Source organism: Pseudolactococcus laudensis (assembly GCF_013449735.1).
GTDB classification, from domain to species: domain Bacteria; phylum Bacillota; class Bacilli; order Lactobacillales; family Streptococcaceae; genus Pseudolactococcus; species Pseudolactococcus laudensis.
Genome location: NZ_JACBNY010000011.1, coordinates 1 through 57,671, shown reverse-complemented (window position 1 = coordinate 57,671; position 57,671 = coordinate 1). Strand labels below are relative to the sequence as shown.

General features: G+C 38.8%; 49 protein-coding genes, 1 pseudogene, 1 riboswitch and 1 other annotated feature (1 of these 52 running past the window's edge). Of the genes and pseudogenes, 45 read left to right on the top strand and 5 right to left on the bottom strand.

The features are described from left to right. From alsS to HZR21_RS07275, 5 genes are all read left to right on the top strand, one after another. Positions 1-517, top strand: the 3' portion of a protein-coding gene (gene alsS, locus HZR21_RS07295; RefSeq protein WP_180747074.1) for an acetolactate synthase AlsS. The gene continues 1,142 nt to the left of window position 1, outside the view; 517 of the gene's 1,659 nt are visible here — the last part of the coding sequence; the start codon falls outside the window, past its left edge; the stop codon is at positions 515-517. A gap of 150 nt (positions 518-667) precedes the next feature. Continuing rightward, positions 668-1,378: an acetolactate decarboxylase gene (gene budA / locus HZR21_RS07290; protein WP_004261775.1), complete on the top strand. Its 711-nt coding sequence runs from the start codon at positions 668-670 to the stop codon at positions 1,376-1,378. Next, complete coding sequence (locus HZR21_RS07285) at positions 1,362-2,576, top strand: bifunctional folylpolyglutamate synthase/dihydrofolate synthase (RefSeq protein ID WP_219605593.1); 1,215 nt, start codon at positions 1,362-1,364, stop codon at positions 2,574-2,576. The genes budA and HZR21_RS07285 overlap by 17 nt, the downstream gene beginning before the upstream one ends. A gap of 179 nt (positions 2,577-2,755) precedes the next feature. Continuing rightward, on the top strand, positions 2,756-4,267 hold the full coding sequence (locus HZR21_RS07280) for a metal ABC transporter solute-binding protein, Zn/Mn family (RefSeq protein ID WP_180747072.1): 1,512 nt from the start codon (positions 2,756-2,758) through the stop codon (positions 4,265-4,267). A 122-nt stretch (positions 4,268-4,389) separates the two neighbouring features. After that, the gene (locus tag HZR21_RS07275; protein ID WP_310592565.1) at positions 4,390-5,001 is read left to right on the top strand and encodes a class I SAM-dependent methyltransferase; all 612 of its coding nucleotides are present in this window, start codon (positions 4,390-4,392) and stop codon (positions 4,999-5,001) included. A 13-nt stretch (positions 5,002-5,014) separates the two neighbouring features. Here the strand turns inward: HZR21_RS07275 and HZR21_RS07270 are convergent, their stop codons facing one another. Next, positions 5,015-6,028 (bottom strand): lactonase family protein, encoded by a 1,014-nt coding sequence (locus tag HZR21_RS07270; RefSeq protein WP_180747070.1) that lies wholly within the window; start codon positions 6,026-6,028, stop codon positions 5,015-5,017. Positions 6,029-6,289: 261 nt separating this feature from the next. On the opposite strand from HZR21_RS07270, the gene HZR21_RS07265 reads away from it, so the two are divergent. From HZR21_RS07265 to HZR21_RS07225, 9 genes and pseudogenes are all read left to right on the top strand, one after another. Beyond that, entirely contained in the window at positions 6,290-7,459 is a 1,170-nt protein-coding gene (locus HZR21_RS07265) for an AI-2E family transporter (protein ID WP_180747069.1), read from the top strand. 176 nt (positions 7,460-7,635) lie between these two features. Continuing rightward, positions 7,636-8,637 (top strand): dihydroxyacetone kinase subunit DhaK, encoded by a 1,002-nt coding sequence (gene dhaK / locus HZR21_RS07260; protein WP_180747068.1) that lies wholly within the window; start codon positions 7,636-7,638, stop codon positions 8,635-8,637. Positions 8,638-8,642: 5 nt separating this feature from the next. Further along, positions 8,643-9,215: a dihydroxyacetone kinase subunit DhaL gene (gene dhaL / locus HZR21_RS07255; protein ID WP_180747083.1), complete on the top strand. Its 573-nt coding sequence runs from the start codon at positions 8,643-8,645 to the stop codon at positions 9,213-9,215. Continuing rightward, entirely contained in the window at positions 9,215-9,586 is a 372-nt protein-coding gene (dhaM, locus tag HZR21_RS07250; RefSeq protein ID WP_180747067.1) for a dihydroxyacetone kinase phosphoryl donor subunit DhaM, read from the top strand. Before dhaL ends, dhaM begins: the two co-directional genes overlap by 1 nt. A 53-nt stretch (positions 9,587-9,639) precedes the next feature. Continuing rightward, complete coding sequence (locus tag HZR21_RS07245; RefSeq protein WP_180747066.1) at positions 9,640-11,091, top strand: AcpB/EbpR/MafR family transcriptional regulator; 1,452 nt, start codon at positions 9,640-9,642, stop codon at positions 11,089-11,091. 54 nt (positions 11,092-11,145) lie between these two features. Then, positions 11,146-11,610, top strand: coding sequence for an NUDIX hydrolase (locus tag HZR21_RS07240; protein WP_180747065.1), 465 nt, complete (start codon positions 11,146-11,148; stop codon positions 11,608-11,610). Positions 11,611-11,776: 166 nt separating this feature from the next. Beyond that, positions 11,777-13,273 (top strand): annotated as a pseudogene (gene glpK / locus HZR21_RS07235) (glycerol kinase GlpK). Between the two features lie 20 nt (positions 13,274-13,293). Continuing rightward, on the top strand, positions 13,294-15,126 hold the full coding sequence (glpO, locus tag HZR21_RS07230) for a type 1 glycerol-3-phosphate oxidase (RefSeq protein ID WP_180747082.1): 1,833 nt from the start codon (positions 13,294-13,296) through the stop codon (positions 15,124-15,126). After that, positions 15,126-15,842, top strand: coding sequence for an MIP/aquaporin family protein (locus tag HZR21_RS07225; RefSeq protein WP_180747064.1), 717 nt, complete (start codon positions 15,126-15,128; stop codon positions 15,840-15,842). The genes glpO and HZR21_RS07225 overlap by 1 nt, the downstream gene beginning before the upstream one ends. 73 nt (positions 15,843-15,915) lie before the next feature. On the opposite strand, the gene HZR21_RS07220 is transcribed toward HZR21_RS07225, so the two are convergent. Continuing rightward, positions 15,916-17,514, bottom strand: a complete 1,599-nt coding sequence (locus HZR21_RS07220; RefSeq protein ID WP_310592566.1) for a sensor histidine kinase — start codon at positions 17,512-17,514, stop codon at positions 15,916-15,918. Beyond that, the gene (locus HZR21_RS07215; protein ID WP_180747063.1) at positions 17,489-18,190 is read right to left on the bottom strand and encodes a response regulator transcription factor; all 702 of its coding nucleotides are present in this window, start codon (positions 18,188-18,190) and stop codon (positions 17,489-17,491) included. The genes HZR21_RS07220 and HZR21_RS07215 overlap by 26 nt, the downstream gene beginning before the upstream one ends. Before the next feature lie 392 nt (positions 18,191-18,582). Between HZR21_RS07215 and HZR21_RS07210 the strand changes: the two genes are divergently transcribed. Further along, positions 18,583-19,848: an FAD-dependent oxidoreductase gene (locus HZR21_RS07210; RefSeq protein WP_246307826.1), complete on the top strand. Its 1,266-nt coding sequence runs from the start codon at positions 18,583-18,585 to the stop codon at positions 19,846-19,848. A gap of 244 nt (positions 19,849-20,092) precedes the next feature. Here the strand turns inward: HZR21_RS07210 and HZR21_RS07205 are convergent, their stop codons facing one another. Continuing rightward, the gene (locus tag HZR21_RS07205; RefSeq protein WP_180747062.1) at positions 20,093-21,898 is read right to left on the bottom strand and encodes a glycerophosphoryl diester phosphodiesterase membrane domain-containing protein; all 1,806 of its coding nucleotides are present in this window, start codon (positions 21,896-21,898) and stop codon (positions 20,093-20,095) included. A 317-nt stretch (positions 21,899-22,215) separates the two neighbouring features. Between HZR21_RS07205 and HZR21_RS07200 the strand changes: the two genes are divergently transcribed. The 30 genes from HZR21_RS07200 to HZR21_RS07055 all read left to right on the top strand — a co-directional run bounded on the left by HZR21_RS07200 (position 22,216) and on the right by HZR21_RS07055 (position 57,300). Then, positions 22,216-22,545, top strand: coding sequence for a putative DNA-binding protein (locus HZR21_RS07200; RefSeq protein WP_004261715.1), 330 nt, complete (start codon positions 22,216-22,218; stop codon positions 22,543-22,545). Between the two features lie 191 nt (positions 22,546-22,736). Beyond that, a complete protein-coding gene (ffh, locus tag HZR21_RS07195; protein ID WP_180747061.1) occupies positions 22,737-24,257 on the top strand; it encodes a signal recognition particle protein in 1,521 nt (506 codons plus the stop codon). A gap of 84 nt (positions 24,258-24,341) precedes the next feature. Then, entirely contained in the window at positions 24,342-24,824 is a 483-nt protein-coding gene (locus HZR21_RS07190) for a shikimate kinase (RefSeq protein WP_180747060.1), read from the top strand. Continuing rightward, positions 24,821-25,648, top strand: coding sequence for a prephenate dehydratase (pheA, locus tag HZR21_RS07185; RefSeq protein WP_180747059.1), 828 nt, complete (start codon positions 24,821-24,823; stop codon positions 25,646-25,648). The genes HZR21_RS07190 and pheA overlap by 4 nt, the downstream gene beginning before the upstream one ends. Positions 25,649-25,842: 194 nt before the next feature. Next, complete coding sequence (locus tag HZR21_RS07180) at positions 25,843-26,190, top strand: YxeA family protein (RefSeq protein WP_180747058.1); 348 nt, start codon at positions 25,843-25,845, stop codon at positions 26,188-26,190. Continuing rightward, on the top strand, positions 26,190-26,942 hold the full coding sequence (locus tag HZR21_RS07175; protein WP_180747057.1) for an ABC transporter ATP-binding protein: 753 nt from the start codon (positions 26,190-26,192) through the stop codon (positions 26,940-26,942). The genes HZR21_RS07180 and HZR21_RS07175 overlap by 1 nt, the downstream gene beginning before the upstream one ends. Next, positions 26,942-28,927: an ABC transporter permease gene (locus HZR21_RS07170; protein WP_180747056.1), complete on the top strand. Its 1,986-nt coding sequence runs from the start codon at positions 26,942-26,944 to the stop codon at positions 28,925-28,927. Before HZR21_RS07175 ends, HZR21_RS07170 begins: the two co-directional genes overlap by 1 nt. 250 nt (positions 28,928-29,177) lie before the next feature. Continuing rightward, on the top strand, positions 29,178-29,834 hold the full coding sequence (locus HZR21_RS07165) for a response regulator transcription factor (RefSeq protein WP_004261704.1): 657 nt from the start codon (positions 29,178-29,180) through the stop codon (positions 29,832-29,834). Next, the gene (locus tag HZR21_RS07160; protein ID WP_180747055.1) at positions 29,831-30,787 is read left to right on the top strand and encodes a sensor histidine kinase; all 957 of its coding nucleotides are present in this window, start codon (positions 29,831-29,833) and stop codon (positions 30,785-30,787) included. Before HZR21_RS07165 ends, HZR21_RS07160 begins: the two co-directional genes overlap by 4 nt. Positions 30,788-31,073: 286 nt before the next feature. Continuing rightward, on the top strand, positions 31,074-31,556 hold the full coding sequence (locus HZR21_RS07155) for a KxYKxGKxW signal peptide domain-containing protein (protein WP_180747054.1): 483 nt from the start codon (positions 31,074-31,076) through the stop codon (positions 31,554-31,556). Beyond that, positions 31,553-38,929: a beta strand repeat-containing protein gene (locus tag HZR21_RS07150; RefSeq protein ID WP_180747053.1), complete on the top strand. Its 7,377-nt coding sequence runs from the start codon at positions 31,553-31,555 to the stop codon at positions 38,927-38,929. The genes HZR21_RS07155 and HZR21_RS07150 overlap by 4 nt, the downstream gene beginning before the upstream one ends. A 92-nt stretch (positions 38,930-39,021) precedes the next feature. Further along, complete coding sequence (locus HZR21_RS07145; RefSeq protein ID WP_180747052.1) at positions 39,022-40,992, top strand: MucBP domain-containing protein; 1,971 nt, start codon at positions 39,022-39,024, stop codon at positions 40,990-40,992. 496 nt (positions 40,993-41,488) lie between these two features. Further along, on the top strand, positions 41,489-42,835 hold the full coding sequence (gene trmFO, locus HZR21_RS07140) for a methylenetetrahydrofolate--tRNA-(uracil(54)-C(5))-methyltransferase (FADH(2)-oxidizing) TrmFO (protein WP_180747051.1): 1,347 nt from the start codon (positions 41,489-41,491) through the stop codon (positions 42,833-42,835). 85 nt (positions 42,836-42,920) lie between these two features. Continuing rightward, positions 42,921-44,171 carry a diaminopimelate decarboxylase gene (locus HZR21_RS07135; RefSeq protein ID WP_180747050.1) on the top strand — a complete coding sequence of 417 codons (1,251 nt, stop codon included), beginning with the start codon at positions 42,921-42,923 and terminating at the stop codon, positions 44,169-44,171. Positions 44,172-44,235: 64 nt separating this feature from the next. Continuing rightward, positions 44,236-44,472, top strand: a complete 237-nt coding sequence (locus tag HZR21_RS07130) for a YneF family protein (protein ID WP_003140136.1) — start codon at positions 44,236-44,238, stop codon at positions 44,470-44,472. Between the two features lie 167 nt (positions 44,473-44,639). Further along, positions 44,640-45,434 (top strand): glutamate racemase, encoded by a 795-nt coding sequence (racE, locus tag HZR21_RS07125; protein WP_180747049.1) that lies wholly within the window; start codon positions 44,640-44,642, stop codon positions 45,432-45,434. Further along, positions 45,431-46,357: a nucleoside-triphosphate diphosphatase gene (locus HZR21_RS07120; RefSeq protein WP_180747048.1), complete on the top strand. Its 927-nt coding sequence runs from the start codon at positions 45,431-45,433 to the stop codon at positions 46,355-46,357. Before racE ends, HZR21_RS07120 begins: the two co-directional genes overlap by 4 nt. A gap of 7 nt (positions 46,358-46,364) precedes the next feature. After that, positions 46,365-46,883, top strand: a complete 519-nt coding sequence (locus tag HZR21_RS07115; RefSeq protein WP_180747047.1) for a metallophosphoesterase — start codon at positions 46,365-46,367, stop codon at positions 46,881-46,883. Beyond that, the gene (cbpB, locus tag HZR21_RS07110) at positions 46,880-47,347 is read left to right on the top strand and encodes a cyclic-di-AMP-binding protein CbpB (protein ID WP_003140130.1); all 468 of its coding nucleotides are present in this window, start codon (positions 46,880-46,882) and stop codon (positions 47,345-47,347) included. The genes HZR21_RS07115 and cbpB overlap by 4 nt, the downstream gene beginning before the upstream one ends. Then, positions 47,328-48,050 carry a site-specific tyrosine recombinase XerD gene (gene xerD / locus HZR21_RS07105; RefSeq protein WP_180747046.1) on the top strand — a complete coding sequence of 241 codons (723 nt, stop codon included), beginning with the start codon at positions 47,328-47,330 and terminating at the stop codon, positions 48,048-48,050. The genes cbpB and xerD overlap by 20 nt, the downstream gene beginning before the upstream one ends. Before the next feature lie 15 nt (positions 48,051-48,065). Further along, positions 48,066-48,812, top strand: a complete 747-nt coding sequence (locus HZR21_RS07100; RefSeq protein ID WP_219605591.1) for a segregation/condensation protein A — start codon at positions 48,066-48,068, stop codon at positions 48,810-48,812. Beyond that, positions 48,805-49,377, top strand: a complete 573-nt coding sequence (gene scpB / locus HZR21_RS07095; RefSeq protein WP_180747045.1) for an SMC-Scp complex subunit ScpB — start codon at positions 48,805-48,807, stop codon at positions 49,375-49,377. Before HZR21_RS07100 ends, scpB begins: the two co-directional genes overlap by 8 nt. Then, a complete protein-coding gene (locus HZR21_RS07090) occupies positions 49,367-50,083 on the top strand; it encodes a pseudouridine synthase (RefSeq protein ID WP_003140124.1) in 717 nt (238 codons plus the stop codon). The genes scpB and HZR21_RS07090 overlap by 11 nt, the downstream gene beginning before the upstream one ends. 102 nt (positions 50,084-50,185) lie before the next feature. Then, a riboswitch (FMN riboswitch) is annotated at positions 50,186-50,314 on the top strand. Between the two features lie 238 nt (positions 50,315-50,552). Further along, positions 50,553-51,146: an ECF transporter S component gene (locus HZR21_RS07085; RefSeq protein WP_180747044.1), complete on the top strand. Its 594-nt coding sequence runs from the start codon at positions 50,553-50,555 to the stop codon at positions 51,144-51,146. A gap of 59 nt (positions 51,147-51,205) precedes the next feature. Continuing rightward, positions 51,206-51,340 (top strand) — a sequence feature (ribosomal protein L10 leader region). A 26-nt stretch (positions 51,341-51,366) separates the two neighbouring features. Further along, on the top strand, positions 51,367-51,867 hold the full coding sequence (gene rplJ, locus HZR21_RS07080; protein ID WP_003140120.1) for a 50S ribosomal protein L10: 501 nt from the start codon (positions 51,367-51,369) through the stop codon (positions 51,865-51,867). Between the two features lie 159 nt (positions 51,868-52,026). Next, the gene (gene rplL / locus HZR21_RS07075) at positions 52,027-52,392 is read left to right on the top strand and encodes a 50S ribosomal protein L7/L12 (protein ID WP_031365550.1); all 366 of its coding nucleotides are present in this window, start codon (positions 52,027-52,029) and stop codon (positions 52,390-52,392) included. 326 nt (positions 52,393-52,718) lie between these two features. Next, a complete protein-coding gene (locus HZR21_RS07070; RefSeq protein WP_180747043.1) occupies positions 52,719-54,173 on the top strand; it encodes a helix-turn-helix domain-containing protein in 1,455 nt (484 codons plus the stop codon). 514 nt (positions 54,174-54,687) lie between these two features. Beyond that, positions 54,688-55,323, top strand: a complete 636-nt coding sequence (locus HZR21_RS07065) for a WxL domain-containing protein (RefSeq protein WP_180747042.1) — start codon at positions 54,688-54,690, stop codon at positions 55,321-55,323. 45 nt (positions 55,324-55,368) lie between these two features. Beyond that, positions 55,369-56,145: a WxL domain-containing protein gene (locus HZR21_RS07060; protein WP_180747041.1), complete on the top strand. Its 777-nt coding sequence runs from the start codon at positions 55,369-55,371 to the stop codon at positions 56,143-56,145. Positions 56,146-56,181: 36 nt separating this feature from the next. After that, a complete protein-coding gene (locus tag HZR21_RS07055) occupies positions 56,182-57,300 on the top strand; it encodes a WxLIP family cell surface protein (protein ID WP_180747040.1) in 1,119 nt (372 codons plus the stop codon). Between the two features lie 298 nt (positions 57,301-57,598). Here HZR21_RS07055 and HZR21_RS12040 read toward each other — a convergent pair. Next, on the bottom strand, positions 57,599-57,671 hold a 73-nt coding region (locus tag HZR21_RS12040; protein WP_330872713.1), incomplete at its 5' end, for an IS3 family transposase.

The following is a 57,671-nucleotide window of genomic DNA, read 5'->3' as shown; positions in this document are numbered from 1 at the left end:
AACAGTCACTGTCGATGTCGGTAGTCACTATATCTGGATGGCACGGAACTTCAAATCTTATGAGCCGCGTCATTTGCTCTTTTCAAATGGGATGCAAACGCTTGGTGTCGCACTACCATGGGGCATCTCTGCAGCGCTTTTACGTCCTGGTAAGAAAGTTTACTCGATTTCAGGTGATGGCGGTTTCCTATTTTCAGCACAAGAGCTTGAAACAGCAGTACGCTTGAACTTGCCACTGATTCATATTATCTGGAACGACGGTCATTATAACATGGTTGAGTTCCAGGAAGTGATGAAATATGGTCGTGCATCGGGCGTGGACTTTGGCCCAGTTGATTTTGTCAAATATGCTGAAGCATTTGGGGCAAAAGGAATTCGCGTGACTAACAAAGAAGATTTGGCTAAAGCATTGTCAGAAATAGATAGTACAACAGGTCCAGTCGTGATTGATGTACCTATTGATTATAAAGATAATATTAAATTAGGCGAAACGATATTGCCTGATGAATTTTATTGATAAATATGGTAAAATAAGTCTGAAACTTGTGAGCATTCACAAGTTTTTCGTAAATAAACATGATACTGATAAGCATTGCGACGACAGTCGTAAACTTCTAAGCATTACTAAGAAGTTAGCTAAAAGTTCTTACTAAGGAAAACAAGAGATATGTCTGAACCGATAAAACTTTTTCAATATAACACCCTATCCGCTTTGATGAGCGGTCTTTTCGAGGGGAGTATGACGATTGGCGAATTGCTAGAACAAGGTGATTTAGGAATTGGCACGCTAGACGAAATCGATGGCGAGTTAATCGTGCTGGATGGCAAAGCCTACCAAGCGCGTGGTGATAAAACAATTACAGAAGTAGGCCCTGATGTAAAAGTACCTTATGCGGCGGTTGTTTTCCACCAAGCAGAAGTCATTTTTAAACAACGTTTTGAAGCAAGTAATGAAGAACTCCAAACGCGTATTGAAACCTATTACGATGGCGCTAATTTATTTCGCTCTATCAAGATTCACGGGACTTTTGCAAAAATGCACGTTCGCATGATTCCTAAAGCTAAAGAAGGTGCAAGATTTGCAGATATTGCGACAAGACAGCCAGAATACACCGTCGAAAATGTAACAGGGACAATTGTTGGGATTTGGACACCAGAAATGTTTCATGGCGTGAGTGTCGCTGGCTATCATTTGCATTTTATCACAGATGATCATACCTTTGGTGGTCACGTTATAGATTATGTGATTTCTGAAGGGATTGTTGAAGTTGGCGCTGTCGATCAGTTGGACCAACGTTTTCCAGTCCAAGACCGTAAATATTTATTTGCCAAGCTAAACCTAGAGGAATTGAAAGAGGACATTGAGAAAAGTGAGTAATGCAAGCATTGATTGGATCCATTCGCGCCTGAAATTTGGCATTAAGCCCGGTCTCTCACGGATCATCTATTTGCTCGAGCAGCTAGACAATCCCCAAAACAAAATCAAGACCGTTCATGTCGCAGGAACCAACGGAAAAGGCTCAACCGTCACTTTTTTGTCCAATGTCCTCCAGCAATATGGGCTCCAAGTCGGTACTTTTACCTCACCCTTTATTGAAATTTTTAATGAGCGTATTGCGGTTAATGGTCGCTATATTTCTGACGAGGATTTAAATCGTATCGTCGCTGTCATCAAGCCACTGGTTTTGAAGATGGATGAGCATCCAGACCTTGTGAATATCACAGAGTTTGAAATCCTAACGGCTATCGGTTTTTATTACTTTGCTGACCAAGCTGTTGACATTGCGCTGATTGAAGTTGGCCTAGGTGGACTTTATGATTCAACAAACGTTATCACGCCATTAGTTTCTGCAATCACAACGATTGGCTATGATCATCAAGATATTTTAGGAGACACCTTGGCTAAAATTGCTAGCGAAAAAGCTGGTATTATTAAACACAATGTACCAGTTGTCGTAGGGAATATCATGGGTGTTCCTGAGGAAGCCTATGAAGTGATCGTAGCAGTAGCGCATGAGAAAAATGCACCGATTTATCACCCTGAAACGGGTAGAACTTTTGATTTGAATCTTCATGGTCAATATCAGCAAGACAATGCAGCATTAGCGCTCAAAATATTTGAGATTTTAGCAGAAAAATTAGGTTTGATAATTGAACCTGAAAAAATCAAAAAAGGGCTCAAACAAGCCTTCTGGCCTGCCAGAATGGAAGACTTGAATGGTTTTATCTTAGATGGCGCACATAATCTACCTGCCATTAAACGATTGGTAGCAGAGTTTAATGGCTCGAAAAAAGTCCACATCCTTTTTTCAGCCTTGCAACGTAAAGATTTTCATGAGATGATTACCTTGTTACAAACGATTTCAAATGTTAGCTTAACTTTAACGACATTTGATTATCCTAAAACGATTGTAGCAGCTGATGTGGCTGATATTTCTGATGTCACTTGGTTAGAAGACTGGCGAGAGTTTGTGACGGCACCTAGACATGCAGATGACATTTATCTCTTGACTGGCTCTCTCTACTTTATGAGTCAAGTTCGTGAGTTTCTATTGACTTCAAATAAATCAAATTAAATAAAATAAAATTCAAAAAAATAATGTTTACCAGTTGACATTATTTTTTTGTCGTGATATACTTAACCAGTAAACTAATTTAACGGATACCTGAGGTATCATCATAGAGGTTATCAGTTAGCTTACACTTATTTTTTGAGCAGATACTTAACTGGTAAAGGGAATTAAGAAAGAGAAAAATGAAGAAGAAAAAGCATTTATTATTAGGTGTATTGGCCGCAACAACTGCGTTAACACTCTTTGCTTGTAGCAATGAGTCTAGTAAAAAATCGGATAAATTGCAAATTGTGACGACGTTTTATCCGATGAAGGAATTCACTGAACAAGTTGTGGGTAAAGAAGCAGACGTGACAGTCTTAGTTAAACCAGGTGTCGAACCACATGATTTTGAGCCATCAGCCAAGGATGTTGCTGCTATCCAAAATTCGGACGCTTTCGTTTACAATAATGAAAATTTAGAGACATGGGTTGATAAAACAACTAAAGATATGAAAAACGTTGACGTGATTAAAGCATCAGAAGGTATCTTATTACTTGGTGGCACAGATGAAGGCGATGATGAGGCGGGACATGAAGGTCATTCTCACGTCTATGATCCCCACGTCTGGTTAGCGCCAAGTCTTGCCATCAAAGAAGTTGAAACCATCCGAGATCAACTGATTAAAAAATTCCCTCAGAAAAAAGAAAGTTTCACAAAAAATTCGGAAAGCTATCTAACCAAGTTAAAAGCCTTAGATCAAGCCTACAAAGATGGTTTATCAAATGCTAAGCAAAAAAACTTTGTGACACAGCATGCGGCTTTCGCTTATCTAGCGCTTGAATATGGCTTGAATCAAGTCTCAGTTTCGGGAATTAATCCTGAAACGGAACCATCAGCATCTCGCTTGAAGGAACTAAAAGCCTATGTTGACAAAAATGACATTCACTATATCTATTTTGAAGAAAATGCATCAGATAAAGTAGCAAAAACTTTAGCAGAAGAGGCAGGTGTCAAGACGTTACCGCTGAATCCATTAGAATCACTCACGCAAGAACAGGAAAAAGCGGGTGAAGATTATATTTCAGTCATGACGCAAAATCTACAAAATCTACAAAAAACAACAGATGCAGCATCAAAAGTTACAGCAATTGAACCAGAAAAAACGCCAGAAAAAACAGCTGTCGCAGGTTATTTTAAGGATGACCAAGTCAAAGACCGTAAACTATCAGACTGGTCAGGCACTTGGCAGTCCGTTTATCCATTACTTCAAAAGGGTGACCTGGATCAGGTCATGCGCTATAAATCTCTACTGAATAAAGACAAGAATGAAGAAGCATACAAGGCTTATTATACAGCTGGTTACAAGTCAGATGTCGATAAAATCACGATCAAAAAAGACACCATCACCTTTGATGTCAATGGTGTTTCACACAAAGCAACTTATAAATATGTCGGTAAAGAGATACTGAACTATACTAAGGGTAACCGTGGTGTCCGCTATCTTTTTGAGGCAGTAGGTGATACAAATGGTGCCTTCAAGTATGTCCAGTTTAGCGACCATGGGATTGCACCAGCTCAAGCAGAGCATTTCCATATTTATTATGGTAATGACAGTCAGGCAGCTTTAACAGCAGAACTTGAAAACTGGCCAACTTATTATCCGTCAGATTTAACACCAAGTCAAATTGCACAAGAAATGATTGCACATTAAAGTTAGTAAAAAGTTAGTCATTACAAAAAGTCAGTTTCCGAATGAAATCTGACTTTTTTTGATGCCGTTAGTTTTAAATGCTATAATGAAATCAATTAAGCAAAAAAAGAGGAGTGATCGACGTGTATAAAAATTATGAAAAGCTATCTGAAATCTATTATAATCGTCATGCCAAAAAATTTGACCGGTCATTTGATGGTTTTTTATCTGGCTTTTTTAAGCGTTATATTCTCAAAAATTTAGAACTGCCAGAACACGCTAACGTATTAGATGTCGGATCAGCGACAGGTCGTCTTCTTAAGATGCTTGCAAGCAAGTATCAGTTTGAAGGTGTAGGCTTAGATATTTCATCTCAGATGACAGAGATTGCACAGGCCAAGTACCCAGATTTTTCATTTGTAACTGGCTCGGCGATGAAACTCCCTTTTGAAGATCAGAGTTTTGATGTGCTAATCTGTTCAGCCTCTTTTCACCACTTTCCGAGTCCTGAAACATTTCTTAGAGAAGGGAAACGGGTTTTAAAACCCGGTGGCAAACTTGTCATTGCTGAGATTCGGATTCCTATTTTTCATGGTCTTTACAATCAATATATTCATCGTTTTTCAAAGGAAGGTGATGTCAAGGTTTATACTTTTGATGAATTAATGAATTTTCTTGAAAGCGCAGGTTTTGTCTTGATAAAAGGTAGAAAGCATTTACAGATTCAATATTTTGAAGCACACAAAAAAGCCTGAACAGGCTTTTTGATTAGGCTTTTACATAAACACAGACAGCCTCTGGGACGATAAAGTCATGTTGCACCTCAGTTAAGAGACCTGTTGTGCTATCGCGGAAGAAGGTTGTGACATTATCAGAATCTTGATGTGCTGCGATAATCACTCTTTCATCAGATGATAGGTTGAAGTCGCGAGGCATTTTGCCATGAGTTGCAGCGATTTGAATCAATTCTAAAGTACCGTCAGCTAAAATTTTGTAAACAGCAATGGAATCATGTCCACGGTTTGAGCCGTAAAGGAATTTGCCTTCTGATGATACGCGGATAGCAGCGGTACCGTTAAAGGCAATCCAATCTTCTGGCAAGGTTGAAAGTGTTTGTAATAGGGTAAACTGACCTACACCGTCATAAATCAAGACTTCAATCGTGCTGTTTAATTCGTTCATGAGGTAAGCGATTTTTTGAGTTGGATGGAAGGCGATATGACGAGGACCAGCACCTGGTGCAGATTTGTAAGTGTTGATTTTTGTTAATTGACCTTGCTCAGAAACATCATAAGTCACGACTTCATCAGTTCCTAAATCACAGGTCACGAGATATTTATCAGGTGTCAAATCAGTGAAATGAACATGAGGACTAGCCTGATTCTCGTGAGGACCAGAACCAGTGTGAACGTCCTTATCAGCAAGTGATAGACTACCGTCGGCAGCACGCTTGTAAACTAAAACTTCCCCTTTATGATAGTTAGCACCATATACTAAATCACGGGTCTCATCCACAGCCACATAACAAAGTGGCGCGCCAGCGTCAACAACGTGATTAATGAGTTTGCCGCCATTATCATAAGCCGCAATGCCCCCGTCGCCGTTCTCAGCTCCTACGCTGTAAAGATGCCCTGCTTGGTCAAGCGTGAGATAAGTGGGATTAGGTTCTTTCGCCACTAACTGAAGGTTGCTAAGTAGACCTGTTGTTGTGTCTAAGGTCGCTTTGTAAATGCCTTCAGACGTTTTTTTCGTATAAGTACCAAAATAAAGTGCTTCTGTCATGAATGTAATCCCTTTCAAATAGATATATTTATTATAGCATAACTTTTGAAATATGCCTGAAAAGAGGATGTATGCGCTTTAAAGGTTGGGTGTTGTCGCAGATTTAATGGACTGGGCTGACTATTTTGGAAAGACGTGTAAGCTCTACAAAATAGTTTGAAGTCTGCTAATAGCATCAGGTATGCTATAATATTAATTATAAAGTTGTTTCAAATTTTACATAAATTGAAAGCAATAGGTTGATTAGATAGGTGAAGGATAATGAACGATAAAAATAGTTTTAAAACGACTTGGTTTTTCAAATGGCTATTAGATAATAAAGTGGCGACTGGTTTCGCAGTTGTTTTGCTTTTTTTGTTAAATGTTTTGCTTTTGACGAAATTGAGCTTTATGTTTCAACCGATTGCCGATTTTCTCGGTGTCATTATGTTGCCAATTATTTTAGCTGCCGTTTTTTACTATCTATTGAATCCGATTGTCGATTATTTTGAGGCACGTAAAGTAAATCGTGTGGTATCAATTTCGGTTTTATTTGCGATAATTCTAGCTTTGATTATCTGGGGGTTAGCAGTTGCGATTCCAAATATGGTGACACAAGGCGAAAAATTTGCGGCTAATTTTCCTGATTATGTCGAATCAGGTGAAAAACATATTACTAGTCTCCTTGGCGATGAACGGTTTAAACAATTTAGACCACAAATTGAAAAAGCCGTCACGAGTTTTTCAGATAATTTGATTGAAATTTCTAAAAATCTTTCAACGACCTTGGTCAATAGTACAAGTTCATTTTTATCAACAGCAACTAGTGTAATTATCTCATTGATGATTTTTCCTTTTATTTTGTTTTACCTCTTACGCGATGGAAAATCACTCAATAAATATATCACGAATATGTTACCGAATGCTTGGCGTAACGATACATCAACTGTCTTGACACAAGTTAATTTACAGTTGTCAAGTTATGTTCGTGGTCAATTGATTGTTGCAGCAACAGTTGCGATTATGTTTTCAATCATGTTCTCAATTATTGGTCTCAAGTATGCGGTTGTTATTGGGATTGCAGCTGGTTTCTTAAACTTAATTCCTTATTTAGGGTCTTTCCTAGCAATGATTCCAGCCTTTATCATTGCCTTGGTAGCAGGACCGCTTATGGTCCTCAAAGTTGCCATTGTCTTTGTTATTGAGCAAACAATTGAGGGGCGTTTTGTTAGTCCGCTTGTATTAGGTAGCAAATTGAATATTCATCCGATTACAATTTTATTTGTTCTCTTGACATCCGGTAAAATTTTCGGTTTCTGGGGCGTCCTAATTGGGATTCCTGTTTATGCCTCTGCTAAAGTTATCGTAGTTTATTTTTACAAATGGTATCGTAAAATTTCACGTCTCTATGAAGACGAAGAACAAGAAATACAACAATTACTTGAAGAATAGTTATCCAAAACTCTCGCCTCTTTTTTAGAGCGAGAGTTTTTTGATTCATATAAGCATTACTAAAGAAAGGAGAGAGTTGATGGACTAAAAGTTGGACAAATTCAGTAAATAGGATTAAAATAACATTGAAAACGCTTTTAAATTCTAAAATAAAGATAGAAGATGAGGGACAAGAGATGAAAAAAATTATCAATCAACCGGCAGATATTGTGACTGAAATGGTATCAGGTTTAACACGCGCCTATCCCGATTTTATCAAAAGATTGGATGGTACCAATGTCATTGTTAAAACTGAACAAGCGTCACAAGTTCAGCTGATTTCAGGCGGTGGTAGCGGTCATGAGCCAAGTCATGCTGGTTTTGTCGGAGAAGGAATGCTTTCAGCAGCTGTCTGCGGTGAGGTATTTACTAGCCCAACACCAGACCAAATTTATGAGGCAGCTAAGGCAGTTGATACTGGGGCTGGTGTTTTCTTTATCATAAAAAATTATTCAGGTGATGTTATGAATTTTGATATGGCAAAAGACATGGCAAAAGACATGGCTGAAATGGCTGATATACAAGTAGATTTTGTGATTGTTGATGATGATATCGCAGTTGAAAATTCAACATATACGCAAGGTAAACGTGGCGTTGCAGGAACAGTTCTCGTGCATAAAATTCTCGGTAATCTAGCACGCTCGGGTGCTAGATTAGTCGAAATTAAGAAAGCTGCCGAAGTATTAGTGCCAGAAATTCATACAATAGCTGTTGCACTTTCTGGTGCGACGGTACCAGAAGTCGGCAAACCTGGTTTTGAATTACCAGAAGATGAGATTGAGTATGGTGTCGGCATACATGGCGAGCCTGGCTATCGTCGTGAAAAAATGTTACCTTCAAAAGACTTAGCAAAAGAGTTGGTAGATAAACTTGTTCTGTCTTTTGATGGGGATACAACAAGTCACTATGCTATTTTAGTTAATGGTATGGGCGCAACACCTTTGATGGAGCAATTTATCTTTACTAACGACGTCATGGATTTATTAGACGATAAAGGAGTCAAGGTCGCTTACTCGAAAGTCGGAAATTTGATGACATCAATTGATATGGCAGGGATTTCTTTGACGCTATTGAGACTTTCAAATGCTGATTGGCTTGAAGGGCTAAACGCTGATGTTAAAACGATTGCATGGGGGTAACAAAAATGAATTTAACAGCTAAAATGGCAAGAAAATGGCTCATTTTATTTAACGAAAAAATTCAAGCTAAGCAGGACTATTTGAGTGAGTTAGATACACCAATTGGTGATGGTGACCATGGTCACAACATGGCGCGTGGGATGACGGCAGTTGTTTCTGTCCTTAATGATACTCAAACTTTGCAAGAGGTATTCAAAGCAACCGCAATGGCTTTAATTTCTGAAGTAGGGGGCGCAAGTGGTCCTTTATATGGTACTGCTTTTATGGAAATGGCGAAAGCTGCGGCAACTTCTGACCAGTTATCAGACTTACTATCAGCTGGATTGGCAGGTATCATCAAACCTGGTGGCGCACAAGTAGGTGATAAAACGATGGTCGACGTTTGGACGCCAATTGTAACTGAAATTCAAAAGAGAACATTGACAAAAATTGAAATTGAAGAATTTGTCATGGCTACTGCAGATTTATTAGCTAAAAAAGGTCGTGCATCTTATGTTGGCGACCGCTCAATTGGTCATATTGACCCAGGTAGTCAATCTTCTGGCTATTTATTTGAAAGTCTCATGGAGGTAATTTGATGACAAGTTTAGGAATTGTTTTAGTAACGCATGTTGCGGATGTTTCCGAAGGCTTGGTTAAATTATTGCGAGAGGTCGCAAAAGATGTTGACATCACAGTTGGTGCAGGTCTTGATGGCGGTGAAATTGGAACAAGTTTTGAGCGGATTCAAGCCGCTTTTGAAGCCAATCAAGCTGATGAACTTTTGGTCTTCTATGACTTAGGTTCGGCCAAGATGAATTTGGAAATGGTTATGGAATTTTTAGAAAGACCAGTCCATTTGTACGATACTGCCTTTGTCGAATCAGCTTATACAGCGGCGGCTTTGATTCAAGCAGGCAGTTCACTTGAAGAGATAAGGCAACAGCTTATACCTTTAAAAATAAAATAACTTCATTCAAGTTGAGAATGAAAGATAAGGATTAGAAATGAAAGAACCAAATTGTGAAAGTTGACGTATTTTTAGATAATAAAGAAGGCACTCAGATTGACATCATTCGGCAACTTCTGTTTCATGCTGGTAAGATGACACAGAAAACATTGGCCAAAGAGGTTGGCTTGACACAGAATGCCTTGAAAGACTATGTGTCGGACATTGTTCAAGTGTGCCAACCATTGGGAGAGCAGTTCGAGATTGAGCTTGAACAAAAGGAAGTACAGTTAAGCTTTTCGTCAGATATCAATTTGGATAAAATCCTTTTGGCTTATCTGAATAATAGCCTCAGTTACCAGATTTTGGGTTTTGTATTTGAGCATAAAAAGTTTTCTACGTTTCAATTAACGCAAGAATTTAACAGCAGTGAAGCTACCATTTTTAGGAAACTTCGAGATATTAATCAATCACTTAAGAAATTTGGTATTGGTATCAGAAATGGTCAGTTAGTTGGCGATGAACTTCAGATTCGTTATTTTTATTACCAGCTATTTTTGCTTGTTGACACAGGATTTTCAAGTGATGATTTGGCCGTGACAAAATTAGTAACCAAGCTACAGCCAGAGTTTCATCAAAGTTTTTCGAAAATAGCGCTTAAACGGCTGAGTTGTTGGCTTTTTGTCACGCGCCACCGTTTGCAAGTCGCTAATACTGACAATACGAGATTGACTCAAATTCAAGATAAGTTTGAAACAGATAAACTTTATCGAATGATTCAAGAGGTGATGCGTGAGTATTTTAAAGAATCCGTCAATTTTGTTGGTAAGCATGAAGGAGCCATGTTTTATTGTTTCTTGATTACTTTTGACATCTTGGGTGAGGATAATTTTGCACGCTATGATTTGACACGTCGTAAAAAAATTTCAACAGCTATGTTAGATACGTACAGTCGAGAAATGATTGTCATGCATTATGGTTATCAAAAATTAAGCATTTCTGATGAGAAACGACTGACTTATCAGTTATCGCAAGTTCATGCGCAGGCCCTCTATTTTCAGGGGCAGCTCACAAGTTACGAATCCGAGCGTATGATGCAGTACTATCAACAGCATTTGACGCCAGAAATCACCCAGTTGATTTCAAAGTTAATCGCAACGACTCATGAACAGCTGGCACTCCAAACACCTCATACTGACTTTTTACGGCTGAATTATGCGAGCATCCTTATTGCCATTGATTTATCATTGCATCAAAATATTTCAGTTGGTATTGATTTATCAAATTTATCGTTATTAGGTCATTCACTTTATTATTTCTTGTTGTCTGAGCTATCTAGTATGACGCAGGTCCATTTTGAAAAATATCGGCAGCACCAATATTACGATTTAATTCTGACAACAGCAGAACATCCAATCTCTGTTAAAGCAAACTATTACTATTTATCAGAGCTTTTATCACCTTACGATATCGTTCAAATCAAGACCAAAATCAAAGCGATCAAGCATCAGAAAAATAATCGGTGATAAACGAAAAGTGATTAATAACCTTTGCATTAATTGGAGAGTATAGGTATCTAAATGGAAAATTATGTAGAGACAATTAGGCGTAAAATAGGTCATGACTTGCTGGTATTAGTTGGGGCGAATGTTATTATCTATAATACGCATCACAAGTATCTCTTACAGCAGCGTGCCAATGGCAATTGGGGACTGATGGGAGGTTTAATGGAGGTTGGTGAATCTTTAGAGGAAACGGCTATCAGAGAGGTGTATGAAGAGTCAGGCTTGACTATTGAATCATTAATGCAACTTCAAACATTTTCAGGTACCGCTTTTAGATTTAAATTGAAGAATGAAGATGAGATTTATGTTGTGACAACCTTATTTCTTGCTAATCAGGTTTCAGGAGAAATGGCTTATGATGGTAACGATGAAACATTAAATCTTAAGTATTTTTCTTATCAAGATTTGCCTGAAACACTAGAAGATGAGTATCGCAAATATATTCAATACTTTGAGGATAGTGTCTTGCAAGACAATTGATTATGGTAAAATCAGGCATAATAGGGTGTCATCAAGCTTTGGAAAATAACCTGTCATAAATCAGTGAAAAATGGCCGATTGTTGATAGGCTATTTTTCATTTAGCATGATAAGATAAATATGTAGCAAGTAAGAAAGCGCTTTCTTAAATAAAGGAGGAACGGATTTTGGTAGAAGAACAATATATTATGGCGATTGATCAGGGGACAACAAGTTCTCGTGCAATTATTTTTAATAAGATGGGGTTGAAAATTGGGAGTTCTCAAAAAGAGTTCACGCAATATTTCCCGCAAGAGGGCTGGGTAGAACATGATGCCAATGAAATTTGGAATTCAGTTCAATCTGTAATTGCTGGTGCCTTTATCGAATCAGGGATTAAGCCTTCGCAAGTTGCTGGGATTGGGATTACCAATCAGCGTGAGACGACTGTAATTTGGGAAAAAGATACTGGGAAACCTATTTACCATGCGATTGTGTGGCAATCGCGTCAAAGCTCTAGCATTGCCGACAAGCTAAAAGAAGATGGCAAGAGCGAGTGGATTCATAAGAAAACTGGTCTAGTGATTGATGCTTACTTTTCAGCAACAAAAATCCGTTGGATTCTAGACCATGTTGAGGGGGCACAGGAAAGAGCAGAAAAAGGAGAGTTGTTATTTGGAACGATTGATACGTGGCTAGTCTGGAAATTGACAGACGGTCAATCTCATGTAACAGACTTGTCAAATGCGAGTCGGACCATGCTTTTTAATTTGACAACACTTGACTGGGATCAAGAAATCTTAGATTTACTCAATATTCCACGTCAAATGTTACCAAAACTAGTGTCAAACTCAGAAATTTATGGTCAAACTCAAGGTTTCCATTTCTATGGGAGTGAAGTGCCAATCTCAGGTATGGCGGGGGACCAACAAGCAGCATTATTTGGTCAAATGGCATTTGAAGCAGGTATGGTTAAAAATACTTATGGCACAGGTTCCTTTATTGTTATGAATACAGGTGATAAGCCTAGCTTTTCAAAAAATAATTTGCTGACGACAGTTGGGTATAGCCTCAATGGTCAAGTCAATTATGCGCTTGAAGGAAGTATCTTTGTTGCAGGCTCAGCGATTCAATGGATTCGTGATGGTTTGCAGTTCATAGATAAAGCTAGTGATTCTGAAGAAGCTGCGCGTGCCTCACAAAATGACGATGAAGTCTATCTTGTCCCTGCTTTTGTTGGACTCGGTGCGTCTTATTGGGATCAAGATGCGCGTGGTACCATGTTTGGTTTGACACGTGGGACAACGAAAAATGATATTATCAAAGCAACTTTACAATCGATTGCTTATCAAGTGCGAGATATCATTGATACAATGCATGCGGATACTGGTATTGATATTCCGGTACTTAAAGTTGATGGTGGTGGTACTGCCAATGACTATCTCATGCAATTTCAATCTGACTTACTTAATACGCCGATTCAACGCTCTAAAAATGCAGAGACAACTGCACTTGGTGCAGCTTTTCTAGCTGGTTTAGCTGTTGGTTTCTGGAAAGATACAGATGAGATTTGAGAATTTTATGAAGCTGGTAAAATATTTGAAGCAAATATGGCGCCAGAACGTCGAGAAAAATTGTACGAAGGCTGGAAAAAAGCAGTAATTGCAACACGTACATTTAAATAAACGAGGAAGAAATTATGATAATTTTTTCAAAAACAACACGTCAAAAAAGTATTGAACAAATGCAAGCAGAAACCCTAGATTTGCTTATAATCGGTGGTGGTATTTCAGGTGCAGGTGTTGCCATTCAGGCTGCTGCATCTGGCATCAAAACAGGTCTATTAGAGATGCAAGATTTTGCAGAAGGCACATCATCACGATCTACAAAATTAGTACATGGTGGTATTCGCTATCTCAAAACTTTTGATGTTGAGGTCGTCTCTGATACAGTCAAGGAACGTGCGATTGTGCAACAAATTGCTCCACATATTCCTAATCCAGATCCTATGCTACTCCCGATTTATGATGATGAAGGTCCGACAACCTTTGATATGTTTTCTGTTAAGATTGCTATGGATCTTTATGATCAGCTGGCAGGTGTCAAAGGTACGAAATATGAAAATTATACCTTGACTGCTAAAGAAGTGTTGGAGCGTGAGCCTTATATCAAAAAAGAAGGTTTACAAGGTGCGGGTGTTTATCTTGACTTCCGTAATAATGATGCGCGTTTGGTAATTGAGAATATCAAAAAAGCGGCAGAAGATGGTGCTTATATTGCAAGCAAAGTCAAAGTAGTCGGTTTCTTGTATGAGGAAGGCAAGATTATCGGTGTTAAAGCGCGTGATTTACTGACAGGCCAAACTTTTGAAGTACATGCTAAAGTCGTCATTAATACAAGCGGTCCTTGGGTGGATAAAATTCGTAATTTGAACTATACCCGTGCGGTCATCCCACACATGCGTCCAACTAAAGGTGTGCATTTAGTGGTTGATGCTAAAAAGTTGCCAGTACCACAACCCACTTATTTTGATACACAAAAACACGATGGTCGAATGGTCTTTGCTATTCCACGTGAAAATAAAACTTATTTCGGAACGACAGATACTGATTATCAGGGAGATTTTTCAGACCCTAAAGTCACACAAGATAATGTCGATTATCTATTGGATGTCATTAATAAACGGTATCCAGATGCCAATATAACGATTGATGACATCGAAAGTTCGTGGGCTGGCCTGAGACCACTTTTACTAGGTAATTCAGGCTCTGACTATAATGGTGGTGATAATGGTAGTTTATCAGACACAAGTTTCGATAAAGTTTTAAACATTATCAGTGCTTACAAGCAAGATCAAGCCAGCCGTGGCGATGTTGAAGATGTTTTGAATCACCTTGAAAATTCTCGTGGTGAAAAAGAGCTATCACCGTCTCAAATCTCTCGTGGTAGTGCTTTGGAGCGTGAATCAGATAACTTGGTGACCCTAGCCGGCGGTAAAATCACAGACTATCGTAAGATGGCTGAAGGGGCGCTTGAATTAATCAAAAACATCTTAGCAGATGAATTCAATCAAACTTACAATGCCATTAATTCTAAAGAATATGCTGTCTCGGGTGGTGAGTTTGACCCAGCTAAAGTAAGTGAAACAGTTGAAATCAATGCTGCCATTGGTGTTGCGGCAGGTCTATCAGAAGAAGAGGCCTACTACATTGCTGATTTTTACGGTATGAATGCCTTAACAATCTTCGATATGGCGAAAGAAATGACAGCTTATGAGAAATTAACGCTAGCAGAGTCAGCGATGCTACGTTATGCAATGCAAGCTGAGATGACACTGACACCGAGCGATTATCTCATGCGTCGAACCAATCATATTCTTTTCCAACGTGATAGACTGGATGCGATTAAACATCCCGTTGTCGACGCTATGGCAGATTATTATAACTGGTCTCAAGACGAAAAAGCAGAGCAATTAGTCGAGTTAAACCAAGTTATCAACGCATCGGACTTGAAAGATTTTAAAGCGGGGGCAAACTAATGTCAGGTGATATGGTACAAATTTTTAGTGAATTCATCGGTACACTCATTCTTATTCTCCTAGGCGGAGGCGTTTGTGCAGCTGTTAATCTGAATAAGAGCAAGGCACAAAATTCAGGTTGGATTGTCATCGCATTCGGTTGGGCACTTGCAGTGACGATTGCCGTTTATATCGCTGGGATGAATGGTCCAGCACATCTAAATCCAGCTGTAACTATTGCAATGGCAGTGGATGGCAGCTTTAAGATGAGTTTAGTCCTACCGTTTATCATCGCACAATTACTTGGTGCAATCGTTGGTGCAGTACTTGTTTGGCTTGATTACTTGCTACATTTTGATGCAACGACAGATAAAGGCGCAATCCTTGGCACATTTGCCACAGGACCTGCAATTCGTAATTATCCAGCTAACTTTATTACCGAAGTAATTGGTACATTTGTCCTTGTCCTAGGTCTATTAGCCTTTGGTGCTAATAAATTTGCAGATGGTACAAACGTATTTGCAGTCGGTGGCCTAATCTTAGCGATAGGTCTATCACTTGGCGGGCCAACAGGTTATGCTATCAATCCAGCCAGAGATTTAGGGCCACGGATTGCGCATTTCTTCTTACCAATGAAAAATAAAGGCGATTCTGACTGGGCTTATAGTTGGATACCTATTATCGCACCTATCGTTGGCGGTCTCTTAGCAGTCGGTCTATTCCATTTTATGAAATAGACAATATAAAAATCGTGAATTCAATCACGATTTTTTTGTTTATCTTGGTGAATAACTTGATTAATGCGTCTGCCTACAAAGTTACAGTGAAGGTAGTCCCCTTACCAACAACACTGACAACATCAATCTGTCCGCCAAGTTCTGTCAGGTTTTTCTTGACAATTGCAAGACCAAGACCAGTTCCTTCAGCATCACGTGTTTGGTCAGCGCGATAGAAACGCTCGAAAATACGTGATTTTTCGATTTCAGTCAAACCAGGACCATTATCAGAGATAGAAAATGTCGCTTTACCTGCGATTTTAGTGACACAGATATAGATTTTACCACCAGTTGGTGTGTAGTTAATCGCATTTTCTATTAAGTTTTTAAGGACGGCATAGAGGTGTTTATCATTGGATTTGACAGTGACATCGTCAAATTGTGTCGTGACTTGCAATGATTTTTCTTGAATTGACAGTTTGAAATTCTCAAGCACATCCTGCGTTAATGTTGTCAAATTAAGTTTTTTCTTTTTAAGGTGGATTGGCTGCCGCGTCATCTCTAGCGTGTCAGTAACTAAACTTGATAGGCGTTTTGTTTCCTTGACGATATGTTTGGCAAAGCCTTTTATCTGCTCTGGTGGCAGTTTGTCAGAGTCATTGACCAAAATATCGGCGAATCCAGAAATCGCAGCAAGTGGTGTTTTGAGGTCGTGGGAAACATTGGCAATGAAGTCATTATGCGCACGTGTCGTGACTTTGTAGGCCGTCACATCAATCATCGTCACCATGAGACGACGCTCTAGAGCCTCGATAGGTTGAACTGTGACGGTATAGTAGGCATTGATTTTCTCAAAATAAAAAGTCTGCTCTTGCCGTGTCGGTTTCAACATTTTATTGACAAAAAACTGGAGGACATCACTATAAGGACTGAAAACATCCAGATTTTTTGTCGCCATAAATTCATTTTGAAAGCTAGCATTACTACGTCGAATCGTACCTTTTAAGTCATAGATAAAAATCGGAAACTCAAAAAATTCAATAAAGGCATAGAGATTTTTCTTGGCAGGCGTCGAACTCTCGGCCTGATGCTGAATCGTTTCACCCAAGTGATTCAGTTCCGTTGTGATTTTATTATCATCTTCAGAAATCAAATAACTCTGAGTGAGCGGACTACGTCTGATATTCTTGATTTTGGCAATGGTATCAGTCTCAAAGGTTAGACGTTTTTTATTAGAAAGGTAAAACTGACCAAGCGCAATCACATAAATCAAACCAGCGAAAATAATCACGACAACTGTCTCGAATAGAGTAGAAGAACGTTGGGTTGACACCTGGATGTAGTTCTTCAAAACAGCTTTTTCATAATTTGGAATCGTAATCGTCATATTCTTTGCTGATAACGTTCTCGAAAAGGTCGCCCCTTTTTGGATATTTTGAACAGCCTTAGTTTGACTATTTTTCGGTAAAATTTTGACCTTATCTCCAAATTTTGTTTCAGGAGATTTATTTAAAATATCAGAAATTTTATATGCACGGTCAGCTAAATTATTCGTATCGATTGTGACCGTATGTGTATTGAGTAAAAAAATCACTAAAATCGTTGCTAAAAAATAGAGACCTGAAAAAATCAAGACCAATCTTAATTTTGAGCGTTTCTTTTTCTTTTTAAATGTTTTTGGTATGATGTTCACTGAATTGATACCCGAACCCTCTTTTAGTTTTGATAAATTGGTTGTGTAGTTTTTTGCGCAAATTACTAATCGTCACATCAACCACACGTGTTTCATAATCCTGTGTTTCTCCCCAAAACTCAGTTAAAATCGCCTCACGACTCACAATTTTATCTCGATTCTGAATTAAAAAAATCAAGAGATTAAACTCACGTTTAGAGAGGTCAATCTTATCATGGTCTAAACTAGCTGATTTGGTCTTAATATCAACTTCTAGGCCATCAAAACTATAATGTTCCACCACCTCGACAGCATGCCCCGACTTTTGATAAATCTGATTTCGCCGAATCAAAGCATTAGCGCGCGCCACAATCTCTCGCTGAGGCGTCGTCTTATCCAGATAATCATCCACCCCAGAATTAATCCCAGTAATTTTCAGGTCATCATCTTCACGTGCCGTTAAGATGATAATGGGGGTGTAATTCGCGTGTTGGCGTAATGCTTCAGTCACCGCTAGACCGGACAACTCAGGCATCATCATATCGAGTAAAATGACATCAAAGTTTTGCTTTGTTGCAAGGTCTAGGGCCTCTTGACCATTTTTAACTAAGGAAACCTTAAAGCCATCAGATTCAAATGTATAAGATAGGAGTGCTAAAATAGCACTGTCATCATCTGCAATCATAATTGTTTTCATACTCTAAATTATAACAGAAAATTGGCATTTTTTTGACATTGACTTGATGAATCTTTGAAGAAGTCTTTCATTTTTTATTTGTGCTCTATGTCAAATTTTTAGGGATTGAAAATGAGAGACTTAACGGAACCAGAAAGTGACTGTATGAAAATTTAGAAATTTTATGCCAAACGAGTCATGATAAGTGTTTAGAATATAGATTTAAGTTCTTCCTATTTAAAGAGGAGTTTAGAAACACCATTTTATATTTTTTTGATATAATTAAATTATAATAAATTACCGCTATAAACTCAGATTAAACTCTCTTTTCTTAAATTTTCTTATAATTCCAATTAAGAGCTGTTGTTGAGTGTTAGCACTTTGAGTTGAGATGTCAGAAAAGAGGAAAATGTATGGAAATTAGAATTATTGGTGGTTCAAATGCTGCGATTGCTTGCGCGACCAGAGCGCGTGAAGAATATCCTGATGCTCGGATTGTCATTTACGAAAAAAATAAAAATATTGGTTTTATTGCCCAGAGTATCCCGTTATATTTGTCGGGTAATACAAACTTTTTAAAAATGTCAAGTTATACAACAGTTTCTGAGCTTGAAAATCTTGGCATTCTAGTTCGAACACAATTTTCTGTTACTGACATTGATATGACAAATAAAACCTTCAAGGTCGTTGATTTAGTAGAAAATAGTGAAAGTGAAGACCGCTATGATAAACTAATTTTGGCTATGGGTTCGTATCCTTCGCTACCTCTTGTACAAGGCGAATTTCGTGAAAAATTATTTATCATTAAAAATTATGTTGATGCCGAAAGAATCAAACGTTTTATGCGGACATCTCGTAGTGTTATTATCATTGGTGGTGGTGCAATTGGCGTTGAAATTGCTCAGTTAATGAACAATGCCAAAATTGAAACAACCCTCATCCATGCCTCAGACAATATCTTGAACCGTTATTTGGACCAAGAGGTTGCAGAAGACGTACAAAAAACCTTGGCTTTGAGAGGTATTGATATTGTTACAAATTCTGTTGTAACTGATATTAAAGAAGAAACGATTGAAAATACCAATATCCATGAGGGGAATGTAGGTAAGGTTATCAGCCGCGTATTCACACGTGATGGTCGAGAATTTGTCGCAGATGGCGTGATTTATGCGACTGGTTTTCGTCCCAATACTTTCCTAGCTTCTGAGCAGTTAGAGCTTGGTGACAAAGGCGCTATTCTTGTAGATGATTACATGCAAACAAGTCATCCAGATGTCTTTGCAGTAGGAGATTGTGCGACAACTAATGTTACAAACATGAAAAATCCAACTTATGTGCCTCACGTGAGTGATGCCATTCGTGAAGGTGACGTTGCTGCTATCAATTTGCTTGAACCTAAGATTAAATTGAACAAATCTCAAGGAACATATAAACTAAATTTCGATGAAGAAATGACACTTTGTATGACAGGTTTGAGTCTTGAAAAAGCAAAAGAAGAAGGCTTTAACTGTAAATCTGTTTATGTCAGAAATGATTATGTTAACAGCGATGGTTATTACGAAACCTGGGTAATTTATGAACGTGGTACACATAAAATTTTAGGAATGCAAAGTAATCTTGTCATTCTGGTTATCTTCGCCTTTCTGATTGTTAAATTTACCGTTTCTATGCTGTCATAGTAATTAGACACTTGTCCTAATCTTGATGTGCATTTTGTCTTCAAAAAGCTGAGTTTATCTCAGTTTTTTTGGACTTTTGGTATAATAGAACAACACTAAAATATTTACTTGTTATCAACCATTTAAGACGTTTTTTGTGATATTAAAGTATTGAACTAACCCAATAAAAAATATTAAGTTAAATGAAAAAAAGCTATCAGCATGAAAAACTGATAGCTTTTTTTTAAAGTATTTTACAATTAGATTAGCCCATTCCTATTGTAAAAAAGAAAAGCTGGTCAGAGTAATTTAGAGGTGCGTTATGTTTTAAAGTTTCATTTAGAATACGCATTTGGTCAGTAATAATACCATCTACGCCATAGAACGCCATTCTAGACATAGTATCGGCATCGTTAGGTGTCCATGCGAAAACTTGTTTACCTTGAGCATGGGCTGATTTTATAAATTTGGAATTTAAAGTTGTATATTCAATTGTAAAGAAGTCCATTTTTCCTTTTGGGGTACCAATTATACTAAAAGGCATAATGTATCCTGCAGTAATATTAGGGGCAAGTTCCTTTATATTTTCAATGATGTCATAAGAGAGCGACTGTATGATATGACCATTACCAATTATTTTTTCTTGATATTTTTTTAGGAAATTATTAAGCATCTCAGGACTATCATCTTTTGTTGGTTTGATTTCAATCATAAGTTTTTGATTGAGTTGATGTGCACACTCTAAGTATTGGTCAAATGAAACAACTTTAGCAGTCTGTCCATTTTCATGAGCATTCAGTTTTGTAAGCTGCGAAAGTGTGAGCTGATTAGGTTTTTTATTAGTTCCAGTTAAAGCTTTAAGATTATAATCGTGATAAACAACAAATTCATGGTCTTTAGTTTCTTGAATATCCATTTCAACATAATCAGGATGTGTGGATTGACTTGTCTTTTTCAGCGATTCAATTGAATTTTGAACACCATTTTTATTGTCGACACCTCGATGAGAAACTTCTAAAGGTGTTGAAGAAGAAGTGGAGGTAAGAAAATCGGCGTTTGTTTTGCCTATGAAAACAACAACACAGAGGACAAGGAACCCAATAATGACATCTTTCAGAATTTTTTTATTGAGCGAATTTACATGGTCATAAGTTGGTGAGAACCAGCTCAAGCTATCAAGTAAAAAATCATTTTCTTTCATATAATTTATAATAATGAAGAAAATACTGACTGTAGTGAGCACAATATTGATCAGCCAAAGAAGCTGAAGTATCGTCATAATAATAATAGCAGAGATTAGGCTAATGTTGGGGAGAAAAACCTCGATGCCATGTTGGATAAAAAGGAGAAACGCTTGGGATAGCCCCATAATGAGAGTGATTGTTCCTGAAACTATGAGAAACTGAAAAAGGATTTTGAGAACATTTTTCTTTGTCTTTTTCCAACTTAAACTCAACGCTTGTTTGAAGGATTGGTCATGTAGAATCATTCCGGGCAGTGTAAAGATAAGTCGTATAGCCAGATAGATTAATAACAGGTAGAACAAAATAAAGAGTGCGAGATATAAAAATTTATTCTCAAAAATGACATCCAAAACAAAAACAGGTATTCTGAATTTTGCAAGGAGTGCAGAGTTAAAGCTCATGCCAACAAAAGGTATAACTAAAAAGAAATAGAAGAGGAAAAAAACAAGAGCTCCGCCTTTTATTTTTTTGATTTGAAGAAATGTTCCTTTGATTAACGCTTTAAGTGAAATCTTTTGTTTTTGCTCAATAAAAAAAACAGTCAAAAGTAAGAAAGTAAATTCAAAATAAACGGAAACTAAAAGTAGAAACAGAACAAGAATTAAGCTAACGAAGATTAAGGCATGATGCTGAAGAATATTGCCTATATTATCATAAGAAATATAACTGATTTCTCCTTGATTAAGAATAAAACGTGTGAGGTGTGTTAATAACGGTGTTAAAATGAATAATAAAAATACGTGCATCAATAAGACATCACGATAATAGAGCCTTGCGGAACTGATAAATTTAAAAGTTTTCATAAAGTTTGTTCTTAAGCTTGTCATAAATACTCCCTATTAATGACTAATTCAGAGATTAGTGTCTTGGTTGATAAATTGATAGATGTCTTCGTTCTTATTTTACCATTTTTTTAATAAAGTTTATCCGATTGCGTTAAATATAATATAGATAATCACTAGGTTACTCTTGAAGATTTTAAGTAGACTCGTCACAAATATTAGACTCTTTCAAAGTTTTTCCAATATAACAACAGGTGCTTAGGAATTTATAGTCATAAAAAACTGCCTGTAAGACCTTATGTATTGGGTGTTTAGCGTAATACAAGATAGTATAGAGAGATTATATATGGTATAATAGAGGAATGGAAATTGAAAAAACCAATCGGATGAATGCACTGTTTGAATTTTATGCGACCTTGCTAACAGAAAAGCAGATGAACTATGTCGAGCTTTATTATGCAGATGATTATTCTCTGGCAGAAATTGCAGAAGAGTATAATATCAGTCGGCAAGCTGTATATGACAACATCAAGCGCACAGAGAAGGTCTTGGAAACATATGAGACCAAGTTACATATGTATTCTGATTATATCGTACGCGAGCAAATTTTTGCGGAAATTTTAGCAAAATATGCGGATGATACTTATCTGGTTGACAAAATCACGATTTTACAAAGTTTAGAAAATGAATAGGAGATAGGAAGTTTTATACTCATTTAAGTAAAGAAAGTGTACAATATTTTTGAGATATTTTTTGTCAATTTGAGGCGACGAGGCGTAGGCATACAGGTGTACGTCAAGACTTGTCAACGAAGAAGTGACGAGAAATAGCCAAAAATGTTCGCTTTATTTGCTTAATTGAGTATAACTCATCATAAAAAATTATGGCATTTGAAAATTTAACAGAACGATTACAAGGCGTTTTTAAAAACTTACGCGGTAAGAAAAAAATCACTGAAAATGATGTTTTAGAAATTACCAAAGAAATCCGTTTGGCATTGCTAGAGGCCGATGTCGCGCTACCAGTTGTCAAGAAATTTATCAGAAATATCCGCACACGTGCAATTGGTGTCGAAGTTTCTGAAGCTCTGCAACCGGCGCAACAAGTCATCAAAATCGTTGATGAAGAATTGACAGCAATCTTGGGTGGTGGGGAAGCAGAGCTTGCTAAGTCACCAAAAATCCCAACAATCATCATGATGGCAGGTCTCCAAGGTGCAGGTAAAACAACCTTTGCAGGGAAATTAGCCAAACGCTTGAAAGAAACTGAAAACGCACGACCTTTAATGATTGCAGCCGATGTTTACCGGCCTGCGGCAATAGAGCAGTTGAAAACAGTGGGTAGTCAAGTCGATGTACCGGTTTATGACGAAGGCACTGACGTTAATCCAGTAGAGATTGTTCGTCATGGTTTGGCTTTGGCGGCTGAAAAGCGCAATGACTATGTCTTAATTGATACGGCTGGTCGACTTGAAATCGATGAAAAATTGATGAACGAGTTGGTACAAATCAAAGATTTGGCACAACCGACTGAAATTCTATTGGTTGTTGATGCTATGACTGGTCAAGTCGCAGCTGATGTCGCTAAGAAATTCAATGAAACATTGGAAATTACTGGTGTTATCATTACCAAATTGGATGGTGACACGCGTGGCGGTGCTGCATTATCTATCCGAGAAATCACGGGTAAGCCAATTAAATTTGTCGGAACGGGTGAGAAGTTAACTGACTTAGAAGTTTTCTATCCTGAGCGCATGAGCTCGCGTATTCTCGGCATGGGTGATATGCTGACTTTAATCGAGAAAGCACAAAGTCAATTTGATGAGGCGCAATCTGCTAAGATGGCAGAAAAAATGCGTGAAAATTCCTTTGATTTTAACGATTTTATCGAGCAGTTAGATCAAGTTCAGTCAATGGGACCTTTGGATGAAATCATGAAAATGATTCCAGGTATGTCTGAGATTCCAGGCGCTGCCAATATCAAGGTAGACGAAAAAGATATTGCCAGAAAACGTGCGGCAGTCTTATCCATGACACCAGAAGAACGCGCCAACCCTGATATTTTAACACCGTCACGTCGTCGTAGAATCGCTGCTGGGTCAGGTAATACTTTTATAGAAGTTAATAAACTAATCAAGCAATTTAACGAGTCTAAAAAGATGATGAGTGGCTTGATGAATGGCGATATGGGCGCCATGCTCGGTGGTATGGGTGGTCAAATGCCAAATTTGCCAGGCGGAATGCCAGATATGAGTGCTCTTGGTGATATGGGCGGTGCAGGTATGCCTGATATGAACGCCATGTTTGGTGGCGGTCTCAAAGGTAAAGTTGGGAAAATGGCCATGACTGCTGCTATGAAACGTGCTCAGAAGAAAATGAAAAAAGGCAAGAAGAAGAAAAAATAAGGTGACTCCTAAAATGATGTTGTCATGTGACACGTATGATTATAAAACAGGATGATCGCCAGAAAAGAACGGAAACAGAGATAGATGACGACATTTTTGATAGGCTTTATGGGGTCTGGTAAGACAACCATTGCCCAATTATTAGCTGAAGATTTTATTGATATGGATTATGTTATCGTTGAGCGTATCGGTATGCCGATTTCGACTTTTTTTGCTGAGGCAGGCGAAGGTGCTTTTCGAGAAATTGAATCGCAAGTTTTAGAAGAATTGTCACAAAACGAAGGTGTGATTGCAACGGGTGGGGGCATTGTCACATCTGACGATAATCGCCGTATTTTAAGTAATGCCGAGGCAGAAATCATTTATCTGAAATCGGATTTTGATACCCTTTATCAGCAAATCTCTATGGATACGACAAATGTTAGACCGTTATTTATCGATAAATCACGAGAGGAACTCCAAGAAATCTTTGAAACTCGTGCGCCCTTATATGAAGAGATTGCGACCCAAATTATCACTATTTCAGGGAAAACACCTGAGGAAATTATAAAGGAAATTCGACGATGAAAATTGGTTTTTTGGGTCCTAAAGCGTCCTTCACTTACGCGGCAGCTCGTGCGGCATTCCCAGATAGCAGTCATCAACTCATCGCCTTTGACTCAATTACTGAGGTCATCAGAAGTTATGAGCAAGATTTAGTTGACTTTGCGATTGTCCCTGTTGAAAATTCGATTGAAGGTAGTGTCCACCAGACCGTCGACTATCTCTTTTTACAAGCGGATGACACTCGGGCTCAGGCTGAAATCATCCAACCAATCAAGCAACAGCTCATGGCGACGAGTGCGGACAAAAAGATTGAGAAAATTTTTTCTCATCCCCAAGCGATTGCGCAATCGCTGAAATATGTGCAGCAATATTTTCCTGACGCCAAAATAGAAAGTACTGATAGTACGGCTTATGCAGCGAAATTTGTCGCGGAACATCCTGACAAAAATTATGCGGCAATTGCGCCAGTTGCTAGTAGTTTGGAGTATGGGTTGACGATTATAGCTCAAGACATTCAAGAAATTGATGAAAATTTCACACGGTTTTGGTTATTGGGTCATACAACACCACAAATTCCACTGCCAGTTGAAACAGAGAAGATGACATTAGCTCTTACGCTTTCGGATAATCTACCCGGTGCACTTTATAAAGCCTTGCAAATTTTTGCGGACTTTGGAATTAATTTGACCAAGATAGAGTCTCGTCCGTTAAAAACTTTCCTAGGGGAGTATTTCTTTCTTATCGATGCCCAGTTTTCTGAAAACTATCTTTATTTGATTCATGCGCTTGAAAAACTTGGTATTACAGTTAAGCGTTTGGGGAAATATAAGGTCTATAAGATGTAATAACAAACATATAAACTAACAGAGCTTTCATTATCTGTTGTTTTTTTTAATAGCAACGCCTAAAATTCCTCTGACTTACATTTTCGTAAGAAAGAAATGGTGAGGTGTAAGACAGGTGATGATGTGGTGTGCGATAATAAGAGTGTCAAGAGGAAAATAAATGAGTTTCAATAACTTAAATAAAAGGAGTTACAATGAAAAAATTATTAGCGGTTCTTGCTGTGCTTGCGCTTATCGGCGGTGAGCTCTACATGGTTTATAAAAAGAGTTATGGGGGCGATGCTTACTATGTGAAGATTACACAAGATGGTGTAACGACACAAGACTCAGACAGTAGTGGTCGTGTTTATACAACGTATAATTATGAGTTACCTGCTGTTAATAAACGTAACGTTAAGAAAGCAACTAAGTTTACGGCTGACCACAATCTTAGAAAAGGTGCCTACTTAGAATTAACGGTTAACAAAACCAAAGGCGTGACCGGTTACAAAGAAGTCGAAAAATCAAAAATTAAAGCTAGTATCTTAAAGGAGATAAACTAATGTTCTTAGAAGTCAATCATTTAGAAAAAACATTCCAAACTCGTTTTTCAAAGGAAAAAACACAAGCCTTACGCGATGTGAATTTTATTGCTGAAGAAGGTGAGTTCATCGCTATCATGGGTGAAAGTGGTAGTGGTAAAACAACACTGTTGAATATTTTAGCCACATTAGAAAAACCAAGTAGTGGTGAAGTCGTTTTAGAAGGTAAAAAAATTAGCACGATTAAGGAGCAACAATTAGCAGAGTTCCGTCGTGATCATTTGGGATTTGTTTTCCAAGATTTCAACTTGCTTGATACGCTGAGCGTGCGTGATAATATTTTCTTACCACTTGTTTTGGGTCGTTATAAATACGATGAAATGGCTAAACGTTTGGAAGTTTTAGCACCTAAGCTCAACATTTCGGATTTACTAGATAAACAACCTTTTGAGTTGTCTGGTGGTCAAAAACAACGTGTTGCTGTCGCGCGTGCTTTGATTACAAATCCAAAATTGATTTTAGCGGATGAGCCGACAGCGGCACTTGACTCTAAAAATTCAGATGGCTTGCTTGAATTGTTTGAGCAAATCAACGCTGAAGGTCAAACAATTCTCATGGTGACGCACTCAAGTCTGGCTGCTAGTCACGCTAGTCGTGTTCTATTTATTAAAGATGGTCAAATCTTCCACCAACTCTACCGAGCTGGTAAATCTAATAATGAGTTTAACCGGGACATTACGACAGCGATTACGAGCCTGTTAGGAGGTGAATAATGTTCTATCTCAAACTAGCTTTTCAAAATATTCGGAAGTCCTTATCTAATTTTTCACCATTTTTACTTGCAACGACTTCTATGTTTGCGATTACTCTAATTCTGTCAAACATTGCTTTTTCAAAAAGTTTAGACCAGTTAAAAGGTGCTGATGCTGTCAGAACATTGATGAAATTTGGCCTTGTCATTATTGTCTTGTTCTCAATCATCATCGTTAGTTATAGTTATCGTTTCTTACTCAAACAACGGACGAGAGAATTTGGCCTTTATAATATTTTAGGTCTAAATAAGCGCAATATCGCGACGATTTCATTCTGGGAATTATTAATGACCTTTGTCGTAACAGCGATTGCGGGTACTGCTTTTGGTTTGATTTTTTCAGAGTTTCTCTATCTGATTTTTGTTCATCTTATCGGTGGCAACTACTTTAACTTAAAAGTATCATTTCAAGCTATTTTGTTAACATTGCTTGTCTTTGCAGCTATTTTTGCCTTACTCATGCTCTTTGCGATAATGACTATTAAACGTAACTCAGCTATCAGTTTACTGAAAGATAATACACGCAGCGAGCGCGAACCTCGTGGTCGTTTAGTCATGTCTATCCTAAGTATCGTGATGCTTGCTGTTACTTATTACCTAGCGCTTAGCGTTCAAGGACCAATTGAGGCCTTGATGAAATTTTTCATCGCGGTTATCCTAGTTATTATAGGAACATATCTACTCTATATTGGCGTAACAATCTTTGTCTTGAAACGTCAGAAAGCCAATAAAAACTACTATTACAAACCTGAACATTTTATCACGACTAGCAGCATGCTTTACCGCATGAAAACAAATGCAGTTGGCCTTGCCAATATCACGATTCTCGTGACCATGACGTTTGTCACACTTGCGACGTCTGTTGCGCTCTATGTCGGTGTTCAAAAAGTCGTAGCAGAACAATTTCCGAAGAATACAAATATTAGCTATACCGGAAAAAATATTGATGAAAATAAAGCAGCTTTAAACAATTTTATCCAAGAAAATGGCGTAGATCATACAAAAGTTGCACCATACTCGACATTTATGGTCATGACAAACTTTAGTGTTGGGGCTGATAAAAAAGCAGTATTACCAGCTGAAAATGCAAAAATGAATGACTATTCGGTAATAAGATTTGTCACTCGTGACGATATGGTTAAATTGGGTAATGAGTTACCAGAGTTAGCTCCTAATCAAGTTGTCCTTTATAAAGCATTTGGTGATAGAGATGTCAAATCAGTTGACTGGTTTGGTGAAAATTTAGAGATTGTTAAAGAAGTACCGTCACTTAAAAACCTACCTAAATTCCCAGGTGTCTTTGATGTGTTCGTCTTTGTTGTCTCTGATGAGCAAGAACTTACAAAATTAAACGACCTCAATAATCAAGATACGATTAAAAATAATCCAGACAATCCAAACGTTGTTGACTTCACAACACCTATTAGTACAGAAATCCTCATCAACTTACCTATTAAAGAACGTGAGGCATTGAGTAAAAAAGCACCTAATGATGTCAACCAACCCAATAAAGTCATTGTTTCAACTGAGAAGGAAAGTAGAGAAGGTATCATGGAATTTACTGGTGGTTTCCTCTTCATCGGCTTTATGCTTGGTCTTACCTTTATCCTAGGTGCCGCCTTGATTATTTACTACAAACAGATTTCAGAAGGTGCTGAGGACAAACGCAGTTTCCGTATTCTACAAGAAGTTGGCTTGACTAAAAAAGAAGTTAAAAAATCAATTGATTCACAAGTCTTAATCGTCTTCTTCATGCCAATCATTGTCAGCATCATCCACTTTGCAGCAGCCTTTGTGATGATTTCTAAATTAATTAATATCTTTGGTATCACTGACATCGGCATGATTGCTAGTGTCAGCTTCATTACGATTCTAGTTATCTCAGTTATCTATTATCTGATTTATCGTAAAACATCGAAAATTTATTATCGCATCGTTGAAAGATAAGGGCACCTCTAAAAACTGCTTTTGATAACTTTTGAGATAAATTTTTCTAGCGCTAGGCATTGCGACAAAGCTTACTGCTGTAAGGTGTGGAGCAATAACGACGCGATAGGTAAATTTAGCCAAAAGTGGTAAATTTGAGTTTTTAGAGGTGCCCATAAGTTGCTACCATTGACACCCCTGATTTTGGGGTGTTTTTTTTGTCTTTCAGTTTAAACTGCCACAATTCTCACATTTTTGGTAGAATAAGGGTATGAAAAATAAAATCTTTATCGTTGAAGATGATGAAACGATTGTTAAGCTCTTGCGTCAGAGACTTCAAGAAGAATTTCAGGTCACGAGTGTCATGAATTTTCGAGCGGTGGCAGCTGAGATTGCTGAATACCAACCTGATTTGGTCTTGATGGATATCACACTGCCTTATTTTAATGGTTTTTATTGGACAACTGAAATTCGGAAAACCAATGATTTGCCGATTGTTTTCATCTCTTCGGCATCTGATGAGATGAATGCTGTGATGGCGATGAATATGGGTGCAGATGATTTCGTCAGTAAACCTTTTTCTGTCGAGGTGTTAATTGCTAAAATTAACGCGCTTTTAAGACGGACAAAAGTACAAGTTAACCATTTAAGTTTTGAGCGTTTCACGCTAGATTTAGACGGTAATTTTTCGGACGGACAAGAAAAGGTCAGCTTGACTAAAACAGAGACAATCATCTTGAAGGCATTGCTCGAGCAGGCGGGGAATATTGTCGATAAACACGACCTGCTCAAAAAACTCTGGGAAGGTGATGACTTTATCGATGATAATACCCTCAACGTTAACATGAGTCGCCTCCGCAAAAAATTACTGCAAGTTAAGTTCGACCATATTCATACCGTTCGTGGCGTGGGGTACGTTATTAAATGATGACTTATTTACGGCTTATTGCCCGTTTTTGTCAGGAGAAATCGAGTGAAATTGCGCTATTTTTACTCACTGAAGGCATGATTGCGCTCGTTTTGTTTTTACAAGAAATAGACTTAACCGCCTTTAAAGTCGCATTTTTACTGCCGACTTTGATTTTTGTGATTTATCAGAGTTTCGCCTGTTATCGCTTTATCCAACTTCACCAGTTTCTAACCAGAACTAGCGTGGAAAACTTGCCAAGATTTCCTGATTCGACTTTGATTGGTGAAGATTATCAGCGGCTGATTACTGACCTTGAGCAATGGAGTCAGGAGAAATATCAAGAACTGTTAAAATTCGACAAGGATTTATTAGATTTAACCAAGCTTTGGACGCATCAGATGAAAGTGCCATTGGCAGCGCTCGACTTGATGGCGCAAACAAATCAACTGACACAATCGGGTGTTCAAAATCAATTACTAGAACTGGATAACTATCTTAATATTCTCTTGAGCTATCTGCGCTTGCAAAATACATCGACTGATTTTCGATTTGAAACCTTTGATGTCGCAGATATCACACGTGATATGATTAAAAAATATGCCAATCAGTTTATCATGAAAAATCTGTCGGTCAGTATTTCTGGCTCATGGCAGCTGACAAGTGATAGAAAATGGCTATCAGTTGCGATTGAGCAGCTCATTAATAATGCGGTTAAATATACCAAAACAGGTGGTGTCACGATTCAATTCGATGATAATATGACAATTAAAGATACAGGCATTGGTATTTTACCTGAGGATTTACCCAGACTCTTTGAGCATGGTTTTACCGGCTACAATGGGCGCAATAATCAAAAGTCAACAGGACTTGGGCTCTATCTAACCAAAGGTATTATGGATAAGTTGGAGTTGACAGTCAGCATTACTAGTCAAGTAGAGAAAGGGACGGAAGTCCGTATTGAAAAGAACTAGCGAGGAGATCTTGCGAGTTCTTTTTTTTGTCGTAAAATTAGAAAATGTGAGCCAAAATAAATTGTTGCTAGAAAAATTAGAGTTGGTTTTCTTGTCTTATGACAAAATAAGGGATTAATGTCATTTATTGATAAAAAATAAGGTTGAATAATAGAGAAAAATAAGGTTTTGTGCTAAAATTAAAGTGATAAGGTGACCAAATGGTTGCTATATAATTAAAAATAAAAAAATAAATATGAACTTATTTTTCTGTTTAATGAGAGTTATGAAGAAAGAGGCATCGATTATGAAGAGAGGAACATTAAAAAGGGCGGGGGCTGACTATAAAAAGCGGTTTGTGCTACGTAAAGTCAAAAAAAGATGGGTTGTGACTGGTCTTATTTTTGCGACGATTGTTCCTGGTCTGTCTTTTGCTGAAAAAAATGTAGCGGCAGATGATAGTCTTGTAACGTCAAATTTTCCGACACTGTATAATAACGCACTCACGACACCTCAAACTGCTAAACCAGCCTTGGGTATCGTTCCTTTTGCTGCAGTAACAACACCAACGATTGATAATGTGACAGATACGACTCAGGTGGGTGAAAGTCATTCGGCGACTTATGATAATAGTAATTATCAGAGTGCTTTTACGGTTAGCAGTACTGGTACGGCTGATTTGGCGCATAACCAAACGATTAATGGGACAAATTATACAATATTGACCCCAACCCAAAATGATATCAATAAAAAACTGGTGCCGTTGCCTTCAATCAACAGATTGACATGACTAAGGATTGGACTTTCAATTTCACTCTCGACCTTGTTCGGCTAAATTCAGGTGGATTAGCAAGCGGTTATGGTGTTGGGGATTTTATCGGTCTGGTCTTATCACCAACAGCGCCTACTCAGCTTGCAACTGCAGGTGGTACCAAACAATTTGGAGGCGGTTTGGGACTTAACGGCTTGCCTAACTCATTAAACTGGGGGATTGATTTTTATAATAATAGCTCATCTCAAGATTCTAACTCGGGCAATTATACACCTGTTGGTTTTGGTGACTCGTCACTTGGTGTTAATCCCGGAGCACTTTATAAAATGGGTAATCAGGTCATGGGTTGGCGTAGTACTGGGGCAAACGGTCTTTTAAATACCGCCAATTCGACGACTGACCAGCAGCAAGCGATTAGTACCTTGAATGGTGTCACAACAAGTTCGGGAAAAGATGCCAATAAATGGGGAGGCTCAGGTGGTGCTCCTGACCTTACTGCACCAGTTGCAGTCAACTATGTCTATAATGATGATAATACTGGAACGATAACTGTTAAAGTCACCACAAGTTCACTACAGACTTTTACAAGAACGATTAACCTGACGAATACCTCAATGTCTGTTGGTGTCATGGCAGGTTATAACCTTGCTTATACCCAAATGGGGACTCACATTACTAACTTTACACTTGAGTTAGGGACTGGGACGACGATTGTTAACTATCTTGACCAAAACGATAAACAGTTGCGACCTGCCACGAAATTTGTAGCCAATACTACGGATACGATTGGGATTACTGGTGGCTCTGCTAATGCAGGAACGGATACTTATGCTTTTACGGCACCAAGTTTCCAAGGTTATTCGCTTGTGCCTAGCGGGACAACAGATATTACAGTGGGGTCTGATACGATTAATAATGGGACAACGGTGCCTGGTAATACCTTGAACATTCAGTATCAAGGTGATTATCAGTCAGCTCCGCTTACTGCTGTTTCCAAGACACCTGGTGTGCCTGTACCAATTAGCATAGATGGTGCGGATATGACCAATTCTGGTGCGACAAATCAGCCGATTACTTTCAAGACAACAGACAAAGACTTGACTGCACCTGGCTATACCTATACGGTAACGGGTCCAGATAATCAGTCGTATGATACGTTAGCGGATGCACTTGCGGCTAATCCTAATTATAATGATGATGCGAATGGCTATGGTGTGACGACAGATGCGACAGCTCAACCTTTTGTTGTATCTTATACAGCAGATAATGTGGCGATTAACTATGGGATTGTGACGACTGCTGGTAATGTGGATACGACGCATGCGAGTGAGCTAAAATCAAGTGATAGTTTGACGCCTAGCCAACCAACGATAGGTCAAGCGGTGACGTCAAGTCTTGTAACAGATGTCACAACGACGCCCGATGCGGAAACGCCTAAACTACAAGCAAGTAGTGTCATACCTGATGGTTATCACTTAACAGGTAAAGTTTATTGGAGTAAAGACGGTAGTGCAACGACTACTCCTCTGCCAACAGGCGCCCTTTCGGCTAATGATGTTAGTAGTGAAAGTAAGGGGAAAGATAAAGCAACCCTACTTTTTGAAATCGCTAAAGACTATCAAGAGGCCAATGTCACGCTGAATTATGATAACAACGCTAAGACACCGATAACCTTGACCCAAACAGGTTTGACAGGGGAGAGTTATAGTTTTGACTTACTCGGATTACCTGCGCCAGGTTATCATTTAATTAGTGCGAAAGACCCTAGTGACGCTAGCTTAGCTTTACCGTTAGCCTCTATTTCAGGTAATTTTGATGCTACCAATAATTTGCAAGCGACAAGTGATAAAACGCCGCAAAATTATAGCTTAACAGCGACGGCAGATGTGCAACAGTTAAACGTCAACTATATTTTCCCAGGCGGACATAATCTCAACAGTCAGTTGACTAGTGACGAAAAAACGTGTCTTGGTACAACGGATACGATTTTTAGTGATATCACTGTACCGACGATTGACGGATATACGGCTGTCATTACTTATCCTGACGGTAAACAAAAAACCAGTAATAAGATTACGGGGATTGTCGCGGATAATACAAGTAATGGTACAAGTAATATTGACAACGCCCCACAAAATGTATCCGTGAACTATGTCGCAAATGCGCAAACTATCACAGTCAACTATACTAATCCTGACGGTTCTACATCATTTAACACCATTTCAGGTACGACCGATGGTAGTTATGATGCCATACCAATCACGCAAATTTCTGGCTATTCTTCTAATGTGTCAATTAATGGTGGTCCCTCACAAGTCATGACGACTGTCCCTGCAGGCTCATTTGGTGCAACATCAATTGTGATTGATGTGACTTATTCTGGTTGGCAAGCACAAGTTAACTATTATTCTCAACAAGTCGATAGCAGCGGTAGCCCAATCGGGGCTTTGACTGCGCTACCAGGCAGTTTTGCTAGTCAAACAGGTGGTAGAAACGAAACCACCCAAGAGGGATTTGGTTTTTACGCCTTATTTGGCAATACAGGCGGTGGTGTCGTGACCACAGACAAGCAAACCTCTGATTTACAAACGATTAGTGTTATTCCAGCTGGTTACCATGTGTCAGGTTACTATTGGAGTGATAGACCAGATGGAACAACCCAAGACAAAACACCTCCTTATCAAATTGACTGGAATTGGGATGATATGACGAATATGGCAAGTGGTCTTGTCCCGAATTATCAAGCTGCGATTGTCTACCAATATACTAAAGATGTCCAACAAGCTGACATTACAGTTACAAATGCACCAAGTGGTCAGGGTGTGACGAACGGCAAAAATACCTTAGCGGGTATGAACAACGCGCCTTACACTGGCGTAACAGGTGGGACTCAAGTCGTTAGTGTGCCTCAGATTAATGGTTATGTCGCAACGGTCACAGGCCCTGACGGTAATGTCGTCAGTCTCTCAAATAGTCAATTTACTATTATCTATGATAAGACGAATAATGGTGCAGCAACAACTGATAGCTCGCCGCAAGATTATACGATTGATTATGCACCAAGAAATGCTAGTGTTTTGGTTAACTATACCTATGCGACGGACACGCATACTGATGTTGCATCTAGTACATCAGTAGACACGGTCGCATACACAGCGCCTAGTCTACCAAAGAGTGTCACCATTGATACTAAAACAGACGGTACTTACTCGCTATCTGTTCCAGATATTTCAGGCTACACTTGGACTATCACTGATAGCAATGGCAAGAGTTATACAAGTAGCACCCTGCCTTCTAGCTTTACAAGTGATGGTGCTAATATCACCTATACTGTAACTTACGCCGCAAGCAATGCCACGCACGCTATCCATTTTAACGAGGCAACCTATGATGAGACTGGCAAGTACACCTTCACAGCCAATCCTGTCCCAGGTCTAGCTACCCAAACCGTAACTGGTGCAATCGGTAGCATCCAAACCTTCGGTGTATCGGCAAGTAACATCAATGTACCAAGTGGTTGGAGTCTTGACCCAATGGGGGCATCCCTAGCTAGTTTGACAAATGACAATGATTTGTTAAATGGTGGAGACACGGCAAAACGCTTAACTTTCGTACCAGGTACAACGGATTATATCGTGTATTTGGCGCGTGATATCCAAAGTGTTCAGGTTAACTTTATTCATGACCCGAAAAATACACCAACCCTTTATCAAGATGGTCGAACAGCCCAAAGTTATAGTGTGTCAACCGATAGTTTCGCACGTCCTGGCTATGACTATACCATTACTGATGCAAGTGGTAAGGTGGTAACAAACATTGAGGGTGACTACGATAGCACTAGTAATAAAAATGCAAGTAGTCCAGTTTATAACAATGGTGACGGCGATACAGCACCGCAAGTTTATAACGTAACCTACACACCACAAACACAGACTGCTATTTTGAAAACTGATAATTCAGACCCTGCAAATGCGAGTGGTTTAACCTATCGAACGGTAACAGGTCCGACTGCAAGTACGATTCAGTTTACCAAATCCGATGATGATTTGGTAAGAGCTGGCTACAATTACAATGTTACGGTCAGCTACACTAACTCAAATGGTGACAAGGTTTCTGCTAGTTATCCGACATTGGCGCTAGCCCTTGCAGCCAATGCGACTTACAACAACAATACGATTGCGAGTGGTCAGGCCGACAGTAATCCGCAGGTCTTTACGGTCAGCTACACGCCAAGTAGTCAAACCGCGATTTTGCAAACGGATGCGACGGACCCAGCGGGTGCGCAAACGGTCGATACTCGAAATAGGGTGACGGCGCAAGCTATTAGTTTCCTCAAAACAGATAGCGATCTTGCACGACCTGGTTATAGTTATCAAGTGTTAGCGCCGAATAACAAGAGCTATGACACTCTTGCTGATGCGCTGGCTGCTGACGGTGTTTATGACGCGACGGCAAATGGTACGAGCACAACAGATAGTGAACCTCAGACCTTTATTGTTAGTTATACAGCGAAATCTCTAACGGTTAATATTAATTACGTTTATGGTGCGCCTAAAAATGGTCCGGTGCCGTCTGGTGATTTTGAAAGTGGTCAAGCTGTACCAACAAAAGCGGTTGGTGTGACAAATGGGACATCTTATAAGACAGATGTCAATTCAGCTGCGACTACGACACCAATTACGGTACCAACGATTCCAGGTTATACGCCAAATGTGACGACTATCACGCCGAAATTTACGGTGGATGGTAATGGTAGTCCGACGGAGCCCGAGATTACCGTGACGTATAGCGCAAGTCCTGATTCTGCAACGATTACTTATGTGGATGAATCAGGCAATACCCTTACGCCTTATATCGGTAGCAATCCAACCAGTCAGAATGGCTATACAGACGGTGTCATTATGACGACTGGTCCAAGTGTGTCGGGCTATACCCTCGTAGGGTTTAAGTATAACGATGGCAGTACAAATGTCGATCTTGCTGATTTGAGCAAGGCACTTTATACGACTGGAACAGACAAGATAGAATTTGTCTACGCGCCGAATGACCAAGAGGTGAAAATTCACTATTTATATAGCAGTGATGATGATTCACCGAAAAATGGTGAAGTGCCAGTAGCTGATTTTGGTGGGGTAACACCGCAAGATTCTGCAACTGGTAAGTCTAATACAATAGGTGCGTCGATTAATGTGCCGACGATTCCAGGTTACACAGCTAGTGTGTCACAAGTAACACCAGATTTTGCCATTCAAGCAAATAATACGCCAAATGGACAATTGGTAACATCGGATATAGACGTGACTTACACAGCTAATAATCAGAATGCTGAAATTTCCTATCTCATTGCAAGTCGAGATAGTAATGGTAATCCTGATTTTACTCATCTTGTGCCAGCAACATCAAGTCAAACGCGTGGCGCAGCGACGACTGCTGTTGGGGTGACCGACCAGCCGCTTGGTGTTTCTGCACCGATTATCCCAGGCTATTCTATTGAATCTCGGACGGCTAACGGTGTGGAGGTTCCTGACATTAGTCTAGTTCCTTTCGATGCGACGGCTAACCCTGATAAGTTAGAAGTCATTTATGTGCCTGATGAACAGCAAGTTACAGTGCATTATGTTTTCCAATTGCCACCAGGTTATAATGGTACTTATAACGGCACACCAATTGAGAATGACCCCAATGCCCCTAATAACTCGAATAATGGTGACGATGTACCAGGCTTACCAGCGAAAACTGTTACTAGTTACAGTAATGCGCCAGGAACGCTTGATACATTACCAAGTGTTCCAAATGGTTGGAAAATCAGCCCCACAGCTCAAACGATTGATTGGACAACAGGTACTGATGGTAACCTGACGAAAGCAGATTATTACTACTATGTAGCACCAGTTACAAATAAAATTAAAATTCAGTATTTGACGACTGCTAATGATAATTTAATCGACCTCATCCACGCTAATAATAAGAATCCAATCTTAACAACTGACGTTTTAACAGGTTCTAATTTTACTTACAGTGGTGCCTTTGATATCCCAGGTTATGCGTTTAACAACTATATTTATGGTACAACTAATTCAACAACACAACCCGCAAAAACAACCACAACTATGCCTTATACGTCAGGTGCAGATGACCTCGACATCTACTACAAACCTTCTAAGCAAAGCGTGGCGATCAATTATGTCTATGATCAAAATGATGGCTCCTCTAAAAATGGTCCAGTCGCAGACGCTGACTTTGCAGCTGGTTCACAAGTCGTGACAACAGCCAATGGTGTGACCAACGGGACAACCTATACAACTAATCTGGATAATACACCAATTGATGTGGCAAAACCAATTGTAGTGCCAACTCTTCAAGGCTACACACCAAATGTGACAAGTGTTAATCCAAGCTTTGCGATTAATACAGACGGTACATTAATTAATTCAAATATCACAGTTACTTACACCGCTAATCAAAATAATGTCGCGACTATGAAATACGTGGATGAGGCTGGTAAGGATATTTCCCAATATGCAGCCACACCGGTTTCCCTAAATGCAAGTGGCACGACAGACCAGCCGATTCCAACAAGTGGCCAGGTCGAAATGGCAGGCTATACATTCGACCATATCGAATATACGACGGCGGCTGGTGTGATAGATAAAACTGCCAACCTGTTAAATCTTATCTTTACTGGTGGTGGCGCAACACAACCTGACGAAGTCAAATTTGTCTACAAAGCCAATGCACAAACCGTCAATGTTCATTATCTGTATGCAGGCGGTGGCCTTAGCGGTCAAACAATACCTGGGTTAACCCCGGGTGAAATCACGTTGAATGGTTTCAGTAATCAAGCGCCTACAACTGTAAAAGCAGTCGACGCACCACAAGGCTATGACTTAGTTAAGGCTGGTTTAGACAACACCAACAGCCAACCAGTCATGTGGACGACAGTGAATGGTCAACTGGTAACCCCAGACATCTATTTCTACTATCAAGCACAAACGACCCAAGCAACGGTCAATTACACAACAAGTGCAAATGGTAATGACCTAAACGCTGCAGTCCCTACGGGTACAGTAACAGGTACTATTAACGGGCAAACGGATGCGAAGATTCCAGTAAGTGGCGCTGTACCAATTGCCGGTTACACCTTCAAGAGCATGACAGTCAATGCTACTGAAAAGGCAACAACAGTCGCAGACGCGAATGCGGTAACGTCTGTCTTTACACCCAATGCAACAGAAAACGCTAAGACAGCAATCGAGTACCTCTACACACCTGACGTTCAAAAAGCAATCGTCAAATTTGTGGATGCCTCAGGTAATCCAATTGTCGATGATAAGGGGATTGCCATTCCTGACGTGACCCTAACCGGCACATCAGGCAGTATAATGGCTTAACAGACAGCTATCCAGGTTATACTTTAAAGACAAACGGTCGAACAGGTACGACAAAATATGATAGTAACGACAACGTTAATCAAATCGTCTACATGGTTTATCAACCACTTGAAGAAAAAGTTGAAGTTATCTATCAAGATAATAAGGGCAATAGTTTAAAACAGCCGACAGAATTAACTGGTACTTCAAATGGTGTCATTGACTATGCATCAATTGTTCCCAATATCCCCGGCTATACTTTGATAACTGATGGTAGAAATTCTGCCGAACGTTATGACACCAATACAGGGTCTGTACAACAGGTTATCCTGACCTATCAAGCCAACCCGCAACAAGTCATTGTCGATTTCGAAATCAGCCGTGACGGCGGTAAAACATGGACAAACTTAGCCAATCCTGCAACGCTTGCGGGTGTCTCTGATGATAAAGTTGATTATTCAGCCTTGCAAACCGCTTATCCAGGTTATAGGCTGATTGACGCATCACAAGAAACAAAAACAAAAACTTATGACACGGCAGACGGTGTGAATCAGCACGTCAACTTGTATTATGCCTCACTCAAACAAGTTGCTGTCCTTCAGACGGATGCGACTGACCCAGATACGGCGGGTGGTAAACCGATAACGACGACAACTGATGGCTATTCTTTTGGCTCTTTGCACTTCACAGCTGATAGTGAACAAAACTTAGCAAGAAAAGGATTCACCTACAAGATTTATGGGCCAGATGGTGTTTGGTATGACACCTTAGCCAATGCAATTGCAGCTAACGCCTCATATGACGGAACACCAAGCAATAATGATGTAGTTGATACGGTAATACCTTCAACGCAACCTCTAAAATTGAGCGCTCGGTCAGGCTTAGCCAAAAGTGTTGTACCGACTAACCCAAGGATTGACCCAAGTAAACCGGGTGTTATTGCAGGAGATGATGTGCCACAAGTCTTTACGGCAAGTTATACACCAATGCCAGAAAGCATGGTTGCCCATACGCTCAATGACCCAGCAGGTAACAAGATCTATCCAACTGCAACAGGTATGACTGGTTTAGACGATAATGACCGGCCAATTCCAAGCAACTCTAAGCTTTACCAATCTAGCATGCAGTTATCACTGGTACCGAATGTCCCAGGTTTCTATAACCTGAACGTTGTGGATACGCAGTTGCAAACAGCAGCATCAGGCTTACAAAATCTGGTTAGAAACGGATATACCTATGTTGTTAAAGCGCCAGATGGTAATGAATATCCGACTTTAGAGGCAGCGACAAATGCCGTTCATGTCTTTGACAATGACCCAAGTAGCAATCAACTCTTTAGCGTCATCTACGCCGCACAACTTCAAACCGTTAATGTGGTGAGTGATAGTAGTGACCCTAAAGGTGCTCAAACGATTGAAATTGCACATGGACCTAGTGATTCAAATATTTCGCTTAATTCAAATGACTCAAATCTGAAACGAAGTGGCTATACTTATGAGGTTACGGGTCCGGATGGCAACAAGTATCCTACCTTGGCAGAGGCCTTGAAACAAAACGTCACATATGACCATAATGCAATTCCAACAGCAACAGGTGTTGACCCAATACCTCAAAACTTCACCGTCAGCTATACACCAGTCCAACAAACTGCCAACCTAATTGTTGAGGGCAAAACGGTAGAGACTGTAACAGGTGGCAGTGACTCTAAGATTTCATTTAATGCAACAGATAAAGACTTGCACAAATCTGGCTATGACTATGAGGTAGCCGCTCCAGATGGTAAGAGTTATGGTTCACTAGCAGAGGCGCTTAAAGCTGTTCCAAACTATGACCATAATGATTTGACCAATGGCTTAGATGCTACGCCACAAAACTTCACTGTTGTCTACACCAAAAATAAAGACAAAGAAAATCCGTCAATCCCACATGATAAAGACCAACAAGGTTCTAACAAACATGTGAACGGACAAAAATTCGTAAGTTTTGGTGAGAGAATCGAGCAATACGGTCTTCTCGGCGCTATCCTTTTAGCGATACCAGCTCTGATTTTCTTAGGTTTAAAAAAACTAAAGAAAGAAGCTTAAACTAAACACATAGAGAACTCACAAGATTGATGTGAGTTCTTTTTGTATTGCAAAAATGATGTTCATAATGGTTAGGATAGTACCACAATCCACAAGAAAAAAATGAAGTGACAAGCTTTAGTCATATTCACTCAAAAATTTCGACTTAACATGATATAATGGATAGTAACAATCTAAAAAAGACTTTGAGCAAACTCAGGTTTGCGAATGACCCTACTTGGACGACGTGCAAGCGCAGGTCAAGTTTTAAGAATTCACGTATAGTATTTACAGAAAGTGAATTTGCAGAAAGACTTTGAGCAGACTTAGGTTTGCGAATGGCCCTGCTTGGACGAAGCGCAAGCGTAGGTCAAGTTTCAAGAATTCACAGAAAGTGAATTCGTAGAAAGACTTTGAGCAGACTTAGGTTTGCGAATGACCCTGCTTGGACGAAGCGCAAGCGCAGGTCAAGTTTCAAGAATTCACAGAAAGTGAATTCGCAGAAAGGAAATTATAGATGTCAAATCATATTAATGTTATCGGTGCTGGCCTTGCTGGCTCAGAAGCCGCTTATCAAATTGCTAAACGCGGGATTCCAGTTAAACTCTACGAAATGCGTGGTGTTAAACCAACCCCACAACACAAAACAAGTAACTTTGCTGAACTTGTGTGTTCAAACTCTTTACGTGGTGATTCAATCACCAATGCGGTCGGTCTATTGAAAGAAGAGATGCGTCAGCTTGATAGCCTGATCATCAGCTCAGCAGACGAAACGCGCGTGCCTGCTGGTGGCGCACTTGCAGTTGATCGCGAAGGTTTTGCTGAACTCGTGACTTCAAAGGTGAGCAATCATCCTTTGATTGAGGTCATCAGAGCAGAGGTGACAGAAATCCCAGATGATGCGATCACAGTCATTGCCTCAGGCCCCTTGACATCTGACGATTTAGCGGCTAAAATCCACGCTTTAAATGATGGGGATGGTTTCTATTTCTATGATGCAGCAGCACCGATTGTCGATATCAGTAGCATTGACATGAGTAAAGTGTATCTGAAGTCACGCTATGACAAGGGTGAGGCCGCCTATCTTAATGCCCCAATGACTAAAGAAGAGTTTCAAGCCTTCCAAGAAGCGCTGGTCGATGCGGAAGTTGCTGAAATCAAATCTTTTGAGAAAGAGAAGTATTTCGAAGGCTGTATGCCGATTGAGGTCATGGCGGCGCGTGGCTTTAAGACCATGTTGTTTGGCCCGATGAAACCGGTGGGTCTTGAAAATCCGAATGAGACCTATACAGTGACCAAACGAGATGGGACAACTTATGAAACAAGTGTTCCTTACGCTGTGGTACAACTTCGTCAAGATGATGCAGCAGCGAGTCTCTATAATATCGTTGGTTTCCAAACGCATCTGAAGTGGGGAGAACAAAAGCGGATTTTCCGCATGATTCCAGGTCTTGAAAATGCTGAGTTTGTCAGATATGGCGTGATGCACCGTAACTCTTATATGGATTCGCCAAATCTTTTGACCCAAACTTTCCAATCTAAGAATAAAGACAATCTCTTCTTTGCGGGTCAAATGACAGGTGTAGAAGGCTATGTTGAGTCAGCTGCCTCAGGTTTAGTGGCTGGGATTAATGCGGCTAAATTGTTCGAAGAAGCAGCACCAGTTGTTTTCCCTGAAACGACTGCTATTGGTGCCCTGCCCTACTATGTGATCCACGCTAACAGTAAAAACTTCCAACCGATGAATGTCAACTTTGGCATTATTAAGGAGCTTGAAGGCGAACGCATTCGCGATAAAAAAGAACGTTATACTGCTATTGCAGAACGTGCCTTGAAAGACTTAACAGATTACCTAGATGTTTGATTTTACAGATTTATAATTATGTAAAAACGTTATTTATTGATTGACTAGCACCAGATGTGAGTTAGAGAGAATATGAGGAGCAACCATGAAAACACCCTTCGTTACGGTATCACAACTTGACCAAATCACCGCAGAATACCCGACACCTTTTCATTTGTACGATGAAAAAGCTATCCGAGAAAAAGCACGTGCAGTCAATCAAGCCTTCAGTTGGAATCCTGGATTTAAGGAATACTTTGCAGTCAAAGCCACACCAACACCTGCTATTTTGAAAATTCTTCAAGAAGAAAATTGCGGCGTTGATTGTGCGTCAGAAATAGAATTACTGATGTCTCACAAACTTGGATTTGAAAAGCAAGATATCATGTTTTCGTCTAATGATACGCCTGCTCAAGAATTCCAATACGCTAGAAAGCTAGATGCCACAATCAATCTGGATGCTTATGAACACGTTGAATTCCTAAAAAATGTCACGACCATACCAGAGATAATTTCTTGCCGGTATAATCCTGGTGGTGTCTTTGCCCTAGGCACGGATATCATGGATAATCCGGAAGAATCAAAATTTGGCATGACTAAAGATCAGCTCATTCAAGCTTTTAAAGACTTGAAATCACTTGGCGTGAAAAAATTTGGGATTCATTCTTTCTTAGCCTCTAATACGTTGAGAAATGACTACTATCCAGTTTTGGCTAAAGAATTGTTTGAACTAGCGGTAGAAGTGGTCCAAGCGACGGATGTTGACCTTGATTTCATCAACTTATCTGGTGGTATTGGCGTTAACTACAAGCCTGACGAAGTTGAAAACGACATCGCTAAAATCGGTGACGGTGTGCGTCAAGCCTATGAAGCAGTCCTGACGCCTAATGGTCTCGGTCAAGTCAAAATCTTCACGGAACTCGGGCGTTTTATGCTCGCCCCTCACGGTCACCTCATCACCAAGGTCATCCACAAAAAACAGACTTATCGTGATTACGTGGGTGTCGACGCCAGCGCTGTCAACCTTTTAAGACCGGCCATGTATGGCTCATACCATCATATCAGCGTCGCAGGAAAGGAAACAGCGCCTCAAACGCACACCTATGATGTCGTTGGCTCACTCTGCGAAAATAACGATAAATTCGCTAAACAAAGACTGTTGCCTGAGGTCCATGTCGGTGACACACTAGTTATCCATGATACCGGCGCGCACGGCTTTTCGATGGGGTACCAGTATAACGCCAAACTCCGTTCCGCAGAAATTTTGCTGCAAGAAGATGGCACTACGCGCCAAATTCGAAGAGCAGAGACAGCGGAAGATTATTTTGCGACTTTATATGGTTTTGATTTCGATTGAAAATAGACAGATTATGTAAAATTTGATATAATTAACCGAATAACAAAAAAGAAGAGAGATAAAAATGCCAATTTTACTTGCTATTTTATTAATGATCGTTACCGCTCTTGGCGGCTTTGCTTTAGGCTTGTTTTTAAGCCGTCGTCAAGTGAAACAGATGTTGATGGAGAACCCGCCATTGAATGAAGATGCTGTTCGGACGATGATGAGCTCAATGGGTCGCAAACCAAGCGAAACACAAGTACAACAAGTTTTGCGTCAAATTCGTGCAGCTGCGAAACAAGCTGATAAGAAAAAATAAGGTTTAAGGGACTCTCTAAAAACTCAGTTTTTGGGTTTCATTGTAAGAGATAGACTAGCACGATTTGTCGTTCTTGCATCTTTCCCTCAAATAACTGAGACATACTTTTTAGAGATTCCCGTAAAAGCTGAGATTTTCTCGGCTTTTGTTTTTGTGAGGTAAGTAAGATGGATAATCGACCGATAGGTTTTTTAGACTCAGGTGTTGGCGGTCTGACGGTGGTCAAAGAATTAATGCGCCAATTACCCGATGAAGAAGTCATCTATATCGGAGATTCAAGACGTGCCCCTTATGGTCCAAGACCAGCGGACCAAATTAGACAGTTTACTTGGGAGTTGGTTAATTTTCTTTTATCAAAGGACGTTAAGATGATTGTCTTTGCCTGTAATACGGCGACAGCTGTCGCCTGGGAAGAAGTCAAGAATCAGCTCGATATTCCAGTTCTAGGTGTTATTTTGCCTGGCGCTAGTGCTGCGATTAAAGCAACAACAACTGGTCGTATTGGTGTGATTGGTACAGCTATGACGGTCGCATCGGATATTTATAGAAAAAAAGTCCAGCTCTTGTCGCCAAGTTTGACCGTAACATCCTTGGCTTGTCCTAAGTTTGTACCAATCGTTGAGTCAAATGAAACGACATCAAGTGTTGCTAAGAAAATTGTCTATGAGACTTTGCAACCATTAGTTGGACGTGTCGATACACTTATTCTAGGCTGTACACATTATCCCTTGTTAAGGCCTATCATTCAAAATGTGATGGGTGATGGGGTCAAATTAATCGATAGTGGCGCAGAGTGTGTACGAGACATTTCCGTTTTGCTTAATTACTTTGAGATTAATCGAGAGCGTACAATTGCAAGCAAATTACATCAATTTTATACGACAGCAAGTAGTCAATCTTTTGATGAAATTGCCGAAAATTGGTTACAAATTCCTATTGAATCAAGGACATTGAAATTATGAAAAAACTTTATAAGCACCAGACGACAGATATTTTTGCCTATGTATTAGAGGAACAAAGGGCACTCGTCATTGAAAATATTTTTGGTGAACAGCTAGAAATTCCTCTTTACTCAGTATTTTTCAAATATTTTCCAGCTGAAAAAGGCTTGAAAATCGTCGCAGTAGATGAAACACCTGCTGATGTCATTGACTTATTTTTCCAAGTTTTGAGAGATGTGACTGGTCTTGCATATCAGTACAGTATTGGTCAGGTTTTAACAGTTGAGTTAGAGGGGCAAGTCTTACATACAGAGACGGTGAGCCTTCAAAGCAAGACGAGAAAAACGCTACTTATTGCTACACGTAATGAGGGGAAAACAAGAGAATTTAAGGCAATGTTTAGCCAATTAGGTTATGATATTAAAAACCTCAATGATTTTCCTGAGCTACCCGAGGTAGCTGAAACTGGTATGACCTTTGAAGAGAATGCGAGATTAAAAGCTGAAACGATTTCTGAATTGACAGGTGAAATGGTTTTGGCTGATGATAGTGGTTTGATGGTTGATGTATTAGGTGGTCTGCCAGGTGTCTGGTCTGCTAGATTTGCTGGAGAGCATGCAACAGATGCAGCTAATAATGCCAAACTCTTGCATGAACTTGCAAGTACAGCTGTCTCACCCGAGAAACGGAAGGCAAAATTCCATACGACTTTAGTCGTTGCAGCACCAGGAAAATCATCTCTTGTCGTAGAAGGTGAGTGGCCTGGTTCAATTGCGACAATTCCTAGAGGAGATGACGGGTTTGGTTACGACCCCTTGTTTGTTGATGAAGAGACTGGTAGAACTGCCGCTCAGATGACACTTGAGCAAAAAAACAAAGTGTCTCATCGCGCCCGCGCTCTGCAAAATTTGCTGAAAGAATGGCCTGAATGGCTAAGACAATGAGGTTTTTATGATAATTGTTATGAGTGATTCCCATGGTGAATCAAAAATTGTTCAAGAAATAAAGACTAAATACCAAGATAAAGCAAGTGCTATTATCCATTGTGGTGACTCTGAATTGGATGCTACTGATAGCATTTGGGAAGGAATAACCGTTGTCAGAGGCAATTGCGATTTTGATGACGGATTCCCTGAAACAGCCGTATTAAATGCAGATAATGAAGCTATCTTTGTGACTCACGGTCATTTATTTGGTGTTAATTTTGGGTTGCAACGCTTGACAGATGCAGCTCGTGAGCACAATTGTGAGATAGCGTTATTTGGTCATCTCCATACACCGATTGCAACTATTGAAGAGGGTATCCTCTGCTTAAATCCAGGCAGTGTGTTACAACCGCGTGGACGATATAATATTAAAATGTATGCTATCATCGAGCCTACACAAGATACTTTCCGTATCAGTTACCTAGATAGAGAACATCAGCTTATACCTGATTTACAGTTTGAATTACCGAGGTCAAACAAATGATTGACAAAAACATCGAATGTTTCTTTATGAAACAAAGTGACACCTTTTTAAAACCAGCAAGTGAAGTTGCCGTTTTATTGGACGAGCACAACATCTCACATGCTAAAATTTTGTTGAGCCAATACAAGTATTCTAAAGTACCCGTTGTCAATGAAGAACATGAATTTGTTGGCATCCTAGGCTGGACAGATATTATTAACTTTGAAATGCAACATGATTTTTTCTACGAAAAATCAGATAGAACTCCTATTTCAGAAATCGTCAATAAAGATATTGATACGGTTCAAAAAGACTATGAATTGGAAGATATCCTACATTTATTAGTTGGCGAACCATTTTTACCAGTTTTGAAAGGCACAGAATTCTACGGCATTATTCCACGCCAAGAAATTCTCAAAGCCGTTAATGCATTTGCCCATACTTTTACGAAGGATTACCAGATTATTGAACGAACAAACGATTAAAGCCTTCATCGATAGTCGACAAAAGGCATCTGAGAACACAAAACTTGCTTATTTCTACGATTTACGAGCTTTTGTGACGTTTTTAGAAGGCAATGAACTAACTCAAACTCAGTTAAACCTTTATCAGCTTGAGTTACAAAGTCTTGCGAAATCTTCTCAACATCGAAAAATCACGAATATCAATACTTTTATGAAGTATCTTTATCAAAATGGTAAACTGGCTCATTTTTTTGAAATGCATATTGTGCCCTATCAACATCAGGAATTACAAGACAATGACCAAAGACAGCCAAAACTATTGGATGTCAGTCAGTACTACCTACAAGTTAAAAAACCAGGTGATTTAATTGCTTTACTTATTTTAGAGTTTGGTTTGAAACCATCAGAAATTCAAAGTTTAAAGTGGTCAGAATTTAATTGGGATTTTAAAATTTTAACCGTCGCTACGGGTGGTATCAAGCGTATTTTGCCTATTCGAGATAAATTTGCCAGATTGGTACGTCCGATAAAGAATGCTGATGAATTATTTTCTAAATCTCGACAATTTCTACACTATGAGCTCAAAAAAACAAGTACTTTAACCTCGGCAGAACTGCGAGAACAGTATATTCTACAGCGTGTTGCAGAAAGGGTCTCTATCTATGATTTAGCCAAAAATCTAGGATTGAAATCCATTCACTCCCTTGATAAATATTATAGATAAGAGAGTTTACATAAAATGAATTATGTGAAAAAAGAAATCAATATTAAAATCCACGATTTCGAAGGACCACTAGATTTATTATTACATCTGGTCAATCAATACAAGGTTGATATCTATGAAGTCCCTTTAGTCGAAGTCATTACACAGTACTTAGCCTATCTCGATGCTATGAAAGAAAAGGCGCTAGATTTAGCATCAGAATATCTTGTCATTGCGAGTCAGTTGGTCTTGATTAAGTCACGTCGACTTTTACCAACTGTTTCTGAAGCATTTGAAGAAGAAACAGTTGATTTGGAGCAAGAAATTTTGTCACAAATTGATGAATATCGAAAATATAAGGCGCTAAGTTTAGCATTAGCTGATAAGCATGATGATCGTGGTCAATTTTATTCGAAAAGTAAAACTGAGATTGCCGCAGAAGAGATTGCACTAGCTCATGATAAAAATGTATTAGACTTATACTTTGCCTTTTCTGCTGTTATCCAACGCAAGCAAGCTGAATTTCGGGATCATCACCATACGATTAATTCAGATGAATTTTCAGTTGAAGATAAAATAAAAGATATTTTATCCCTTTTTCAACATGAAAAGACGGTTAGCTTTACACAATTTTTCGAGCCCTCTCATTCTTTGGATGAAGTGGTAACTGTCTTCTTAGCCATGCTAGAATTGATAAAAAATCACGCCCTTAATTTTCAACAAGATGACACATTTGGCGATATTATCCTAACAAAAACAGAAAGCGAGGCCTTAATTGAATAAAACTGCTGAACTTGAAGCCTTGCTTTTTGTAACTGGCGAAGAGGGATTAAGTCTCAGGGACTTATCTGGCTTGTTAAATATCACGCCAAGCGCTATCACCCAACAAATTGAAAAGCTATCCCAGAAATATCAATCGGATGATGAGTCTGCTTTTACCATTATTGAAACAGCTGGTAAGTATCGCTTGGCAACAAAAGCTGCGCTTAATGCTTTATTGCAACACTATGCGAAAACGCCTATGAATCAATCACTCTCTAAAGCAGCACTGGAAGTGTTAGCGATTATTGCTTATAAACAACCACTGACGCGGATAGAAGTCGATGCGATTCGTGGTGTCAATTCGTCAGGGACAATGGCAACACTTCAAGCCTTTGACTTAATTGAAGTGATTGGTAAAAAAGAAGTGATTGGTAATCCTAACCTTTATGCAACAACTAACCATTTCTTGGATTATATCGGCATTAATACGCTAGAAGAATTGCCCGAAATAAACGAAGAATCACTTATGAATATTGATGATGTCGATATTTTCAACGAAAAGGAAATCACTACAAATGAGAATTAATAAATACTTGGCACACGCAGGTGTTGCTAGCCGTCGTAAAGCAGAAGAATTGATTAAAGCAGGTGATGTGACCGTCAATGGTGAGGTCATGACAGACTTGGCATATCAAGTTAAGTCTGGCGATACAGTTGAAGTCAAACAAACGCAAATCTATAAAGAAGAACCTGTTTATTATGTATTGAATAAGCCTCGTGGTGTGATTTCGTCTGTATCAGATGAGAAAGATCGCAAGACTGTTATGGACTTTTTCCGCCATATTCCAGAGCGGATTTATCCTGTTGGTCGTCTTGACTGGGATACAAGTGGTTTAATTCTAATGACAAATGATGGTGAATTTGCTAATTTGATGACTCACCCTCGTCATGAAATTGAAAAAGTCTACATTGCAAAAGTAGAGGGACAAGCCAATAAAGAAAATCTTCGTCCATTGACCCAAGGGGTTAAAATTGATGGTCGTAAAACAAAGCCTGCTGTTTATCAAATTATCAAACAAGATATTTCAACTAAAAAATCGGTTGTTCAGTTAACGATTCATGAAGGTCGTAATCATCAAGTTAAGAAAATGTTTGAAGCAGTTGGTCTACCAGTTCAAAAACTATCACGTGTGCAATATGGTACGCTTGACTTAACTGGTTTACAGCCAGGGGAATTCCGTCGTCTGTCTAAAAAAGAAGTGAGTCAGTTGGTCAATGCTGCTCGCGGATAATGTTTTACATATTTAAAGTTATGTAAAACGAACTTTTGAACAACTATTTCATAAAAATTTAATCAAAAGGCTTGCTAAACTGCAAGTCTTTTGATATAGTTAAGGTGTCTTCAGGGCGGGGGTCGTTTCCCCACTGGTGGTAAAGTCCATGAAGCTTGAGTATAGAACTCAGGCCCGAATCGGTGAAATTCCGATACCAACTGTTAAAGTCAGGATAAAGAGGAGACAAGAAAATTTACATGGTTAAAGGTATCTTTAAGGACTCAGATTTCTTTCTTTTAGCTAAATCTCCCTGTCACATTGTTATTGTTTAGCATCTTGTAGCTGTGATGAGTTATCACAGTTGTATGCCTTGTCGCAAAGACTAGTGCTAGAAAAAGTTTAACTCAAAAGATGTTAAAAGCAGTTTTTAAAGGTACCACCTGTGTCGTTTTCAAGTCTTCTAAATAAAATTTAGGAGGTGCCCCAAATGACAAACACAACTCGCACACGCAAACTGGTATTAATCGCCATGCTTGCCGCTATTTCTTTCATCTTGATGATTTTTCCGCAATTCCCGTTAATTCCGGCTGCAGACTTTCTCAAAGTTGAATTTTCAATTATTCCAATCTTAGTGGGTCTCTATCTTTTTGATTTACCTGCTGCCTTCTTGATTTTAATTTTACGCTCTGTGCTTAAATTATTATTGAATAATGAAGGGATTAATACTTGGATTGGTTTACCGCTTAATATCGTGGCAGTTGGGTCATTTCTCTTGATCTTTGCCATCTTCTTTAAGAAAGATAGCGGAACAAGAGCTTATGTTACAGGGAGCGTTTTAGCAACACTTGTCATGACAGCAGCTATGGTTGTTGCAAACTTCGTTTATGCGATACCACTGTATGCTAAGTTCGCACATTTTGACATCAATAAAATTTTTGGTGCCAGTAAATATCTAATGGCTATGGTAGTTCCTTTCAATTTATTAGAAGGTGCTATCTTCTCTGTTAGTTTTGCGATTATCTTTGTTGCTATCAAATCTATTTTAGAAAATATGTCTAAAAAAATAAAAGTAAGTCATTAAATAAAAAAACTTAAATAAAAATACTTGTCAAAGTGAAAAAACTCTGCTATAATTAAATAGTTGTGAAAACAACATGACCGAAGACAGTTGGTGACATTCGTCGTAAATCCAACCGAGGACATTTATTTATTAGTTGATAATGAATTTTTGTACTCTCTATGTCTATGGTTGACGTGGAGTTTTTTTACGTCATCAAATAATAGAGGAGGAAAAACAAACAATGAGTGAAGCTACAATCGCTAAAAAAGCTGAGTTAGTTGACGTTGTTGCCCAAAAATTTGCAGACGCATCTGGTATCGTCGTTGCAGATTCTCGTGGACTTACAGTTGGACAAGATACTGAATTGCGTAAACAATTACGTGAAGCTGGTGTTGAGTTCAAAGTCATCAAAAACTCAATCTTGCGTCGTGCTGCTGAAAAAGCTGGCTATGCTGACCTTACGGATCAATTCGTAGGACCATCTGCCATCGCATTTTCAAACGAAGACGCAATTGCTCCAGCGAAAATCTTATCAGATTTCGCTAAAACAGCTGATGCACTCGAAGTTAAGGCTGGTGTTATCGAAGGCAAAGTATCTTCAAAAGAAGAAATCGCTGCTATCGCATCACTACCAAGCCGCGAAGGGTTGCTTTCTATGCTCCTTTCAGTACTTCAAGCACCAGTACGCAATGTCGCATACGCTGTCAAAGCAGTTGCAGACAAAGCAGAAGAAGCAGCTTAATTTTCAAAATGACTTTGTTAAAGTATCAGTCGTGAACAAAAGTTCTACTCGTGATGCTTTGCCTCGTACTTTTGCAAATTTATCCTTGCTGATTTAAATGCGCGCAAGTCGCATCCTATCCTTGCATATTAAAATAAAAATTCTAAGGAGATTCCAACAATGGCATTGAACATTGAAAACATCGTTGCTGAACTTGAAACAGCAACTATTCTTGAACTTTCTGAGCTTGTAAAAGCAATCGAAGAAAAATTTGACGTATCTGCAGCAGCTCCCGTAGCTGTAGCAGGTCCTGGTGCAGCTGCAGCAGAAGAAAAAACTGAATTTGACGTTGAGTTGACTTCAGCAGGCGACAAAAAAGTTGCTACAATCAAAGCAGTTCGCGAAGCTACTGGTCTTGGACTTAAAGAAGCTAAAGATCTTGTTGACAGCGCTCCAGTTGTTATCAAAGAAGGTCTTCCAAAAGCTGAAGCTGAAGCAATCGTTGAAGCTATCGGCGCTGCTGGCGGTTCAGCAGGTCTTAAATAATCTTTTGATTGTAAAGAGATACTCTTCGGAGTATCTTTTTTTGATAAATTTATGCTTAATATTGGTCAATTCTGAAGAATTGACCTTTTTTTGTATAAGTTTTTTTAATGTTATTTTTCTATACCTTATGTAACACAACATATATATGTAATATATAAGGTTAAGATTTTTTATTATTTAAGTAAATTAATTTTTTAGTGTTTTTTATATTTATATATCTATCGTTTTATAAAATTTGTCTTGAAATATTTGGTAAAGATGGTATAATAATGGCTTGTGTGAAGATATTAGCCTGGCTAATAGATTATCTACTAAGGAGATACAAAATGGAACGTTTCATTTTAACTGAAAAAGAACAGCAAGTTTTTAAGCTATGCAGTTGTTTACTGAACAAAGATAGTGACGGTATGAGCTTTGAAAAAATCGTCAAAGAAATAGGGTTATCTAAAACGACAATCAATTATGCTATTTTAAAACTTAGACATGTGTTAAATCTAGTTATTGGAGAAGATGAGTACTTACTTTATAAAACAACTGATAAGTTGTATCTCGAAATCTATCAGTCACTTTCGTTTCAGATGTTGAAAAATGCTTATATTTCAGATAGCTTTTTTCTACATTTTTTCCAAGAGGTATATCATGAGCGTTTTTCTGGCTTGATGAAAGAAACTGATGCTAAATTTATGAGCTATGAGACGGGAAAGAAAGAGCTTGTCAAATGTAGGGAGTATATGAAACATTTTTCTCTTCAACTTTGCACTAAAAAGAAAGTTGAAAATATGATTTGTGGAGAAGAAAGACAAATTAGGTTTATGTTTTTCTGTATTATACTTTCTCAATTTCAGTGTAAATTCATCAACTTTTTTGAATCAGAAAATACACAATTAAATCTCTTTCTGGATAATATAGTTAAAGCCTTTCCTTTTATTTTTCAATCTTCTAAATTAAAAACAAAAATATTTTATCGCATTGCTTTAGATCGGATTAAAAAAGGACATCTATTACCAGAAGATATGACGTTTCCGAGCTATTTTGAATGTCCTGTCTTATCATTAGAGATATTTACACAAAAGGTAGAGATGTTATTTCTGGACTTAGATTTAACAGCGCAACAGAAAAAAACAGAAATTGAATTTTTATATTTTCTATTTTGTACCTTGATTTACCAACCGGCTTATACTTTGGAAGATATAGACTGCCAAGCCAGCGATTGTCCAATATTTATTAATACGATTGAAACAATCGGTGGCATAACGCTCACAGCAAAAGAAAAACGCTACATTTGCTACGCGCATAAACAATGCATTGTTTGGCACCAAATGTTTCATGTCTCGTTTTGTTTCCATCATTTGCTGACTGAACAGGAACGCTTTACGAAGAGAAACAGTAATTATATGTTGCTTTGGCACCAAATGGCATTAACCTTACAAGAGGTGCCAATTTATCGTGAAGCATTTAAAAAACATCCTAATATGCCTTTCTTTTTTCAACGCATTTTTAACGCTATTTCATTTTCAAGAGAGGTTCCTTGTAAAGTTTTCCTGTTGTGTTATTCACCTATTACGCAATCAATTGCAATGGAGAATTTGAAAAATAGGCAATTGACGATTAGGATTGAATTTGTCAATACAATTGAAAAAGCTGACATTGTGATCAGTGAATTAGATTTACCAAATCGAGAAATTTCACCTGATTATCTCTGCTTTGTTAATTCGCCGTTTGATCGTAGAGATTGGAAGAACATAGAGAACACGATTATTAAATGGCGTACTTCTGAATAGAGTATGCCACGAATAAATAACTAATTTTATCATCAAAAATAATCATAAAATAACACCATTAAGAAAAGGGTGTTATTTTTATTTTAGTTTCTAAATTTATACCTTACAACATAAATAAAAAAAGATAGAATGAAAATTGTTGATAGCACCTATTGCTATTAATCTACGTCATGTTTGATTGAGACAAACTGATTTCTTCCCCTCTATTTTGTTTCAAGAGGATCTGATGTAATGTTGAGTGCCTTCAAAAAGTTTATTTTTGAGGGCACTTAGTGTAATCTATATAACTTACTTTGGAAGTTATGTCACATTGAAATTAGCAAGAGAGATAGCTAGCGATCCTCCTTAAAGATTTCAACGGATTATTTTTGAAAGGAGGCGTGTTGTGAAGAAGAAAGTTGGTCTTTTGTTCTTATCCCTATTTGCCACAAATTTACTGAATGTAAATGCGCAAGCTGAAGAAACAGATGCTGTCATGAGTTTTGCTGAAAATCGCTAAACAGCCGGTCCAGTGATGCCTAAGAATCCATCTCTACCCTTTACAGATGAGGGTAAAAAAATTCCATTTACGATGGATGAAGTTGTCATTAACCAGGCGACAGATGATCAGCCTGTACTCGTTGGTACAGGGAGTCAAGGGCCGCTATCACTTGATCACATACCGACACATTTTGGTTTTGAACATGGTAAGCTAACTGATGGTCATCAGTTTTATTCGGGAGTCGGAAAAAAGAAGTTCTATGAACAAGAACTCTATCATGTGCAACTTACGGATAATCGTGATGGAGAACAGATAGGTTGGACATTGACTGCTCAATTGAGTGACCATTTCACTGCAAAGGAAGAAGCGTTTGATAAGTTGCGAGGGGCAACCATTCATATGTCGAAGCCGGAGATGAGAAATAGTTTAAATCTGGAACCTCAAAAAGTAGATACTTCAAACTATTCGGCTTATGAAGCAGAGCTGTTGCCAAATGTTTCAGCAACCATTGCCGAAACGACTGGTAAGGAGGTCTTGCGTGGTAAGGGAGTTAGTACGTTGGTTTGGCGTACAGAAGACGTTAAAATCGGTGTTCCTGGTGGGATAGGACAGGCTAGGGAATACAACACGACGATCATCTGGACTTTAACTGCAAAATCGGAGAAATAGGGTGTGCAGCGTTATACGCGGTATCAACCTGAGTAAGGAGAAAAAATGAAAAAAGTAACTTTATTGTGTGTAGTGGCGTTAGGGACGATTGCTTTAGCAAGTGCATCGAATGTAAATGCGGCACAAGTTGGTGGCTCGCAAACAACAGATGGCATCATCAAGATGAAACCAGGTGGTGATGCTGATATTTTACCAAAAGATCCAGGTAAAGAGGACGATACAAAAATTGATCCAAAAGACTATCCAGACCCGGTACCATTACCAGGCGATCCAGATGCGAATCACGTTGTAAAAGAAGGTGTTTTGGCATTCACAAAGAATCCAAAAGTTTTCAACTTTGGTACACAAGATGTTTCAGCTAAAATTCAAGCACAGAAAACTTATACTGTGAAAGCACTTAATCAAGATATTGATGCAGCCAAAACGCCATTTTCAGGTGGTATTCAAACCCTGCAAGTGTATGATGGACGTCCTGCAGGTTCAAATCTTGATAACTGGCAAGTTGCCGTCAAAGCAACAACGTTTACAGATGCTACATCTAAAAAAACTTTAGACGGTGCAACAATTCATATCAAAGGTGCTGGTACTTATACCCGTGATAAAGCTGCCGACTTAACAGTTGCTCCAAATCTTGATATTGTAACTGATAATATAACAACTTCAACTGTATTTGGTGTTGTACAAGGTAAACAAGCAAAAGAGCATAGCGATTTGACTTGGAAAGCAGAAGATGTTGAGCTTGAAATGGCGGGTAGCCAAGCTAAAGTTGGTACATTTGAATCTATCGTTACTTGGACTTTAACAGACGCTGCTTACAAATAAACTGCTGATACTTGATGATTAGTTAAGAGGGAACTAATGCTAAATAAAATGAAAAAAATGATGATTTTTTGGGGTATTGTACTTACTTTACTTTGCCCCTATGTGCCGGTCGAGGCTGAGTCAGTACCTTCTCAAGGGTATTCCATTGCTAAGTTGGAAGCAGGTAAAGAGGTAGAGGAATCTTCAATCTTTAATTTGCTAATGACACCAGGTGAAAAACGGACGATTAAAGTTGCAGTTAGAAATGATAGTGATCAACCGATCACTGTAAGCGATGATATTTTCACGACCTATACCAATGCTAACGGTGAAGTTGAATATACCTCACAAGCTGAGCATTACGATGAGAGTATGCAAATCAAGCTAAGCGATATTGCCAAGGTTCGTGCAAGTGATCTTAAAGTTGAAGTGCCCGGAAAGTCACAAAAAATTGTGTTAGCTGATATTGAGTTACCACAAGATATTGGTGATGGCGCTTTACTGGGGTCTTGGTACTTTGATAAAGAAGGTCAAGTTGATGAAAATGCAAGTAGCAAAGGCACGAGCATCAAAAATAAGATTAATTATGCCATTGCTTTAAAAATAACGGTAAATCAAGAAGTGGCTAAACCCGAAATGACACTGACGAGTGCATCTATTGGTCTTTCAAATTACCGAAAAGCATTCTTTGCGCACTTACAAAATCCACTACCAGCATTGATGACAAACATCGACTACGAAGGTTATGTAACGAAGCAAGGGGAAACAAAGGCTCTTTATCAAAACGAACTCCAAAAACGTAAAATGGCTCCTCAGTCATCTTACCAATTTCCAGTTTTTCTAAAGGACGGGGAATTCAAAGCAGGCAACTACACCTATCATTTGAAAGCAACGACGACTGATCCTAAGTGGGAGAAAAAAACTTGGGAATGGACTAAAGATTTTACAGTCAAGGCAGATGATGCTAAGAAATTTAATCAGCAAGCAATCAATGATGCAACAGCGAAGTCAAATTGGACTTTGTGGTTGATTTTATCTAGTATCTTTATCTTATTAATCATCATAATTTTCTTTTTCCTTCTATTGAAACGCAAGAAGCGACAAAAGGAAGTAGCAGCAGAACTTTTAATACAAAAGAGAATGTTAGAACAATTACTAGCGATGGCTGATGACTAAGAATCGCTAGCAAAAATTCAAAAATAAGGCATCTCTAAGTAATGTAAATAGAGGTGCCTTATTCTAAAACAGACAACTCTGGATAGGAAGGAGTGACGTGATTGATTAAAAAATTCACGATGTTGATAGTCGCAATCTTGTTTTGTAGTCAGATTAGTTTATTGTCTGTATCTGCAGACACTGCATCAACATTTATTTTAGAGTCAAGTGGTCAAGTCAAAAGCTCAGATCCACCTAGACAAAGTGACGTTAAGTCAATTTTTTAGAGTAACAAACGTAGAATTTTAATCTATTTATTTTAAGCACTTACCTTTTCAAATTGATTAGGTGTAAGATACCCTAAACTTTGATGGATTCGTTTTGAATTATAA

Bases quoted from the DNA above. Each gene is read 5' to 3' on its own strand.
- budA (WP_004261775.1), top strand. From the start codon at position 668: ATGTCTGAACCGATAAAACTTTTTCAATATAACACCCTATCCGCTTTG.
- HZR21_RS07280 (WP_180747072.1), top strand. From the start codon at position 2,756: ATGAAGAAGAAAAAGCATTTATTATTAGGTGTATTGGCCGCAACAACT.
- HZR21_RS07270 (WP_180747070.1), bottom strand. From the start codon at position 6,028: ATGACAGAAGCACTTTATTTTGGTACTTATACGAAAAAAACGTCTGAA.
- HZR21_RS07265 (WP_180747069.1), top strand. From the start codon at position 6,290: ATGAACGATAAAAATAGTTTTAAAACGACTTGGTTTTTCAAATGGCTA.
- dhaK (WP_180747068.1), top strand. From the start codon at position 7,636: ATGAAAAAAATTATCAATCAACCGGCAGATATTGTGACTGAAATGGTA.
- dhaL (WP_180747083.1), top strand. From the start codon at position 8,643: ATGAATTTAACAGCTAAAATGGCAAGAAAATGGCTCATTTTATTTAAC.
- dhaM (WP_180747067.1), top strand. From the start codon at position 9,215: ATGACAAGTTTAGGAATTGTTTTAGTAACGCATGTTGCGGATGTTTCC.
- HZR21_RS07240 (WP_180747065.1), top strand. From the start codon at position 11,146: ATGGAAAATTATGTAGAGACAATTAGGCGTAAAATAGGTCATGACTTG.
- HZR21_RS07225 (WP_180747064.1), top strand. From the start codon at position 15,126: ATGTCAGGTGATATGGTACAAATTTTTAGTGAATTCATCGGTACACTC.
- HZR21_RS07215 (WP_180747063.1), bottom strand. From the start codon at position 18,190: ATGAAAACAATTATGATTGCAGATGATGACAGTGCTATTTTAGCACTC.
- HZR21_RS07210 (WP_246307826.1), top strand. From the start codon at position 18,583: ATGGAAATTAGAATTATTGGTGGTTCAAATGCTGCGATTGCTTGCGCG.
- HZR21_RS07205 (WP_180747062.1), bottom strand. From the start codon at position 21,898: ATGACAAGCTTAAGAACAAACTTTATGAAAACTTTTAAATTTATCAGT.
- HZR21_RS07200 (WP_004261715.1), top strand. From the start codon at position 22,216: ATGGAAATTGAAAAAACCAATCGGATGAATGCACTGTTTGAATTTTAT.
- ffh (WP_180747061.1), top strand. From the start codon at position 22,737: ATGGCATTTGAAAATTTAACAGAACGATTACAAGGCGTTTTTAAAAAC.
- HZR21_RS07190 (WP_180747060.1), top strand. From the start codon at position 24,342: ATGACGACATTTTTGATAGGCTTTATGGGGTCTGGTAAGACAACCATT.
- pheA (WP_180747059.1), top strand. From the start codon at position 24,821: ATGAAAATTGGTTTTTTGGGTCCTAAAGCGTCCTTCACTTACGCGGCA.
- HZR21_RS07180 (WP_180747058.1), top strand. From the start codon at position 25,843: ATGAAAAAATTATTAGCGGTTCTTGCTGTGCTTGCGCTTATCGGCGGT.
- HZR21_RS07175 (WP_180747057.1), top strand. From the start codon at position 26,190: ATGTTCTTAGAAGTCAATCATTTAGAAAAAACATTCCAAACTCGTTTT.
- HZR21_RS07170 (WP_180747056.1), top strand. From the start codon at position 26,942: ATGTTCTATCTCAAACTAGCTTTTCAAAATATTCGGAAGTCCTTATCT.
- HZR21_RS07165 (WP_004261704.1), top strand. From the start codon at position 29,178: ATGAAAAATAAAATCTTTATCGTTGAAGATGATGAAACGATTGTTAAG.
- HZR21_RS07160 (WP_180747055.1), top strand. From the start codon at position 29,831: ATGATGACTTATTTACGGCTTATTGCCCGTTTTTGTCAGGAGAAATCG.
- HZR21_RS07155 (WP_180747054.1), top strand. From the start codon at position 31,074: ATGAAGAGAGGAACATTAAAAAGGGCGGGGGCTGACTATAAAAAGCGG.
- HZR21_RS07150 (WP_180747053.1), top strand. From the start codon at position 31,553: ATGACTAAGGATTGGACTTTCAATTTCACTCTCGACCTTGTTCGGCTA.
- HZR21_RS07145 (WP_180747052.1), top strand. From the start codon at position 39,022: ATGGTTTATCAACCACTTGAAGAAAAAGTTGAAGTTATCTATCAAGAT.
- trmFO (WP_180747051.1), top strand. From the start codon at position 41,489: ATGTCAAATCATATTAATGTTATCGGTGCTGGCCTTGCTGGCTCAGAA.
- HZR21_RS07135 (WP_180747050.1), top strand. From the start codon at position 42,921: ATGAAAACACCCTTCGTTACGGTATCACAACTTGACCAAATCACCGCA.
- HZR21_RS07130 (WP_003140136.1), top strand. From the start codon at position 44,236: ATGCCAATTTTACTTGCTATTTTATTAATGATCGTTACCGCTCTTGGC.
- racE (WP_180747049.1), top strand. From the start codon at position 44,640: ATGGATAATCGACCGATAGGTTTTTTAGACTCAGGTGTTGGCGGTCTG.
- HZR21_RS07120 (WP_180747048.1), top strand. From the start codon at position 45,431: ATGAAAAAACTTTATAAGCACCAGACGACAGATATTTTTGCCTATGTA.
- HZR21_RS07115 (WP_180747047.1), top strand. From the start codon at position 46,365: ATGATAATTGTTATGAGTGATTCCCATGGTGAATCAAAAATTGTTCAA.
- cbpB (WP_003140130.1), top strand. From the start codon at position 46,880: ATGATTGACAAAAACATCGAATGTTTCTTTATGAAACAAAGTGACACC.
- HZR21_RS07100 (WP_219605591.1), top strand. From the start codon at position 48,066: ATGAATTATGTGAAAAAAGAAATCAATATTAAAATCCACGATTTCGAA.
- HZR21_RS07090 (WP_003140124.1), top strand. From the start codon at position 49,367: ATGAGAATTAATAAATACTTGGCACACGCAGGTGTTGCTAGCCGTCGT.
- HZR21_RS07085 (WP_180747044.1), top strand. From the start codon at position 50,553: ATGACAAACACAACTCGCACACGCAAACTGGTATTAATCGCCATGCTT.
- rplJ (WP_003140120.1), top strand. From the start codon at position 51,367: ATGAGTGAAGCTACAATCGCTAAAAAAGCTGAGTTAGTTGACGTTGTT.
- rplL (WP_031365550.1), top strand. From the start codon at position 52,027: ATGGCATTGAACATTGAAAACATCGTTGCTGAACTTGAAACAGCAACT.
- HZR21_RS07070 (WP_180747043.1), top strand. From the start codon at position 52,719: ATGGAACGTTTCATTTTAACTGAAAAAGAACAGCAAGTTTTTAAGCTA.
- HZR21_RS07065 (WP_180747042.1), top strand. From the start codon at position 54,688: ATGCCTAAGAATCCATCTCTACCCTTTACAGATGAGGGTAAAAAAATT.
- HZR21_RS07060 (WP_180747041.1), top strand. From the start codon at position 55,369: ATGAAAAAAGTAACTTTATTGTGTGTAGTGGCGTTAGGGACGATTGCT.
- HZR21_RS07055 (WP_180747040.1), top strand. From the start codon at position 56,182: ATGCTAAATAAAATGAAAAAAATGATGATTTTTTGGGGTATTGTACTT.